Source organism: Candidatus Neomarinimicrobiota bacterium (assembly GCA_022573815.1).
Lineage (GTDB): Bacteria > Fidelibacterota > SORT01 > SORT01 > SORT01 > JACZTG01.
The window spans coordinates 1-57,671 of the sequence record JACZTG010000004.1 but is presented as its reverse complement, the minus strand read 5'-3'; the positions used below and the strand labels follow the sequence as shown (position 1 = coordinate 57,671).

General features: G+C 39.2%; 59 protein-coding genes and 2 tRNA genes (1 of these 61 running past the window's edge). 57 read left to right on the top strand and 4 right to left on the bottom strand.

Annotated elements, in window-relative coordinates:
• From uvrB to IIB39_02580, 26 genes are all read left to right on the top strand, one after another.
• Nucleotides 1-391, top strand: the 3' portion of a protein-coding gene (uvrB, locus tag IIB39_02705) for an excinuclease ABC subunit UvrB (protein MCH8927608.1). Its footprint begins 1,613 nt before the window's first position; only the last 391 of its 2,004 coding nucleotides appear in the window; the start codon falls outside the window, past its left edge; it ends in the stop codon at nucleotides 389-391.
• Nucleotides 388-1,674: a phosphoribosylamine--glycine ligase gene (purD, locus tag IIB39_02700; GenBank protein ID MCH8927607.1), complete on the top strand. Its 1,287-nt coding sequence runs from the start codon at nucleotides 388-390 to the stop codon at nucleotides 1,672-1,674. Before uvrB ends, purD begins: the two co-directional genes overlap by 4 nt.
• Nucleotides 1,671-2,855, top strand: a complete 1,185-nt coding sequence (locus IIB39_02695) for a sigma-54-dependent Fis family transcriptional regulator (GenBank protein MCH8927606.1) — start codon at nucleotides 1,671-1,673, stop codon at nucleotides 2,853-2,855. Before purD ends, IIB39_02695 begins: the two co-directional genes overlap by 4 nt.
• Nucleotides 2,845-3,345: an LptE family protein gene (locus IIB39_02690; GenBank protein MCH8927605.1), complete on the top strand. Its 501-nt coding sequence runs from the start codon at nucleotides 2,845-2,847 to the stop codon at nucleotides 3,343-3,345. Before IIB39_02695 ends, IIB39_02690 begins: the two co-directional genes overlap by 11 nt.
• An 18-nt stretch (nucleotides 3,346-3,363) precedes the next feature.
• A complete protein-coding gene (gene asnS, locus IIB39_02685; protein ID MCH8927604.1) occupies nucleotides 3,364-4,656 on the top strand; it encodes an asparagine--tRNA ligase in 1,293 nt (430 codons plus the stop codon).
• On the top strand, nucleotides 4,657-5,121 hold the full coding sequence (locus tag IIB39_02680; protein ID MCH8927603.1) for a TIGR00725 family protein: 465 nt from the start codon (nucleotides 4,657-4,659) through the stop codon (nucleotides 5,119-5,121).
• Nucleotides 5,122-5,400, top strand: coding sequence for an acylphosphatase (locus IIB39_02675; protein ID MCH8927602.1), 279 nt, complete (start codon nucleotides 5,122-5,124; stop codon nucleotides 5,398-5,400).
• A gap of 3 nt (nucleotides 5,401-5,403) precedes the next feature.
• The gene (locus IIB39_02670) at nucleotides 5,404-7,020 is read left to right on the top strand and encodes an NAD+ synthase (protein MCH8927601.1); all 1,617 of its coding nucleotides are present in this window, start codon (nucleotides 5,404-5,406) and stop codon (nucleotides 7,018-7,020) included.
• A 2-nt stretch (nucleotides 7,021-7,022) separates the two neighbouring features.
• Nucleotides 7,023-7,547: an adenine phosphoribosyltransferase gene (locus IIB39_02665; GenBank protein MCH8927600.1), complete on the top strand. Its 525-nt coding sequence runs from the start codon at nucleotides 7,023-7,025 to the stop codon at nucleotides 7,545-7,547.
• Between the two features lie 15 nt (nucleotides 7,548-7,562).
• Nucleotides 7,563-8,045, top strand: coding sequence for a hypothetical protein (locus tag IIB39_02660; protein MCH8927599.1), 483 nt, complete (start codon nucleotides 7,563-7,565; stop codon nucleotides 8,043-8,045).
• A 43-nt stretch (nucleotides 8,046-8,088) separates the two neighbouring features.
• The gene (locus IIB39_02655) at nucleotides 8,089-10,422 is read left to right on the top strand and encodes a DNA internalization-related competence protein ComEC/Rec2 (GenBank protein ID MCH8927598.1); all 2,334 of its coding nucleotides are present in this window, start codon (nucleotides 8,089-8,091) and stop codon (nucleotides 10,420-10,422) included.
• 47 nt (nucleotides 10,423-10,469) lie between these two features.
• Entirely contained in the window at nucleotides 10,470-11,102 is a 633-nt protein-coding gene (locus tag IIB39_02650) for a hypothetical protein (GenBank protein MCH8927597.1), read from the top strand.
• A 430-nt stretch (nucleotides 11,103-11,532) separates the two neighbouring features.
• A complete protein-coding gene (locus IIB39_02645) occupies nucleotides 11,533-11,904 on the top strand; it encodes a cyclic nucleotide-binding domain-containing protein (protein MCH8927596.1) in 372 nt (123 codons plus the stop codon).
• A 24-nt stretch (nucleotides 11,905-11,928) separates the two neighbouring features.
• Entirely contained in the window at nucleotides 11,929-12,912 is a 984-nt protein-coding gene (locus tag IIB39_02640; GenBank protein ID MCH8927595.1) for a ribonuclease HII, read from the top strand.
• A complete protein-coding gene (gene ggt, locus IIB39_02635; GenBank protein ID MCH8927594.1) occupies nucleotides 12,913-14,640 on the top strand; it encodes a gamma-glutamyltransferase in 1,728 nt (575 codons plus the stop codon).
• Nucleotides 14,641-14,671: 31 nt separating this feature from the next.
• Entirely contained in the window at nucleotides 14,672-15,532 is an 861-nt protein-coding gene (locus IIB39_02630) for a hypothetical protein (protein MCH8927593.1), read from the top strand.
• A 37-nt stretch (nucleotides 15,533-15,569) separates the two neighbouring features.
• The gene (locus tag IIB39_02625) at nucleotides 15,570-16,493 is read left to right on the top strand and encodes a P1 family peptidase (protein ID MCH8927592.1); all 924 of its coding nucleotides are present in this window, start codon (nucleotides 15,570-15,572) and stop codon (nucleotides 16,491-16,493) included.
• 39 nt (nucleotides 16,494-16,532) lie between these two features.
• Nucleotides 16,533-17,201, top strand: coding sequence for a signal peptidase I (gene lepB / locus IIB39_02620; GenBank protein ID MCH8927591.1), 669 nt, complete (start codon nucleotides 16,533-16,535; stop codon nucleotides 17,199-17,201).
• The gene (gene hemW, locus IIB39_02615) at nucleotides 17,171-18,358 is read left to right on the top strand and encodes a radical SAM family heme chaperone HemW (protein MCH8927590.1); all 1,188 of its coding nucleotides are present in this window, start codon (nucleotides 17,171-17,173) and stop codon (nucleotides 18,356-18,358) included. Before lepB ends, hemW begins: the two co-directional genes overlap by 31 nt.
• 99 nt (nucleotides 18,359-18,457) lie before the next feature.
• Nucleotides 18,458-19,771 (top strand): nodulation protein NfeD, encoded by a 1,314-nt coding sequence (locus IIB39_02610; protein MCH8927589.1) that lies wholly within the window; start codon nucleotides 18,458-18,460, stop codon nucleotides 19,769-19,771.
• Nucleotides 19,772-19,778: 7 nt separating this feature from the next.
• Nucleotides 19,779-20,552 carry a slipin family protein gene (locus IIB39_02605; GenBank protein ID MCH8927588.1) on the top strand — a complete coding sequence of 258 codons (774 nt, stop codon included), beginning with the start codon at nucleotides 19,779-19,781 and terminating at the stop codon, nucleotides 20,550-20,552.
• Nucleotides 20,553-20,664: 112 nt separating this feature from the next.
• A complete protein-coding gene (locus IIB39_02600; GenBank protein ID MCH8927587.1) occupies nucleotides 20,665-21,234 on the top strand; it encodes a TlpA family protein disulfide reductase in 570 nt (189 codons plus the stop codon).
• A gap of 251 nt (nucleotides 21,235-21,485) precedes the next feature.
• Entirely contained in the window at nucleotides 21,486-22,472 is a 987-nt protein-coding gene (locus tag IIB39_02595; GenBank protein MCH8927586.1) for a methyltransferase domain-containing protein, read from the top strand.
• A 27-nt stretch (nucleotides 22,473-22,499) separates the two neighbouring features.
• Complete coding sequence (locus IIB39_02590; protein ID MCH8927585.1) at nucleotides 22,500-23,474, top strand: aldo/keto reductase; 975 nt, start codon at nucleotides 22,500-22,502, stop codon at nucleotides 23,472-23,474.
• Between the two features lie 39 nt (nucleotides 23,475-23,513).
• Nucleotides 23,514-23,843: a DUF971 domain-containing protein gene (locus IIB39_02585; GenBank protein MCH8927584.1), complete on the top strand. Its 330-nt coding sequence runs from the start codon at nucleotides 23,514-23,516 to the stop codon at nucleotides 23,841-23,843.
• On the top strand, nucleotides 23,824-24,279 hold the full coding sequence (locus tag IIB39_02580; protein MCH8927583.1) for a hypothetical protein: 456 nt from the start codon (nucleotides 23,824-23,826) through the stop codon (nucleotides 24,277-24,279). The genes IIB39_02585 and IIB39_02580 overlap by 20 nt, the downstream gene beginning before the upstream one ends.
• Here IIB39_02580 and plsY read toward each other — a convergent pair.
• The gene (plsY, locus tag IIB39_02575; GenBank protein MCH8927582.1) at nucleotides 24,276-24,911 is read right to left on the bottom strand and encodes a glycerol-3-phosphate 1-O-acyltransferase PlsY; all 636 of its coding nucleotides are present in this window, start codon (nucleotides 24,909-24,911) and stop codon (nucleotides 24,276-24,278) included. The two genes, IIB39_02580 and plsY, sit on opposite strands and share 4 nt — an antisense overlap.
• Nucleotides 24,908-26,707 (bottom strand): DegV family EDD domain-containing protein, encoded by a 1,800-nt coding sequence (locus tag IIB39_02570; protein ID MCH8927581.1) that lies wholly within the window; start codon nucleotides 26,705-26,707, stop codon nucleotides 24,908-24,910. Before IIB39_02570 ends, plsY begins: the two co-directional genes overlap by 4 nt.
• A gap of 285 nt (nucleotides 26,708-26,992) precedes the next feature.
• On the opposite strand from IIB39_02570, the gene IIB39_02565 reads away from it, so the two are divergent.
• The 31 genes from IIB39_02565 to IIB39_02415 all read left to right on the top strand — a co-directional run bounded on the left by IIB39_02565 (nucleotide 26,993) and on the right by IIB39_02415 (nucleotide 54,425).
• The gene (locus IIB39_02565; protein MCH8927580.1) at nucleotides 26,993-27,277 is read left to right on the top strand and encodes a rhodanese-like domain-containing protein; all 285 of its coding nucleotides are present in this window, start codon (nucleotides 26,993-26,995) and stop codon (nucleotides 27,275-27,277) included.
• A 15-nt stretch (nucleotides 27,278-27,292) separates the two neighbouring features.
• Nucleotides 27,293-27,793: a DUF4149 domain-containing protein gene (locus IIB39_02560; protein ID MCH8927579.1), complete on the top strand. Its 501-nt coding sequence runs from the start codon at nucleotides 27,293-27,295 to the stop codon at nucleotides 27,791-27,793.
• Between the two features lie 40 nt (nucleotides 27,794-27,833).
• Nucleotides 27,834-29,963: a tetratricopeptide repeat protein gene (locus IIB39_02555; GenBank protein MCH8927578.1), complete on the top strand. Its 2,130-nt coding sequence runs from the start codon at nucleotides 27,834-27,836 to the stop codon at nucleotides 29,961-29,963.
• Nucleotides 29,963-30,739: a dihydroorotate dehydrogenase electron transfer subunit gene (locus IIB39_02550; GenBank protein MCH8927577.1), complete on the top strand. Its 777-nt coding sequence runs from the start codon at nucleotides 29,963-29,965 to the stop codon at nucleotides 30,737-30,739. The genes IIB39_02555 and IIB39_02550 overlap by 1 nt, the downstream gene beginning before the upstream one ends.
• A complete protein-coding gene (locus IIB39_02545; GenBank protein MCH8927576.1) occupies nucleotides 30,736-31,677 on the top strand; it encodes a dihydroorotate dehydrogenase in 942 nt (313 codons plus the stop codon). Before IIB39_02550 ends, IIB39_02545 begins: the two co-directional genes overlap by 4 nt.
• Complete coding sequence (locus IIB39_02540; GenBank protein MCH8927575.1) at nucleotides 31,668-32,111, top strand: septal ring lytic transglycosylase RlpA family protein; 444 nt, start codon at nucleotides 31,668-31,670, stop codon at nucleotides 32,109-32,111. The genes IIB39_02545 and IIB39_02540 overlap by 10 nt, the downstream gene beginning before the upstream one ends.
• Nucleotides 32,112-32,135: 24 nt before the next feature.
• Nucleotides 32,136-32,948 (top strand): phosphatidate cytidylyltransferase, encoded by an 813-nt coding sequence (locus IIB39_02535; protein ID MCH8927574.1) that lies wholly within the window; start codon nucleotides 32,136-32,138, stop codon nucleotides 32,946-32,948.
• Between the two features lie 152 nt (nucleotides 32,949-33,100).
• The gene (locus IIB39_02530; GenBank protein MCH8927573.1) at nucleotides 33,101-34,588 is read left to right on the top strand and encodes an aldehyde dehydrogenase family protein; all 1,488 of its coding nucleotides are present in this window, start codon (nucleotides 33,101-33,103) and stop codon (nucleotides 34,586-34,588) included.
• Nucleotides 34,589-34,616: 28 nt separating this feature from the next.
• Nucleotides 34,617-35,927, top strand: coding sequence for an L-lysine 6-transaminase (locus tag IIB39_02525; protein MCH8927572.1), 1,311 nt, complete (start codon nucleotides 34,617-34,619; stop codon nucleotides 35,925-35,927).
• A 6-nt stretch (nucleotides 35,928-35,933) separates the two neighbouring features.
• Nucleotides 35,934-36,611: a 16S rRNA (cytidine(1402)-2'-O)-methyltransferase gene (gene rsmI, locus IIB39_02520; protein MCH8927571.1), complete on the top strand. Its 678-nt coding sequence runs from the start codon at nucleotides 35,934-35,936 to the stop codon at nucleotides 36,609-36,611.
• Nucleotide 36,612: 1 nt separating this feature from the next.
• Nucleotides 36,613-37,293, top strand: a complete 681-nt coding sequence (locus IIB39_02515) for a CDP-alcohol phosphatidyltransferase family protein (protein MCH8927570.1) — start codon at nucleotides 36,613-36,615, stop codon at nucleotides 37,291-37,293.
• Nucleotides 37,294-37,336: 43 nt separating this feature from the next.
• Nucleotides 37,337-38,653 carry an inositol-3-phosphate synthase gene (locus tag IIB39_02510; GenBank protein MCH8927569.1) on the top strand — a complete coding sequence of 439 codons (1,317 nt, stop codon included), beginning with the start codon at nucleotides 37,337-37,339 and terminating at the stop codon, nucleotides 38,651-38,653.
• Nucleotides 38,650-39,324 (top strand): dTMP kinase, encoded by a 675-nt coding sequence (locus IIB39_02505; protein MCH8927568.1) that lies wholly within the window; start codon nucleotides 38,650-38,652, stop codon nucleotides 39,322-39,324. The genes IIB39_02510 and IIB39_02505 overlap by 4 nt, the downstream gene beginning before the upstream one ends.
• The gene (locus IIB39_02500) at nucleotides 39,317-40,963 is read left to right on the top strand and encodes a S41 family peptidase (GenBank protein ID MCH8927567.1); all 1,647 of its coding nucleotides are present in this window, start codon (nucleotides 39,317-39,319) and stop codon (nucleotides 40,961-40,963) included. Before IIB39_02505 ends, IIB39_02500 begins: the two co-directional genes overlap by 8 nt.
• 190 nt (nucleotides 40,964-41,153) lie before the next feature.
• Nucleotides 41,154-41,227: transfer RNA gene (locus IIB39_02495), tRNA-Val, on the top strand.
• Between the two features lie 8 nt (nucleotides 41,228-41,235).
• A complete protein-coding gene (thrS, locus tag IIB39_02490) occupies nucleotides 41,236-43,158 on the top strand; it encodes a threonine--tRNA ligase (GenBank protein ID MCH8927566.1) in 1,923 nt (640 codons plus the stop codon).
• Nucleotides 43,158-43,679, top strand: a complete 522-nt coding sequence (locus tag IIB39_02485) for a translation initiation factor IF-3 (GenBank protein ID MCH8927565.1) — start codon at nucleotides 43,158-43,160, stop codon at nucleotides 43,677-43,679. The genes thrS and IIB39_02485 overlap by 1 nt, the downstream gene beginning before the upstream one ends.
• A gap of 25 nt (nucleotides 43,680-43,704) precedes the next feature.
• Nucleotides 43,705-43,896: a 50S ribosomal protein L35 gene (rpmI, locus tag IIB39_02480; GenBank protein MCH8927564.1), complete on the top strand. Its 192-nt coding sequence runs from the start codon at nucleotides 43,705-43,707 to the stop codon at nucleotides 43,894-43,896.
• A gap of 26 nt (nucleotides 43,897-43,922) precedes the next feature.
• Nucleotides 43,923-44,276 carry a 50S ribosomal protein L20 gene (rplT, locus tag IIB39_02475; protein MCH8927563.1) on the top strand — a complete coding sequence of 118 codons (354 nt, stop codon included), beginning with the start codon at nucleotides 43,923-43,925 and terminating at the stop codon, nucleotides 44,274-44,276.
• Nucleotides 44,277-44,288: 12 nt separating this feature from the next.
• Nucleotides 44,289-45,305: a phenylalanine--tRNA ligase subunit alpha gene (pheS, locus tag IIB39_02470; GenBank protein ID MCH8927562.1), complete on the top strand. Its 1,017-nt coding sequence runs from the start codon at nucleotides 44,289-44,291 to the stop codon at nucleotides 45,303-45,305.
• 8 nt (nucleotides 45,306-45,313) lie between these two features.
• Nucleotides 45,314-47,701, top strand: a complete 2,388-nt coding sequence (locus IIB39_02465) for a phenylalanine--tRNA ligase subunit beta (protein MCH8927561.1) — start codon at nucleotides 45,314-45,316, stop codon at nucleotides 47,699-47,701.
• A gap of 14 nt (nucleotides 47,702-47,715) precedes the next feature.
• Nucleotides 47,716-47,928, top strand: coding sequence for a hypothetical protein (locus tag IIB39_02460; protein ID MCH8927560.1), 213 nt, complete (start codon nucleotides 47,716-47,718; stop codon nucleotides 47,926-47,928).
• Between the two features lie 43 nt (nucleotides 47,929-47,971).
• On the top strand, nucleotides 47,972-48,286 hold the full coding sequence (locus IIB39_02455; protein ID MCH8927559.1) for a cell division protein ZapA: 315 nt from the start codon (nucleotides 47,972-47,974) through the stop codon (nucleotides 48,284-48,286).
• 98 nt (nucleotides 48,287-48,384) lie between these two features.
• Nucleotides 48,385-49,944 carry a ribonuclease Y gene (gene rny / locus IIB39_02450; GenBank protein ID MCH8927558.1) on the top strand — a complete coding sequence of 520 codons (1,560 nt, stop codon included), beginning with the start codon at nucleotides 48,385-48,387 and terminating at the stop codon, nucleotides 49,942-49,944.
• Nucleotides 49,945-49,955: 11 nt separating this feature from the next.
• Nucleotides 49,956-50,831: a bifunctional 5,10-methylenetetrahydrofolate dehydrogenase/5,10-methenyltetrahydrofolate cyclohydrolase gene (locus IIB39_02445; GenBank protein MCH8927557.1), complete on the top strand. Its 876-nt coding sequence runs from the start codon at nucleotides 49,956-49,958 to the stop codon at nucleotides 50,829-50,831.
• Between the two features lie 80 nt (nucleotides 50,832-50,911).
• Nucleotides 50,912-50,985: transfer RNA gene (locus tag IIB39_02440), tRNA-Arg, on the top strand.
• A gap of 29 nt (nucleotides 50,986-51,014) precedes the next feature.
• Entirely contained in the window at nucleotides 51,015-51,338 is a 324-nt protein-coding gene (locus IIB39_02435; GenBank protein ID MCH8927556.1) for a divalent-cation tolerance protein CutA, read from the top strand.
• A complete protein-coding gene (locus IIB39_02430) occupies nucleotides 51,335-52,102 on the top strand; it encodes a ribonuclease Z (protein ID MCH8927555.1) in 768 nt (255 codons plus the stop codon). The genes IIB39_02435 and IIB39_02430 overlap by 4 nt, the downstream gene beginning before the upstream one ends.
• A 262-nt stretch (nucleotides 52,103-52,364) precedes the next feature.
• Nucleotides 52,365-53,129: a GGDEF domain-containing protein gene (locus IIB39_02425; GenBank protein MCH8927554.1), complete on the top strand. Its 765-nt coding sequence runs from the start codon at nucleotides 52,365-52,367 to the stop codon at nucleotides 53,127-53,129.
• Entirely contained in the window at nucleotides 53,129-54,121 is a 993-nt protein-coding gene (locus tag IIB39_02420) for a potassium channel protein (GenBank protein MCH8927553.1), read from the top strand. The genes IIB39_02425 and IIB39_02420 overlap by 1 nt, the downstream gene beginning before the upstream one ends.
• A gap of 1 nt (nucleotide 54,122) precedes the next feature.
• The gene (locus tag IIB39_02415; GenBank protein MCH8927552.1) at nucleotides 54,123-54,425 is read left to right on the top strand and encodes a hypothetical protein; all 303 of its coding nucleotides are present in this window, start codon (nucleotides 54,123-54,125) and stop codon (nucleotides 54,423-54,425) included.
• A 100-nt stretch (nucleotides 54,426-54,525) separates the two neighbouring features.
• On the opposite strand, the gene IIB39_02410 is transcribed toward IIB39_02415, so the two are convergent.
• On the bottom strand, nucleotides 54,526-56,952 hold the full coding sequence (locus IIB39_02410) for a leucine--tRNA ligase (GenBank protein MCH8927551.1): 2,427 nt from the start codon (nucleotides 56,950-56,952) through the stop codon (nucleotides 54,526-54,528).
• A 162-nt stretch (nucleotides 56,953-57,114) separates the two neighbouring features.
• Nucleotides 57,115-57,561 (bottom strand): RNA-binding protein, encoded by a 447-nt coding sequence (locus IIB39_02405; GenBank protein MCH8927550.1) that lies wholly within the window; start codon nucleotides 57,559-57,561, stop codon nucleotides 57,115-57,117.
• Nucleotides 57,562-57,671 lie beyond the last annotated feature (110 nt).

Below are 57,671 nucleotides of genomic sequence, written 5' to 3'. Positions count from 1 at the left end.
CAGAGCTGCTCGAAATGTTGCGGGAAAAGTAATATTCTATGCGGATAAGATCACAGAATCAATGAGAAAGGTTATCGAAGAAACTACAAGAAGAAGAATAAAACAGGCTGAATATAATAAGAAACATGGAATCATACCGACCTCCATTATAAAAAGCGAAGAAGATATTAAAAGAACACTTTCAGTTGCGGATTCTTATTCAGGTAATACCAGAGAGCGGAAACTCAGAAGTGTTGCAGATAAGTATTCAGATAAGATGGATAAAATGGATTTATTGGATTTGCTGAGAAAAGAAATGTTAGACGCTTCGGAAAAATTGGATTTTGAAAACGCTGCTCTCCTGAGAGATGAAATTAAAAAAATTGAGAATGAATTGGGCGTTGCTGTATGAATATACTCGTTATCGGCTCCGGTGGCAGAGAGCACGCATTGGTTTGGAAAATCGCCGGAGATAGCCGGGTCAATAAACTTTACTGTGCCCCGGGGAACCCAGGGATGAAAGAAGCGGAATTGGTTAAGATAGACGCTTCAGATGATGCGAGATTATTATCTTTTGCGAAGGAGAAGAATATTGACTTGACCGTTGTGGGACCGGAAGTTCCGCTGGTAAACGGTATAGTTGACCTTTTTAATTCTAATGGACTTCGAATATTCGGCCCTACATCAAAAGCTGCCCAATTGGAAGGTAGTAAAACTTTTGCAAAAGAATTTATGTCACGCCATTCGATTCCTACTGCTGAGTACGAAAGATTTGATAAAGCCGACGATGCTTTTCAATATGTTAGGAAAGATTTCAAGCCGTGTGTAGTTAAGGCAAGTGGTCTTGCAGCAGGCAAGGGCGCTGTAGTATGCAATACTGTAGAACAGGCAGAAAAAACTATAAATCAGATGATGGTTGATAATATTTTCGGCGATGCCGGGGATACAGTCATAATAGAAAATTTGTTGGAAGGCGAGGAAGCGTCTATCTTTGCAATTTCTGATGGGAATAATTTCGTGATTCTGCCCAGCTCCCAAGATCATAAAAGGGTCTTTGATAATGACGAAGGTCCCAATACAGGTGGAATGGGCGCCTATTCACCCGCGCCTGTAGTATCGGATTCAATATATGAAGAAGTGAAGAAAACCATTCTAACTCCGGTTATCGAAGGTATGAAGAGTGAAGGTTCTCCATTTTGCGGCTTACTTTATGCGGGTGTTATAATCAGCGACGAAGGACCAAAAGTAATAGAATTTAACGTCAGGTTTGGTGATCCGGAAGCTCAGGTTGTGATTCCTATTATGGGAGAAGAATTTCTTGATCTGCTTATCGGATCGGCTGACGGCGATATAACAGGAATCAATCTCAGTAATAATACAAACTATGCTTCCACTATTGTATTATCCTCAGGCGGTTATCCGGGCAATTATGAAACGGGTCAGGAAATACACGGTTTGGATTATGCGTTTGAAAAAGATACAATGATATTTCATTCGGGAACAAAAGAAGAAGACAATAAATATTACACAAATGGGGGTAGAGTTCTCACTGTTACATCATTGGGCGACTCGCTTGAACGTTCGATAGAAAACTCTTATGCCGCGCTGAGCCATATAAATTTCGACGGAATGCATTACAGAAAAGATATTGGGCAAAAAGGTCTTGATTATATTTCTAATGGTAAAATGAAATGAAAGTTCTTCCTGAAACTAAACTCGAAATCCTTCAGAAGAAATACGGACTCATTGGAATATCTGAAAAAATAAAAGATGTTGTTCGAATGATCGAACAGGTAGGACCGACTGATATATCCGTGCTCATTGAAGGGGAATCAGGTACAGGAAAGGAGCTGGTAGCCAAGGCAATTCACGGCGCGAGCAGTCGCCATGATAAACCATTGGTGGTTGTAAATGCTGGTGCCATTCCGGAAGGTCTTATTGAAAGTGAATTATTCGGTCATGTAAAAGGAGCATTTACCGGAGCGGTGGCCGACAGGAAAGGATACTTTGAAGAAGCAAACGGCGGCACGATATTTCTTGATGAAATAGGTGAAATGCCTCTCAACACGCAAGTGAGGTTGCTCCGTATTTTGGAACAAAAAGAATATCAAAGAGTAGGAAATGCCGAGTCAAAAAAACTTGATGTCCGGGTAATTGCCGCCACAAACCGCAAATTGCCGGAGCTGATTCAATCCGGTCTTTTTCGTAGGGATTTATATTTTAGATTGAAGTCCATTACTATTGTGCTGCCGAGTTTACGGTCGCGTAAAGAAGATATCGAGATGTTGGCACAAATATTTTCGACTGCAAGAGCATCAAATTTGAATATCACATTTGGAGGCTTTACAGAGGAAGCTATTGATATATTAAATACATACCATTGGCCCGGGAATATCAGAGAATTGAAAAACTTAATGGAAAGCCTGGTGGTTCTCGAAAAAGGAAAAGTTATTACCGGCTCTTTAATGAAAAATCATCTTCAAGTTCAGGGTGAAGATTTGAATTTTACTTCTCAGAACTTGCCCGTACCATTGGATAAGGACCCTGCAACTGCTGAAAGAGAACTTATAATTAGAACGCTTTTTCATATGAATAATGAAATTTCAGAAATTAAAAACTTGCTTACCGATAAATTTATGTTGCCGGCAGGTTATATTAACTCTAAATCGGATGATGTTATACGTTCAAGTAAAGTTAATGACGCCCCAATTATTCATTCGGACGAAGAAGTCGGAACTGTGTCAATGCAGGATATGGAGAAAGAATTAATCATATCTACATTAGAAAAATATAGAGGAAACAGACGAATGACTTCCAATGCGTTAGGCATAAGTGAACGTACTTTATATAGGAAGATAAAGGAATATGATATATAGAATAAATCTTAGAATTTTGCCGTTTCTGTCTCTATTTGTAGTCTTATCGTGCAGTCCATATTCCTTTTCCGGGTCATCCGTTCCCGGTCATATTAAAACAATTGCAATTCCCCTTCTCGAAAACAACACAGCGGAATTTGGACTCACAGAACAGATTACGGACGCATTGCTTGACGATTTCATAAAAGAAAATATACTCCAGATAGTTGATCAGAAAGATTCGGATTCAGTTATGAAAGGAACAATAGTAAGAGTATCCGACGTACCTTATACATTCGATGAAAACGAGGAGGTTCAGGAATTTAGAGTTACAATTTCTGCGAAAATAGTCTGGTACGATAAGATAAATCAGATCAATCTATTTGAAGGAAACATAAAAGGGTGGGGAATATATGCCGCATCTACTCCGGAAGACAGGATCGGAGGTCTGGATGATGCTGTGGAGCGGTTAGTTACTGAAGTATTAAATCAAACACTTTCAGGCTGGTAATAAATTAAAGGACAGTTAATGGGACGAATTTATATAGGAGACCTTTCGAAGCATATAGAAAAAGAAGTAACATTGAAAGGTTGGCTATTTAATAAAAGATCAAGTGGTAAAATCGCCTTTCTAATTTTAAGAGACGGCTCGGGAATGATACAGTGTGTAATCTCAAAATCGGATATTTCAGAAGAGAAGTTTTTGTTAGTTGACACAATTACTCAGGAATCATCACTTTCAATAACCGGAATCGTTAAAGAGGATAAACGATCTGAAAGCGGATTTGAATTACATGTAACAGATCTGAATATATACCAGATAGCCGAGGAATATCCTATCACACCCAAAGAACACGGCACAGGGTTTTTGATGGATAACAGGCATTTGTGGATTAGATCCCGAAAACAAAACGCCATATTGAGAGTCAGGCATACCATAATTAAAGCGTGTAGAAACTATTTGGACGATAACGGTTTTACACTTGTTGATACGCCGATATTCACTCCCACATCCTGCGAGGGTACAACCACCTTATTTGAAACAGAATATTTCGGGCGAAAAGCATACCTTGCGCAAAGCGGTCAGTTATATAGTGAAGCAACCTCTGTCTCGTTAGGCAAAGTTTATTGTTTCGGCCCTACATTCAGAGCAGAAAAATCGAAAACGAGACGGCATCTTACGGAGTTTTGGATGGTTGAGCCTGAAGTCACCTACAATGACCTTGATGACAATATGGATTTGGCTGAACAATTCGTATGTTATATTATTCAGAAGGTCCTTGAGGAACGAAGTGAAGAACTTAAACTGCTCGAAAGAGACATCTCCAAACTTGAAAACATTATCCCTCCATTTCCGCGGATTTCATATACTGAGGCTGTGCAAAAATTAAACGACAGCGAACATGAGTTTGAGTGGGGAGGTGACTTCGGCGGAGAGGATGAAACTATAATTGCCGAGTTTTTTGATAAGCCCGTTTTTGTTCATCGGTATCCGGCTGCTATTAAAGCGTTTTATATGAAACGGGACGCAGATGATGAAAAATTGGCTCTCGGTGTGGACTTGCTTGCTCCGGAAGGATATGGAGAAATTATCGGAGGAGGACAGCGCGAAGACGATTATGATACAATACTTAAACGATTAAAGGAACACGGTTTACCCGAAAAAGAATTCAAATGGTATCTTGATTTACGTAAATACGGCAGCGTTCCTCATTCGGGTTTCGGTATGGGGATTGAACGTGTTGTTGCCTGGATTTGCGGGTTGAAACATATTCGTGAGACGATTCCTTTCCCACGTACAATTCATAGATTAGAGCCATAAATGACTGTGACACATGGTAGAAGAGTAGCAATTGGAGTTTTTGGCGGTCGAGACGTCGGGGACGATATTTGGCAAATAGCGGAGAAAGTAGGCAGCGGGATAGCTAAATTGGGAGGCATCCTTGTATGCGGTGGTATGGGAGGAGTAATGGAAGCTGCGTGTATCGGAGCAAAATCACAAGACGGTCTTACTCTTGGAATCTTACCTACAAGTACGAAGGAAGAGGGAAACAACTATATTGACATTGCCATTGCAACAGGGATGGGCAGCGCAAGGAATTCGATCATTGTAAGGTCTATTGACGCCGCTATCGCAATCGATGGACAATATGGAACACTATCAGAAATCGCATACTGTTTGGAGATGGGGGTTAAGGTTATCGGAATCCGTACATGGAATATCGAAGGAGTGATTCAAGCAGACTCGCCGGAAGATGCTGTCGCAAAAGCATATGAGAATATCTAAGTGAATGACACCGGAGCTCATCTGATTATTAAAGGTCTTGTTCAAGGCGTTGGATATAGATGGTTCGCTTCTAAATCAGCGTCATCCAATAATCTAAACGGCTGGGTCAAAAACTTACCGGATTCTTCTGTTGAAATTCAGGTTTACGGTGATAAAGGAGCGCTGAATTCATTTATTAAGGATTTAAGTCGCGGTCCTTCGTTTTCGAAAGTTACGGATGTTGTGGTCAGATGGATTGAATTTGAATCCGATTATATCTCCTTCACTGTTGAGAACTGATTTATGAAAGTAGCAATAGCCCAGATAAATACAACTGTTGGAGCTTTACAAGCCAACACGGATAAAGCAATACAATATATTAGGGATGCGTATGATTTAGGCGCAGATATAGTACTTCTCCCCGAATCCACGATTCCGGGTTATCTGACGCTTGACCTGCTGTTTAACCGGCAGTTTATAAAAGATAATTTAAGTGAATTAGAGCGGCTTGTTTCCGAATGTCCTGATATAATAGCTATTGTAGGGTATGTGGAGGATGTTAAAGGAAAATTGTTTAATTCCGCAGCGGTAATTCAGAATGCTAAACTTATAAATAAAATTCAGAAAAGTAAGTTGCCTACCTATGATGTTTTTAATGAGAAAAGATACTATATATCAGGGAGTAAGCAATTACCTGTTAAAGTTATAGTTGATGATTTGCCTATTAACGCCGGTGTTCAAATTTGTGAAGATATGTGGGATACTTCAGAAGATAATATCACTTCAGTTCTTGCTGCAAATTATGCTGATATTATACTGAATATTTCGGCATCACCATATGTAGAAGGTAAATTGTCTGAAAGGATTAAATTAGTCACTGATCACAGCAAAAATACAGGAAAAGCATTTGTATATTGTAATCTCGTAGGTGGTCAGGATGAAATAATCTTTGATGGAGCAAGTTTGGCATCGGATACCAATGGTAATTTGATACACATATCGCCTTCATTTAAAGAAGACCTTTCAATAATTGACTTTGATTCAGAAGAGAATCCCGCTTTAAAATATACAACTGAGGACAGCATCGAATCCTCATTCAACGCAATTCGCTTAGGAATACGCGATTATATGGGTAAGAGTGGGTTTAAAACTGCGATTTTGGGATTATCAGGTGGTATTGATTCAAGTCTCGTAGCGCTGTTGGCTGCGGAAGCGATTGGTCCGGAAAATTTAACAGGAATTTCTATGCCTTCACAATTTTCTTCAGAACATAGCAAATCAGATGCGGAGGATTTATCAAAAAATCTCGGTATCAACTTCAAAACAATACCTATAAAATCTACGTATGAGAATTACCTTGATATATTAAAGCCCCATTTTAATGGAGCTGAGAAAAATGAGACTGAGGAAAATATTCAGGCAAGAATAAGAGGCAATATTTTGATGGCGCTATCAAATAAATTTAATCATCTGCTATTATCCACAGGAAATAAAACTGAGTTAGCGCTCGGCTATGCAACATTGTATGGCGATATGGCAGGTGGATTGGCTCCGATCAATGACGTTTCAAAATTACAAGTTTACAAATTATGCCGATACTATAACGATTTAAAAGGATCGCATATTATTCCCGAATCAGTGTTCACTAAAACACCTTCCGCGGAGTTATCTGAGGATCAGGTTGATCCATTTGACTATGACATAATCAGTCCTCTCGTTGACGACATAATCCAATTAGGACTTACAAAGGATGAGCTTATTGACAAGGGATATGAGGTGGACACTATTAGCCGAATTATCAAGTTGATTAAAAGTTCTGAATTCAAAAGAAGGCAATCTCCGCCCGGAATTAAAATCACAAATAAGGCGTTTGGCATTGGAAGGAGAATGCCGTTAATAAACCATTACAGCGGTTTATAATAATGGCTGAGCTGGATACATATATAAGGACAATCCCTGATTTCCCTAAACCGGGAATTGGATTCAAGGATATTACTACTCTCCTTAAAAACCCAGTCGGACTAAAAAAATCGTTGGATCTGATGGTTGAAAAAACTACCGGCTTGGATATTGATCTCATATTGGGAATTGAATCCAGGGGATTCATATTTGGAGGGGCGCTTGCAGACAGATTAGGAGTTGGTTTTGATCTCATCAGAAAACCGGGCAAGCTTCCGGGTGAGGTTGTTTCGGAATCTTATGAACTCGAGTACGGCACAGATACCATTGAAATTCATAAAGATTCTATCGAAAAGGGAATGAATGTTCTGTTGATAGATGATTTGCTCGCAACCGGAGGGACGATGTCCGCCGCTCTCAGGTTGGTTAACAAATTTGATTGCACTGTCTCCGCTATTCTTTTCCTAATTGAGTTGACCTTTCTCAAGGGGAGAGAAAAACTCGGCACCGAAAATATAATTTCTTTGATTCAATACTCGGAAGAATAATTATAGGGACATATTATGGGTATAGCAGGTTTCGAATCATTACTTAAATGGGGGATAGCAGTTATTTTGACTTTATCCGTAATACCTATGTCGCTGAAATCGCCTGGCGCCACTGATTCCGATTTTAAACAGGTGGAAGAAGACCGTTTTGATCTTTCCGGTTACGAAATTCAAGTGGTAAAGTATAAAGTTAATAAGAAGATGCTTAACTCCTCTATTATAAGAACTTACGGTTTTATTGTTTCGCATCAAGGAAGAAGATTAACTGAACTGTATGTTCAAAAACATTTTAGGCCTGATTGGGAAGGATCTCAGAATGCATCTGATGAATATACTATTTGGGCTTTGGAAGAAAGAGACGGAGATGGTTATAAATTCATCAAACAATACCCGAGCTATTCTAAATATGTTTTAATCTTTCCCGCGCGAGACGTTGCTATGTTAGATGTTCAAAATATTATTAAGGAAAGATATATAACCGGTATAATACATCAATGATTTCTTGAGTTACCATTTCCATAAGTATCCGGCAGTTCGAGTCTTGCTGATACTGATTTCGGGTATTTTATTTTACGATCTGATTCATATCTCCGCAAGTTTTACCTGGTTGGTTATTTTCTCACTGCTCTTGATAGCCATATCTACATTCACTCTAAACCATCACATTAAAAGCATATTCTCAGTTATATTGATCTTTTTTATCGGATACTCATCGGCGTCTTTTAATCATATAGATGAATGGAACCTATCTAAAGAATTAGTTGCTGATCCAAATGTATCATTTATTGGTGAAGTAATCGAACTATCTGAAGATAAAAACAAATGGATAACTTTGGAAACTGACGCTCTGTTGTCAGAGAAAGGCAAAATAATCGGCAGCGGAATAAAAGTTAGATTATATCTTCCAAAATACAGTATTAAGTCCAACATTGGTGATTCCCTTTTAATTAGAGGGTTGTTATCGCTTCCAACGGACAGGAGAAATCCCGGTGGTTTCAGTTTAAAGAAGTGGTATCATTCAATGGGCATAACAGCCTATATGTCAGGTAATAATGTTAACTCTATTAAAGTATTATCGAATACTGTACAGGATAATGAATTTTCACAATTTATTAATAACATAAGACGTTCGCTTCGGGATCGATTATCTATGTTGGTATTGCCTGAAAGTTCTCAATTAGCAAATCCTTTGATATTGGGATATACAAAATCCATTGATAACGTCCTGAAAGACAAATTTAGAAACAGTGGAATAATTCATATATTAGTTATTTCAGGACTTCACATCAGCTTTATAGTTGGGATTTTATACATAATAGGATCGCTTTTTCGGCTTAAAAGAAATCATCTAATTTATTTTATTCTACTGGGAATAACGTTTTATGCCGCAATTGTAGGATGGAGGACACCGGTAGCAAGAGCGGTCATAATGGCATTTGCATTATTGATAGGAATTATATCGGAAAGAAAAACAGTAGCGCTAAATTCTCTTGGTATAGCGGCTCTGATAATATTGATGATTATGCCGAACGAACTTTATCAACCGGGATTCCAATTATCATTTCTTATCGTGGCTTCAATTCTTTTTTTCAATAATAAATATTTAGATAAATTACCATTGCCATCACCTACCGGATTTATCAATAGGATGATTAGATGGTTCTTGCAATTTTTATTAATAACAACAGCTGCGAATTTAATGGCAAATCCCCTAACAGCATATCATTTCAATATGATAACTCCGTTCGGCTTTCTGATAAATATAATTGCCGTTCCGCTGGCGGGCTTGCTTGTATCGCTTGGATTTACAATGTTGACACTTTCGTATATTTATTTTCCACTTGGTGCGGTGATAGGGTCAACTTTTGATCTTCTAACAAAACTTCTGCTGTCAATCTTAACGTTTTTTTCCGGGAGATCCGGGATGGTTATTTCTATACCGGAATTCCCAATCTGGATATTAGTTCTAATTATTGCTTCAGTTTTTAGCTTAGGATATTTGGATTCAGTTGGAGGCCGGATAAAATCATTTATGATTATGTTGCTGATATTTACCGGATTAAGTTTGAATCGGTCATTATCATATAAAGGCGCCGAAGTAACGTTTTTAGATGTCGGTCAGGGCGATGCTGCTTATATTGATGATAGTTTCGGCAGAAATATTATAATAGACACCGGTCAGTCCAATTACGGAAGTGAGGCGGGTAGGTTTGTTGTAGGTCCATTTTTAAGGTCAAAGGGAGTTAACACAATTAACTATTTACTTCTCACACATCAGGATTCAGACCACACAGGCGGAGCAATTTATATTTTAGAAAATTTTCAGGTTGATACATTAATTACAAGTTATAGTGATTCAGGTTCTTCGACTTACCTGAAAGTTCTTTCTATTGCGGAGCGAAAGAATATTCCGAGAATGAAAACAAAAATGGGAGATCTGATAAAATTAGGAAGATTTTCTTCTATACGGATATTGCATCCACCATTGGGTTATGGATTGAGATTTGCCAACTCCAATAACAATTCCTCTCTTGTATTTAAATATAATTATGGTGAGTCGAGCATATTATTCACAGCCGATATAGAATCGTCTGCTGAAATGAAACTTGTTAAATCCGGTTATAATCTGAAATCGCAGCTGTTAAAAGTACCTCACCACGGGAGTTCATCTTCAAGCAGTATGAACTTTATAGAAGCTGTTTCACCCGCTGAGGCTCTGATTTCAGTCGGTAGAAATAATTTATATGGTCATCCATCGAAAGAAGTTACCGAACGGTATGATAAATCAGAAATAAAACTAAAACGCACGGATATAGATATGGCAATCGTAATGCGCCTTAACGGTAAAACTATTGATAATTATAATTGGCGATAACTGTAATTTATATTAAGGGTATTATTTTCAATGAGGATATTTATTAGATGAAATTGATTTCCACATTGTTGATTTGCTCTCTATCATTTCAATTATCCGCATGCGCAGTCAGGCCGGCTCTAAATGACAATGATTGGGTAAATCTATCCCCTGAAGAGAGAAGGATATATTTTGAGAATATTCTTGAAGAACAAGATAGGCCGGTAGAACATTTAAGAATTGCGTACTTTGGAATGGGAGGATTAATAGCTTTTTTTGGTTTGGGTTTTGTGTTTGGTAAAAGCGGAGGTAATAATATAATTTCCTGGTTAGCGTTCCTAAGTAGTTTAGGAATACTTTGGGGCGGAATTGGAGCCGCCGTACAGAATGATGCTACCGGACAGAGAAAACGCATAGCAGTACGAGAATTGTCTATCTTGGATCATCCGGAATGGAGACGAGACAGGATAAGAGCGATTAGAGAAGGACAAATCGACATAGGATTTGAAGAGTTGATGGTTATATCGTCATGGGGCGAGCCACAACTGAAAATACAAAATATAATGTTCAATGGATTGTTATATGAGGAATGGTCTTATCTCATCAAGCTGAACACGAAAGTTTATATAGATGCAACGAGAAAGGTAGCGATAATTCAAACTCCTGAAATGACATACACGTCTAAATCGTCAAATCGGTAAAGGTTTCATCATTATCTTTTTTATCTGAACTCTTTTCTCAGAATTAAAAATAAATATTTCCAAATTCCTCTTTTTGGGAAATTATCTTCAAATTTCTATATACTTCTCTCAATAAAACGTTGTGCACAAATTCTTAATATCAATAATAACAACGTGATACGAGTACTATAATTTCATTTTCCAATGTTGGCACTATATATGCCTTAATCTGTACTGATGCTACACTACAGCCACCGGGTCAGGGGGAAACCCGGTGGGTGATTAAATTATAAATTTTTACAGTAATAAAGGTATTTTCCACCGTTCTCCGGTAGAACCGAGCGGATTCCATTTTATTTTGACTATTCAAGTCTTTCACGTTATTATATAAGGTATATTTCTTGCAGCAATTGTATAATTGAATGCATTTAATAAATTTGGACGGACAGGTATGACAACCGGTATAGAAAAAGATTACGAAAAAGATGAAATAATATGTCATCAGGGTGATACTGGGCAATATATTTACATTCTGCAATCAGGAAGACTCGGAATATATAAAGATGACCAACTTGTATCGGAATATAGCAAACCCGGTACAATACTCGGAGAAATGTCAATTATACTTGGCGATGAAAGATCTGCCTCAATTAAAGCGATGGAAGACAGTAAAGTTTCTGTAATACGGCTATCAGTTATTGATATGGTACAAAATTTTCCATCGTTTACCGTTAAAATACTTACAGTTCTTGCCGAACGATTGAAAGAAACTACGTCTGAATTATCTCATTCTTTAATTGATCATAATGTAGATGACGAATAGAATTATTTCATCTCCAGATTCTAAATGACAAACATTGATCTTCTTTCCTTCGAAAATAAGCTCTGGTCTGAAGGAAAGCTGTTTATTGCAGGAATAGATGAAGCCGGCAGAGGGCCTTTAGCGGGACCGGTTGTAGCGGCGGCTGTTGTGTTTAATCAGAATAATATCCCTGATGGTATAAACGATTCAAAAAAACTTTCTTCTTCAAAGCGGGAGAAACTTTTCAATGAAATAATAGATTCATGCCTTTCTTACGGCATAGGTAAAGTCTGGCAGGATGAGATCGACAAATCAGATATATTACGTTCCACACATATGGCAATGAGAATGGCAATCGGCGGCCTAAGCAGGACACCTGACTATCTCCTGGTGGATGGCCGAGGCTTACCTGACAAGATTATTCCGCAAAAAGCCATTGTTTCCGGTGATTCAAGGTCAGTATCAATTGCGGCAGCATCTATTCTGGCTAAAGTCTCCCGCGACAGAATTATGCTCGAAATAGCAAAGGTTTATCCCGAATATGAATTTGAAAAGCATAAGGGATACGGTACTGCCGCGCATATTCGGGTGATTAAGAATATCGGACCTTCTCCAATTCACCGCCATTCGTTTAAGAGAGTAAAGGGAATAAAGATTAAATTGGACACTACGAATAAAAAAGAGATTGGAAATTACGGAGAACGGTTGGCTGCTTTGGACTTAATAAAAAAGGGTTACGAAATATTGGAAAGGAATTTTTGGGCGGACCGGGAAAACGAACTGGATATTATAGCAGGAAAGAACGATACAATTGTGTTTGTTGAAGTCAAAACAAAGATGAGCGGTGATTTTGGCGAGCCGGAAACATGGGTTACGGAAAACAAAAAAAATCAAATTGCCAACGCGGCAAAATTTTATATAAACAGCAAAAGTCCTGATGCAAGCGAATACCGATTTGATGTTATGGCGTTGAACATCAATTCCAAAACACCTGTGATTAACCATATAACAGATGCGTTCAGACTTTAGATGCGTAAACTAATTCAGATAACCGCAGTTTTTCTCATTATTGGAAGTTGCTCGTATGAAAATTCAGCTAAGAATAATACCTCTGAGAAACCTGTGGGAATTGTTGTTTCCGTCGAAAAGTATGCTACAGAAATCGGAGGGCAAATACTGAAAGATGGAGGTAATGCCGTAGATGCTGCTGTTGCAGTGGGATTTGCGTTGGCAGTTACAAATCCGAGAGCAGGGAACATAGGTGGGGGCGGATTTATGGTATTACGTCTATCGGATGGGACTAAGACCACGATTGATTATCGTGAGAAAGCTCCATTAGCGTCCTCGAGAGATATGTATTTAGATTCTTTTGGAGAGCCTATAGAAGAATTATCTCAAGAAGGATATTTATCCGTTGGTGTGCCCGGGAGCGTTGCGGGTATGCTATACGCACTTGATAAGTACGGCACTCTTCCCATATCACAAATATTGCATCCTGCTTATTTGTTAGCAAAAAATGGAATTATAGTTGATTCACTATTAGCTAATTCTATTCAAGAAAAGATGGAATTGTTTCTTAAATATCCTTCAAGCGCAAAAATATTTTTAAAAGACTCTATTCCGTATGAAATCGGCGATACTTTGTATCAGACAGACTTAGCAGGAACTTTGGAACGAATTATAAATAATGGAGTGAAGGGGTTTTATGATGGAGTAACAGCGGGTTACTTTGAATCCACAATGCAGAAATATGGTGGAATAATAACAAAAGAAGACTTGTTAAGTTACGACCCTGTCGAACGTAAACCGATTATTGGGAATTACAGAGGGTTCGATATTATCAGTATGCCGCCGCCGAGCTCAGGTGGAATTGTTATGTTAGAGACTCTAAATATACTCGAAAACTTCGACATCTCAGGTATGGAGAGTAATTCGCTCTCATTTATAAATCATTTTGCTGAGGCAGCTAAATACGCTTTCGCCGATAGGGCAACTTATCTTGGTGATACGGACTACTATAATGTACCTGTGACTGCTTTAATCTCAAAAGAGTATGCGTTAAGTCTTTCAAAAAAGATAAAGAAAGGCGAGGTCGCTGCGGCTGGAGAAATAAATCACGATAATGACGCATTTATTGATTCCCTTGAAACCGTGTTGAAGAATGAATCTTCTGAGACGACTCATTATTCTGTTTTAGATAAATGGGGGAACGCTGTGGCGGTTACTACAACGCTTAATTCTTATTTCGGCAGTAAAGTAATTGTTGAAGGCGCGGGATTTATCCTTAACAATGAAATGGATGATTTCGCTGCTAAGATTGGCTCAAAAAATTTATATGGATTAATCCATGGAGAAACAAACACTATTGCCCCAGGCAAAAGAATGCTGAGTTCTATGACTCCTACTATTGTTGAAAAAGACGGAGAGGTAGTTCTGATTACCGGCTCACCCGACGGAAGTAGAATTATTTCGACGGTGACTCAAGTTCTCATAAACTACATTGATTTTAAAATGAACCCGACTGAAGCCGTTAGTACATGGCGAATTCACCATCAATGGATTCCTGATGCGTTGATATACGAAGAGGGTGGTTTGGACGATAAGTTGATCACCAGGCTTGAATCTTTAGGTTATATTGTTGAGCAAAGTATTGTTATTGGCTCAGCGCAAACAATCGGCAGGCATCATTCAACAGGATTGATGATACCTGCTCCGGATAATAGAAGAGCAGGATATTCCGCGGTGGTCAGCGAATAAATATTTTAATAATTAAAAGGGTTAAAATAATATGAAACTTTATGGATGGCTTGGATTACTCATCATTTTCCTTGCTGAAATCGGTCTGATATTTGAAAATAGTTTTGCGATGAGTTATATGACTCCTCTTTCCTGGACAGGCTATATAATGTTTATGGACGCATTGCTATATAAATTAGCGGGCTTTTCATATATCCTTAAAAAAAGGCGGGAATTCTTATGGATGCTGCCCTGGTCGGTTTTGGTGTGGCTATTATTTGAAGCATACGATTTGTATATGAACAATTGGTATTATGTGGGCACGCCTGACAGCATTCCTCTGTTTTGGTTCTCATCCGCATGGTCATTTTCCACTATCATTCCCGGAATACTATTGACGTACCAATTTGTAAAATATCTTGGACCGTTTGATAAACTGCGAATAAAAAAGTGGAAACTCGGACAAAAAGTGATGAAGGTTTATGTGGTTATCGGAACAATAATGATTCTGATTCCGTTCGCCTTTCCGATGGAAATTGCTGCATACCTTTACGTATTCGTCTGGTCAGGATATGTTTTCCTTCTCGAGCCGATTAACGAATGGTTAGGAGGAAAATCTTTTCTTCCTGATTTAAGAAATGGAAGTCCCGTTAAATTGCTAAACCTTTTTGCAGCCGGAATTATTTGTGGACTGCTTTGGGAGTTCTGGAATTATTGGGCATATACTAAATGGATTTATACCGTTCCCGGACCCTTAGGTGCCGGACCAAAATATTTTGAGATGCCTATAGTCGGGTTTTTAGGGTTTCTGCCATTTGCGGTAGAGATGTATTCAATGCAGAATTTCCTGATGGCTCTTATTGGAAAATATTCACCGCAATTGGTGGCGGAAAAAGCAGTTGAAGCGGGTTAATAAAAATCAAAACTAATTCTAAGTTGATTACCAGTTAATGTGGAAATGGGGAAATAGTATCACCGATGTACCCGGCGTAAGCGTCGGTAGTGCGGAAAACACTGAAGCCCAGACAGGATGTACGGTTGCTTTGTTTGAAGACGGAGCCGTTGCGGGTGTTGATGTAAGAGGTTCCGCTCCGGGAACAAGAGAAATTGAAGCTATCAAACCCGTTCGCAAGGTAGAAAAGATTCACGGGATATTATTGACGGGAGGAAGCGCCTTTGGTCTTGACGCAGCCGGTGGTGTTCAAAAATATCTTGAAGAACAGGGCATAGGATATGACGTGCAGGTAGCGAAAATTCCCATAGTCCCGACCGCAGTAATTTTTGATCTGAGAGTAGGCTCTCCTGAAATACGCCCGGACATTGAAATGGGTTACGAAGCTGCTAAAAATGCCACAGATTCGGAACCACTAAACGGGTTACACGGTGTTGGCATCGGCGCTTCAGCGGGAGGTATTTCCGGCGATAAGCGAGGGAGGGGCGGACTGGGCAGCGCTTCGCTGCAACTCGATAATAATATCTCCGTGGGCGCTTTGGTAGTTACAAACTCATTCGGAAACGTAATAAATCCTCACACAAATGAATTGCTTGTGGGCAGTCTGAATCGCGATGAATGGAAGCTGCCGAAATCAGCAGAGTCTTTTTTAGAAAATACTGTTCTCGCCGTAGTGGCAACCAACGGCAAATTAAATAAGGAAGAAGCCACGAAAGTTGCCCAGATGGCACAGGACGGTATAGCAAGAGCAATTATACCGTCGCATACAATGTATGACGGTGATATAGTTTTTGCGGTTTCCACAGGAAACAGCGAGTGTGACGTGAATATAATCGGGGATGCCGCTGCGGAAGTGATAATTCGTTCAATACTTAAAGGAATTTCTATTTCAAACGGAATAGCGCTTGACTCTATTAGCTAAGAAACAATAATTTGATTTCATCGTATAACAGGACAGGATATGAAGAAAAGCTTTGAAATAAAGAAAATTATTAAGAACGCCAAATCATTGGCGGGTATAATCATTACCGCTATGATTATAAAGTCAACCATCGTTGAGGCTTATCAGATACCTACGGGATCAATGGAAAACACTATTCTTGTTGGCGATTTTATTCTCGGAAATAAATTCATTTTCGGAATTCGTATTCCCGGAACAGATTGGAAACTTCCGGCTTTCAAAGACCCGCGTCCCGGAGATATAATCATATTCAAATATCCTCGCGACCCAAGTCAAAATTATATTAAACGGGCAATTGCCGTGGGCGGACAGACAGTTCAAATCAAGGATAAAAAAGTTTATGTGGACGGTAAAATTATGGATTTTCCTAAACATGGTAAATTCACCGATCCGAACATTCGGGACAAAACTTTAATAGAGGGTCTGATTTATCCTAAAGGAGCCGGCAACAGAGACAACTACGGTCCTATTACAGTACCGGAAGACCAAATATTTGTTATGGGCGATAACAGGGATGAAAGCTACGACAGCCGTTATTGGGGATTGGTTCCTATGAAGAATGTTTTGGGCGAAGGGATGATAATTTACTGGTCATGGGATAAAACAATACCTCTTTACAATTTCATAGAAAGAGTTCGTTGGTCGAGAATCGGCACAATACTGAGCTAGGCTCAACTTCCGGAATTTATCTTCACGTTCCTTTTTGTAAATTCAAATGTCCATATTGCGATTTCTATTCTATCGAGAGCGGGGATGAAGATAAGCCGCTGAGAACGGAGTTTGTACAGTCTCTTTTGAAGGAGATCGAATCAACCGAAGAAAACGTCAGCGAAGTCGGGACAATATATTTCGGAGGTGGAACGCCGAGTATTCTCAACGGCGGCGAAATGGAATCAATCTTCGCAGCTCTAAGAAGTAAATTTTCTGTCAAAAGCGATGCGGAAATAACCGTTGAAGTAAATCCCGGTGAAGTTGATTTAGAGCGGCTTTCATCTTACTACAGTTCAGGAGTGAATAGGTTAAGTATCGGTGCTCAGTCATTTAAGGAAGAGGAACTTAAAACTTTAGGCAGAATACATTCTCCGGAGGAAATATCCGATACTGTATCTATTGCTATATCGGCGGGTTTCAATAATTATAATCTGGACTTAATATATGCCGTTCCCGGACAAACAGTTGATTCTGTATTGGATAACGTCAATTCAGCTGCAACGTTAAAACCGAATCATATTTCAGTTTATTCTCTCACTTACGAAAAGAGTACTCCTTACTACTCAATGAAAGAAAATGGCGAGTTAAATCCAATAGACGGAAAACTTGAGGAGGAGATGAGAAATTCTATTTTGGTTCTCCTAAAAGAAGAGGGTTATCATAGATACGAAATTTCCAGTTATTCGTTGGAAGGATACGAATCTAAACATAATTCAGCCTATTGGGGAGGCGCGTCTTATATAGGATTCGGTCCTTCGGCACATTCGTTCGACGGCAAGAGACGTTGGTGGAATGTGAGGGATGTAAATAAATATAACAAAATAATGAAATCAGGAGAGAGTCCGGTTGCCGGTTCGGAAGAGCTAAATAAAGAACAATTGATGTTTGAACGGATATTTTTAGCGCTCAGAACTTCATTTGGCTTGGAAATCCGCTCATTCGAGAAAGAATTCAATTTTGTATTCGGAGAGAAGTATAAATCTCAAATGGAAAAAATAAAAGGGCTGAGCGTTTCTCAGAATGAAGAGCTGATAACATATGAGAATGATCGAGTGGTTCTGACTGAGAAGGGTCTATTATTTGCAGACGAAATATCCGAGCTGTTTGCTCCATAATTTACCTATATCAGTATTTAAAATAGCCGCTATTCGATTGTTCTTGCTTTATAATTCAATAGATACGTAATTATTTGTATATAAGGAATAAGAATTCCCATGTTGTTCGCTAAAATTACCAGATTTATTTTTATTCTCCCTGTGATCGTTGTTTCGGTTTTATCAGCTTCTCAAATTCAAGCGGAGAAAACTTCAGAAATCCATATTATAACGGTTGAGTCGATTATCAATCCTGTATCTGCGGATTACATCGTGCAATCTATAGATGATGCGGTAGAAGCCGGAGCGACTGCTATAATTATTGAACTTGATACTCCCGGCGGATTGATGACATCTATGAGACAGATAGTGAAAGCGGAACTTGAAGCAAAGATACCGATTATAGTCTATGTCAGTCCATCAGGTTCCCGCGCCGGCTCGGCGGGAGTTTTTATAACAATGGCGGCGCATATAGCCGTGATGGATAACGGAACAAACATTGGTGCGGCGCATCCCGTGGGATTAGGAGGTTCGTCACCGGATTCGGGTAGCGTTATGTGGGACAAAGTGACCAATGATGCGGTAGCGCAAATTCGCGCAATAGCGGAGAAACGGAATCGAAATGCCGACTGGGCTGAAAAAGCTGTGGTCGAAAGCGCTTCTATAACTGAGAAAGTCGCATTGGAATTAAACGTTATTGATTATATAGCGCCGAATATCGATAGCCTTCTTTCGAGTTTACAGGGGGACAGCGTCAAACTTGAAGATAAAGTGGTTATCTTAGATTTCGAAAACGCTAATATCGTCAGAAAGGAAATGAACTTCCGTTATACTTTTCTACTAAAATTATCCGATCCGAACATCGCATATATTTTTATGATGTTAGGATTTTACGGCATCTTTTTTGAATTTTCTAATCCGGGGGCTTTGGTTCCGGGAATAATCGGCGGTATTTTCATTATATTAGCGTTATTCAGTTTCCAAACGCTCCCGATAAACTGGGCGGGCGTTGCACTTATCATATTTGCGATGATTCTGTTTATACTTGAAATAAAGGTGATAAGCTATGGCGGTTTGACGATTGGAGGCATAGTCGCCATGGTTCTCGGTTCAATTATGCTGATTGACTCACCGATTCCTGCTCTTCAGGTAAGTCTCTCCGTTATCATTCCCGCTGTTCTATTGACGGCATCATTTTTCATAATTTCGATGTATCTTTATTACAAGGCTCAGCAGATGAAACCCATGACAGGGATGGAAGGACTTATTGGAGATGTAGGAACCGCTCGAACGGATATAGATAATCAGGGAGAAGTGAATATTCACGGCGAGATTTGGAAGGCATTTAGCGACGAACCGATAAGCGCCGGAGAATCTGTGGAAATTGTTTCAGTTTCAGGTTTGAAATTAAATATTATTAAATCAAAAAAATGAGGTAAAAATGACTGCTCAAATAGTTCTGATATTAATATTAGCGATACTGTTTATATCAAGCGCGTTAAAAGTTGTCAGGGAATATGACAGAGGCGTAATCTTTAGACTTGGAAGAATACTCGGGGCAAAGGGACCCGGATTGATATTCCTGATTCCTCTTATTGATAAGATGGTTAAGGTAAGTCTTCGGGTAATAACAATGGATATTCCGACTCAGGATATTATAACAAAGGATAACGTTTCAGTAAAAGTAAACGCCGTTTTGTATTTCAGGGTTGTTGATCCGGTAAAAGCCATAGTAAATGTGGAAGATTATCTTTTTGCTACCGGTCAGCTTGCTCAGACTACTTTGCGGAGCATACTCGGGCAGGTTGAGCTGGATGACCTGCTTTCCAAAAGAGAATCAATTAACGAACAACTCCAAACAATCGTGGATGATCAGACCGACCCCTGGGGCGTAAAGGTCAGCCTGGTAGAACTCAAGCACGTCGATCTTCCTTCAGAAATGCAACGCGCAATGGCTAAGCAGGCTGAAGCTGAAAGAGATAGAAGAGCAAAGATTATTCATGCGGAAGGAGAATATCAGGCATCGGAAAAACTTGCTAAAGCAGCTGAAATACTTGGTACGCAACCGGCAGCCCTCCAGCTTCGGTATCTGCAAACTCTGACTGAAGTGGCGGCTGAAAACAATTCCACTTTAATTTTTCCTCTGCCAATAGAATTCTTAAAAGCATTTAGTCACTTTACGGATACTCCCTCAGATACCAAAAAAGAAAGCTAATTATCTGAAATAGTAATTTCCCATACATCCGTTACTGTGAGCATTCTTCATATTAACGGTGTACTTAATATAAAAAATTATACTTTGATAATAGAAGTAATGGAGTTATAGATTGATTAGAATTAATATATTGATAATGTTTGCGATGAGTTTTCTTACTTTAGTTTCTTGTTCATCCAACGAAAATAAAAGTAAAATACAAGCAGAGGTCATCTCCCTTGACAGTCCTGACCTAAAAGATATGCCTCATTTCGAACTCTCATACCTTGACGGTAGCCATTTTGATTCGAAATCATTAGAAGGCAAGGTAGTTTTCGTGGATTTTTGGGCAACATGGTGCGGTCCTTGTCTATTTGAAATTCCATCAATGGTGGAGATGGGTCATAAATATAAAGATGACGGATTCGAAATTGTGGGTATTGCTGTTCAATCAGGCAGCCAGGAAGATATACAGCCGACAATTGATAAATTGAAGATGGACTATCATGTTCTTATTGGAGATGATGAAGTTATGGACGCATTTGGGGGAATTTATGGATTTCCGACTAACTTTCTCATCACCAGAAAAGGGAAGATATATAAAACCTTTTTGGGTGTCTATCCTGAGAAAGATAAGGTAGTTGAAAAAGATGTTAGATATTTACTGGGCTTAGATGCCGAATCGACCGAATTAATTGGCTAATGTATATAAATTATGAAACTTTATTGCAGATTTACCGTCTATAACTATGTAATGATAAAGATATTGAATATAAACAGAAATACGTATGGGGACTGTTTAAGATAACGAAAGACTTCACCTAACACCTACAGAAAACACCTACCGAAAAAAATGCGGTGGTTTCGAAAGAAGCCACCGCCATTTATTTTATCCCGTATTGAATCTTCATTTAGTATTCATTAAATTCGCTTTATAATTTTAAGGTTATTTATTTGGAATTTAGTGAACTATTAAAAATCGTTGACGGTTATCAGAAAACGAGAATATTATTTTCAGCGGTTGACATAGGTATATTTGATAAAATAAACGCTAACCCTGCAAATGCAGAAGACGTTGCAGATAGATGCGGCACTGATTCTCGATATACCGAGACAATCCTTAACTCTCTTGTATCAATGAAATTTCTCGACAAGAATGATGATATTTATAGGAACACTGATGCCGCGGTTCAATACCTAATGAAAGACTCGGATTCTTATATTGGAGATATTATACTGTTTACTGGAAATTCCTGGGATGCGTGGGGAAAGTTGTCTGCATCAATAAAAGAGGGTAAGCCTAAATCCAAGCCATACATTGAAAAACAGCACGATAAAGAATGGGATGATTTCATTAAGGCAATGCATAATTATGCTCTGTCAAGAGGAGACGCTGATACCACTGCTCGTCTTATTGATTTATCAAAACAGAACAATCTTCTTGATGTCGCATGCGGACCGGGTACCTATTCTTTTGAACTGGCAAAAAAGTATTCGAACCTGAATATCATTCTTTTTGATCTTCCGAAAACCATCGGTATAACAAAGAAAATAGGAATTGAATATCCGTTTTCCGATAGGATAAAATATGTTGAAGGTGATTATAACGTTGACGACTTTCCTTCTTCATATGATTGTGCGCTTCTTTTTAATATCATTCATCAAGAGAATTATGACACTAATTTGAAATTGATAGGGAAAATTTTCGATGGACTCGACCAAGACGGAATTCTTATTATTAAAGATCACATATTAAACGAAGATAAAACGTTACCGGAAGACGGCTCCATTTTTTCTGTTCAGATGCGACTTACAAACGGCGGTAGATGTTACAGCGAAAGCGAGGTAAGGTCTTGGATGTCTGATGTTGGCTTTAGCGACATAACTAAAATCGGTCCGGCGGCTCCAATGACATCAGCATTTATGACCGGGATTAAGTAGTTTAAAATAAATGAAGAAGGATAAATGATGGAATACAGTTATTTAGGAAGAAGCGGTCTAAAGGTCTCGAAGCTCTGTCTCGGCACAATGAACTTCGGCCCATTTGCCGATGAACAAGAATCCCATGCGATTATGGATAAAGCGTTAGAAATAGGAATAAACTTTTTTGATACGGCAAATGTTTACGGCTGGAAAATGGGGGAAGGGTTGACGGAGAAAATATTAGGAAACTGGTTGGCAAAGGACGAAGTGAGAAGGAAGCAAATCGTCCTGGCAACCAAAGTTTACGGAGAGATGGGGAAAGATCCCAACGAGAGCGGATTATCGAAATACCACATCATTCGTGCTTGTGAGGAAAGTCTTCAACGGCTCCAAACTGACAGAATTGACCTGTATCAGATGCATCATGTGGAACGTTCTACTCCATATGAAGAGATATGGGAAGCGATGGAGCAGCTCGTTAAAGATGGGAAAGTGTTATATATAGGAAGCAGTAATTTTGCGGGATGGGATCTTGCTAAAGCCCAGTCCGTTGCGTCCAAACGAAATTTTATGGGAATTATTTCAGAGCAACATAAATATTCTTTAAGCTGCCGGTTACCGGAGCTTGAAGTGCTGCCATCCGCTAAAGATCACGGAATCGGAATAATCCCCTGGAGTCCGCTTGATGGTGGATTGTTGGGCGGTCATGCTTTCGACGCAAACAAAAAATCACGAACTGCCGATGACTTTTCTGTTTCAAAAATCAAATTGTTAAAGAAGAATATTGAGGATTATTATGCGTTTTGTAAGGAGTTGGGTGAATCGCCTGCTGATGTGGCGATAGCCTGGCTGCTACACAACGACGCCGTCACCTCACCAATAATCGGACCGCGGAATATGGAACAATTGACAGGAATAATAAAATCGATTGAGATAAAGTTAACTGAAGAATCTCTTAATAAATTAGATGAAATATGGCCGGGTCCCGGCGGCAGCGCGCCTGCGGCATATTCATGGTAAAATATTCAGAGTAAATCGTATTAAAGAAAGGCAACTAAGATGGAACCGACAAATGTTGAAATATTACCAAATGATTTAGCCATTAACTGGTCAGATAACCATGAGACATATATAGATTTTGTTACTCTCCGCACAGCGTGTCCGTGCGCCGCTTGCAAAGGAGAGGGACATTTATGGGGGAAAACCACTCCTACAATAGATACGAGTAATCTCCCGCCAAACGCGTTCGAGTTGGTAGGGGTGAGTCAAGTAGGGAATTATGCTATCCAGGCCGTTTGGGCCGATAGGCACGATTCGGGTATCTTCTCATACGATGTTTTGAGGTCACTTTGTCAATGCGAAGAATGTGTTGCAGACCGGGCAAAATAAATTAATTAAAATATGTTCACTGATAGTCCTGCTCTTTTTACTTGCCGGATGCGGACGATCTCTTATACCAAAATCATATGATAACGCTGTTTTTGAAGTCGAAGAAGAAGGTATCAAACTCTTTTTCGAGTTAAGAACAAGCGGTGGATTTGCTCTTCCCGGCGACAGATACATCATTTATGTTATCAATGAATCAGGAAAAGCCGTTGAGTTTGATTATAAAACCGATCGGTACTATTATTACACGATGACCCAGCGATATTTAGCGCACGTCTTTATGGTGGGAGGAACATTGCCGCGGTTCGTCAATCCCGGTCAGACTGTAACTATAGGACTTATGACGGATAGAAAAGGGCTATCTATTGAAGGTTTTGAGGTGATTTGGAAAAAAGCAGGCTTAAAATTATTCGCCGGAAAAAAAGAGAAAGAAAGCTAGCTGGCTTTGTAGGCGCTGAATTTATTTTCTTCGCCTTTTAACAATCGTTGAATATTACTTCGATGCGTATAAAAAATTAAAAACACGATAAGGACTGCGAATACATATCGCGCAATTTCAATATCTCCTTCAAAAAACTGCTCATGAATATATAAGCTTATTGGCAATGTGAGAGCTCCGAGCATGGAAGCAAGTGAAACATACTTCGTTGTTACAACGGTTGTAGCAAATACCGCAAAACAAAACAGAAGAGCAATCGGGTAAAGAGCAAGGAGCATACCGGCAGCGGTTCCGACACCCTTTCCACCTTTAAATCCGGCGAACAGCGTATAAATATGCCCTATAATCGAAAAACTTCCGGCAAGAATTTGTACCATAAGAGGATCGATAATTCCGTTAGTATAACCTAACTGAGCGATGTAATATGCCGCGAACCAGCCCTTCGCAAAATCAAATATCATCACCGACATTCCGATTTTCCAGCCGAGAGTCCGGAGCGCGTTAGTGCCTCCAACGTTTCCGCTGCCATACTCTCTGATGTCGATACCTCTTGTTAATCTTGCCGCAATTATCGCGCTTGGAATGGAGCCTACAAGATAGCTAAGGACGATTACAATTAGTAATTCTGTCAACCTATCGGTTCTCCTATAAATGCGGCGCCGATTGTGCCTAAGCCGGCATGGGCTCCAAGAGCCGGGGAAGCTTCAATGATATATATATCGTCCGTATTGAAATGTGATTTTATTTCCTGTTCCATCCATTTGGCGGATTTTGACGCTCTTGCGTGAACAACCGCAAATCTTAAATTCGTAAAGCCCCCAGTAGTTTTTATAAATGTTTTGAACACTTTCTTCGCCAAGGCCTTTTTACCGAATGATACGGTTACGGGTTTTCCTTTTCCTTCATCATCAAAGGTGATTATCGGTCGTAGATTGAGCGCTCTGGTTATAATACCTTTTGAAAGAGGAACTCTTCCGCTTCGTATTAAATTCGCAACATCCTCAATTCCAACAATAATTTCGGTATTTGGAACCATCTTTCTGGTCAATCGAATAATCTCATCATACGATTTTCCTTCTTCCAATAATTCAGCGGCATAGCGAACAAGAAGACCTAACGCGATGCTTGTGGTGGTGCTGTCAATTGTGGTAATGACAGTATCGGCTATATTCCTCGATACTGCTTGAGCAGACTGCAAGGTTCCGCTGGCAGCACCGGTGAGATGAATTGATATTATCTGATTGGATTTTTCTGCTACACTTTCATATATTTTTTTGAAATCCGCCGGAGTCGGCTGACTGGTGGTGGGCGAGACATCTGCCGCTTCGAACATATTATAAAACTCGCCTGTGTTCATTGTGGTTTTATCAAGGTAAGAGTCCGTTCCAAAATTTATTCGTAAAGGAACAATCCTAATCTTATGTTGTTTTAATATTTCTTCAGGTAAATCACACGACGAATCGGATACAATAGCGATTTTTCCTGCTTCCGAATCTTCAAACTGCGCTACATGCTGAGCTTTCATATCGTCTATTTTCTTATTCATCAGTTCTCCATATTGTTGTAAAATATCAAATACTTCATCGGGACTGTTGGTATGGACGTGAATTTTAATTTTATTCGGAGAACCGGCGACAATCAATGAATCTCCGATTTTAAGGAGTTTTTCTTTAATTTCTGATTTGTTAATATTCGAGCCGGATACAATACATTCCGTACAATATTGAAATTTTATATCTTCGGGAGCCATTTCAATTTTTGGATGACTTATTTTTATATCTTCAACCTCTTTTGGCAGATTACTTAAGTTACCGGAATCTATATAATTATAAATACCTTCAATAAAGTAAACAAAACCCTGCGCGCCCGAATCAACGACTCCCGCATCTGCCAATAATTTCATTTGTTTCGGAGTATTCGCAAGAGAAATTTTTGCTTCAGCAAGCGACTTCTGTATAATATCAACAAAATCTTGTGATTTTACCGATGCTGTTTCAACAGCTTTCCCCCAGGCATTCATAACTGTAAGTATTGTGCCTTCAACTGGGTCAGCTATTGCGCTGCTGGCTGTTTCTATAGCATTATTTATTGCTGAGGAAAAAGTTTTAATGTCAATTTTATCTTCACCGGTTAAATTTTCGGAAAAACCGTAGAAGAATTGAGCTAATATCACTCCGGAGTTACCTTGCGCCCCCATCAAAGCTGAATCGGCAACTGTCCCGCTTACCTCTTCAATCGAACTTGCCTCCGAATTAACCAGAGCGGTGTGAATACTTTTGAGAGTTATTGCCATATTTGTTCCGGTATCATTATCAGCTACCGGGAAAACGTTGATTTTATTAAGATATTCCGCTTGGGATATAACCCAATCTGATCCGGCAAGAAGAGCTCTTAATAGACGAGGTCCATTTAGATAAAAGATTTTCATCAGATTGAAAAATATAGTATAGCGTTCAAATAATGTCAAGCAGGATAAGGGCATCAATAATGATTTTCTAATCATAGGAGGCGATTTTTGAGGTTTTCGATTGCGTAATATACTTTCTATTACTATACTTACGATGAATTATAGACGTTTATCAGATAACTGAAAAAAGGGTATAAATTGAAGAAATTTGGTCTGCAAATCGTTTTATTGGTTATAACTATAGCCGCATGTTCATCTTCAGCAGAAAAAGCGTATAATGATATTACGGTCGAAGAAGTACGGAAGATGCTTAAAGACAAAGACGAAAATATCTTCTTGCTGGATGTTCGAACGTTAGAAGAGTATTACGGTGAGTTGGGGCATTTGCCTACAGCGACGCTGATTCCGCATAACAAGCTCGAAGAGAGATTGAATGAGCTTTCCGAGCATAAAGATAAAAAGATCATCGCATATTGCAGATCCGGAGTACGGAGTGTAATCGCATCAGAAATTTTATCCAAAAACGGATACGACGTATACAACATGACTGGTGGTATGAAGTTATTTAAGAGTACGTATCCGAATTACTAATAAGTCAGGAGTGAAATGAATTTATTAATTATATCAAATTATCTTCACCTAATATCAATGGCAGCATGGGTAGGAGGTATGTTATATATGGTTCTTGTTGAAGTACCGGTGTTGAAAAATAATATGGAGCCGGCAGAATTCAGTAATAAAATGTCTTTGCTCGGCAAGCGATTTAAAAATATTGGATGGATACTTTTATTCCTTCTTTTTGCAACGGGCTTACTGAATATTATACTTGAACCGGATATTTCATCTATGATGAAATCAGAAACTTATCGTATGAGCATTACTGTAAAGCTAATATTATTTACGTTAATGGTTTTGAATACGGCAATTCATTCTTTGTATTTAGGACCAAAAATGTCTCAACTTTCAGAAAAAATGAACTCCGGAAACGGAGACGATATTAGTTCCGACCTTCTTAATCTGCGAAAGAGATCTATGTTTTCGTCTGCGTTAAGCTTATTACTTTCGTTAGTAATTGTCTATTTTGGATTGCTCGCTTCTCAGGTATAGAAATCAATATTATTGGATTAGTCAGATCATGAGCTAAATCTTGAAAAAAACAATAATACTTTTCACTTTTTTGCTTCAGATCTCCTGTGCTTATTACAATACATTTTATAACGCAAAAAAATATTATAATAAGGGTCGAGAAGATGCTGAGAAAAATATTTCAACTCTGATTTCAAATTCTGAAATTAAGAATTATAATCTTACCGTTGAAAAATGCGAATCAGTATTAGTAAAATTCCCCAATAGTAGATATGTAGATGATGCGCTTCTTTTAATGAGTAAAGCCCAGTTTTACTTAGGCGACTATCAAAAATCTAAAATCAATTTGGAAGAATTGGTTCGGCGATTCCCGGAAAGCAATCTAAAAGATGAGGCGCTGCTATGGACAGGCAGAGCGGTTTGGAAGTTGGGACAATTCACCTTAGCAGAGAGTGGAATTACAGAAGTGCTCAACAGTACTGATGACAGAAAACTACTCTCAGCGGGAAATGATATGCTCGCTGAAATTTACAGAGACAGAAATGATGCTGAGAACGAAATCAAGTATCTTCGGGATGTTATTGTATATAGTGATGATAATCAACAAAAAGCTGAGACATATTACAGAATCGGATTGATATTAATTGAACAAAATAAATTTAAGGAAGCTATTAGTTCTTTTCAAAAAGTAGAAATTCAATTACCAACTCCTGAGTTATTAATTAAAGCAAAGATGGAGAATACCAGAGCATTAAAGCATATGGGAAATACTACGGAAGCTCTCGATATTCTTCAGGCGATGCTTGATTCCCGGCGATTTAAGAATATTTGGGGAGATATTGAATTAGAAATTGCAGAAATAGCAGCCTTAACGGGTGATGTAGATGGCGCCATTGAACAATATGGCGCGATTGCAATTACCTATCCAAAAAGTGAAGTAGCAATGGATGCATGGTTGAAGCTGGCGAAATTACATACGTTTCCTTTAGATAATGATAATAAATATATCAATTATCCGTACGGTATGGAATATTTTCATAGAGCTGAAAAAGAACTTAAAAAAGGCTCATATTCTGAAAACTCCAAACGAAATAGGATTAAAATAAAAGGGTTCTTGCAATCATCCGATAATGTTGATAAAGACAAAATTGAACTTATCTGGCTTTCAGGTGATGAAGATACGGCAAGTGAACAATGGCATCAATTCACTCTTAGTCAAAATGAGCGATTGGATGGTATTCTTCCGGCAAGGAAACTTAAGCAGAAGAAAAAAACGCAAAATGAAATCGAGGAGGAGGAAGAAAGGAATCTGGAAGAAAAGAGATTATTAAATCAGCAGTTATTTGCAGAACAAACCGGATTTGATGAAAAAGAAAATTTACCTATCGCTAAAATAAATACAGAGAATGATTCTCTCGCTTTGAAAAATTTAGGTAATGTAAACATAGATTCAACTACATCGGATAGCGCGATGCAAACTGAACTTAATGTTGTTGATAAGAAGAAAGAGAGCCCATTTAAAAATAGATCTAAAGCAGCGGTAATCATAGAACTAATTCATAATGAATATCTTATGGCTGAGTTTTATCAATTAGACCTTAATCAGCCCGACTCGGCAAGGACGATTTATGAGCATATTCTTACAGAATATCCGGATTCGGAATTTGCGCCTCGTTCTGCTCTTTCACTTGGTATTCTTCAGATGAAAACCAATCAGACATTTGCTGATTCTATGTTTAATCTTATACTCACAAAATATCCTGATAGCCCCTCTACAATTGAAGTAAACAGGAGATTGAATACTTTGTCCTCCCGGGCTAATTTCCGAGCAAATCCTGAATCGATTTTATATGAGCAGGCTTACGATAAAGCGTTTATAAGTAAGAATGATAAAGATGCTTTAAAACTTGTAGCGTTAATTGAAAGCAACTATCCCGGCTCTTATATCGCGGCAAAAGCTGCATATTTAAGAGCATATATGATAGATAGTTCTAATGAGTCGCCTGAGAACTCACTTAAAGAATATAATCGCGTAATTGAAAATTATTCGGAAAGTGAATTTGCCAGAGAATCCAGAATAAGAGTTGCGCGATTAAACCTTATTATTGAAAAACCTGAAGAAAATATTAAAGATGAAGACCAACCGCGAAATAAAAGTTCAAAAAAGAGTAAACAAATAATCACTAAGTAATGGGAAGATCTTCCGTTAAAGTACTGTCGAACAGGAATATCGCACGGAGCACATTCTCTCTGACTTTTGAATCTACTCCTGAGTTGTTTCAATCAAAACCCGGTCAGTTCATCAATATAAAAATTCGAGGCGAAGAAGCGCCGTTATTCAGAAGACCATTCAGTATTGCATCTGTTCAGGACAACTCAATTGAAATAATTTATGCGGTAATTGGCAAGGGAACATTCTATCTGTCAAATCTCAATACGGGCGACTATTTGGATATTATCGGCCCGCTTGGCAGCTGCTTTAAATTTGATACCGAAAAATCCAATTACTTGCTTGTAGGAGGCGGTGTAGGTGTTCCTCCGCTTTTATATCTTGCGGATGTGATGAATAAATACGAAATCAGACCGAAATTTTTGGCAGGATTCAAGAATTCAGCTGTATGTTTTATAAGTGATAATAGCAAATCAATTAGCGTCGCTACAGATGACGGTTCTCGCGGCTATCACGGCGTTGTGACTGATTTACTGGTAGAGCGTCTCAATGAAAGTAAATGGGATGGTATATACGCCTGCGGCCCTGAGCCTATGCTTTCTGTTGTCAGTGAGATTGCGAACAAAATGAATATGCCCTGCTCTCTGTCTGTTGAAAGAGTATTCGGCTGCGGCACCGGCATTTGCTTTGGATGTATAATCGACAGTTCCTTAAAGCGCTATACTGAAACCGGAAATAAATATATGCTGGCTTGTAAAGACGGACCCGTTTTTGATTCTACGAACATAAATATATGATTGAGAAAAACACAGATAAGTGGGAAGTGGATTTAACTGTTGATCTCGGGAAATTAAAATTAAAAAATCCCTTATTCTCAGCGTCCGGCACATTCGGCTATGGTGATGAATTAAAGGGTATCATAAATCCTGATGAATTAGGAGCTATCTGCACAAAATCCATTACACCAAAGGCACGTGAGGGAAATCCAGCTCCAAGGATTGCGGAACTTGACTATGGAATGTTAAATTCCATAGGGTTGGCTAATGTCGGCTTGCGGTCGTTTATCGCCGATAAGATGCCTTACCTTGCTGAATTATCCACAAATGTAATAGTTAACGTAGCAGGCTTTTCCATTGATGATTATTTGGAAGTTGTAATCGCATTGGAATCTGAAAAAGGAATTGATGGATATGAGATAAACATTTCTTGCCCTAATGTGGATGGAGGCTTGGAATTTGGCAGTTCGGCGAAATCAGCGGAAGAGCTGACTAAGAGGATAAGAAAAGAAACTGAGCGGTTTTTGATGGTAAAATTATCACCGAATGTAACGGATATTTCAGAAATTGCAAAAGCGGTAGAAGGAGCCGGCGCGGATTCTATTTCGCTCATCAATACTCTTGTAGGAATGGAAGTTGATATAAACAGTGAACTGCCGTTGTTACAAAGAAAAAAAGGCGGATATAGCGGTCCCGGAATTAAACCTGTCGCGCTTGCAATGGTAAATAGCGTCTATCAAAATGTAAAGATACCGGTCGTGGGAATAGGTGGAATAATGAATGCTTCCGATGTAGTTCAATTTATGCTGGTAGGAGCGACCGCCGTCCAATTGGGGACGACAAATTTCATTAATCCCGAATCCTTTAGTGATATTCTTGATGATTTAATTAACATTGCCGAATCAAAAGGATTAAGAAATATATCCGACCTTACGGGTAGGTTAAAAGAATGGGAATAATCCGTCCAATATTGATTACGGTTATATTGTTCTCCATTATATCGTGCTCTGCAAACCCTCGCTTTCGTGCGGGGAATATCAATAGACCGCAAAAAAACACTGACAAAAACAGCACAGGACTCGAAAAAGTACAGTACGGTATATCATCATATTACGGTCCTAAATTTCATGGGAAACTAACCGCAAACGGTGAGATATTTGATATGTATAAAATATCAGCTGCGCATCGGTATTTACCGTTAGGTACTATAATTCAGGTAAGAAACCTCGATAACAATAAAACATTGCGGATAAGAATTAATGACAGGGGACCTTACGTAAATAATCGGGTTCTTGACTGTTCTTACGCGGCTGCGTTGAAGCTCGATTTTGTAGAGCAGGGAACTGCGAATATAAAGTTGGTAGTGATAGAAATGGGTACCGGTAAAAGATAGACGGTGTAAATGAGAGGATAATTTATGTCTGAAAATAGTAAACGAATATTAGTAGCTCTTGCAGGCACTCCGTTGATTATCGCATCACTATATATGGGGAATATATTTTTCTTGATAATCATCGGTATAATCGCTCTTGTAGGCCAAAAAGAATATTACGCGTTCGCGTCTGCAAAGGGCTTAAATCCAAATAAATCTGTAGGTCATTTTTTTGCTATCATAATTCTATTATCGTTTTACTTTCATTTCGAAGCCGGTCTGATTAACGTATTGATTGTCGCTGTAATGGTTTCTATGGTTATAGAAATATTTTCCAAACATGAATCCCCCATACAGAACAGCGCGGTGACTTTATTTTCTCTTATTTATCCCGTCATCTTAATTGGAACCTTATATCCACTTAGAGAAATCGATTCAACTTATAATGACACCGGATTTAATCTTGTAATGGCAATATTTATTGGTGTTTGGTTGTCTGATATATCGGCATATTATTTAGGCAAAGCATTCGGAAAACACAAATTGAATGAGCGAATCAGTCCCAAAAAAACGTGGGAGGGTGCAATTGCAGGATTCAGCGCATCGTTAATCTCAATGTTTCTGATGAAGCAGACAGGTTTCTTAGGTTCATCTTTTTCAATTATTGACATTTCCTTTTTTGCGATATTCGGCGGCATTGGAGGACAGTTCGGAGATTTATTCGAATCAATGATAAAAAGAGATGCCGGAGTTAAGGATTCCGGTTCATTTCTGCCCGGTCACGGAGGGATGTTGGATCGGTTCGACGGAGTACTTTTCGCGGCTCCTCTGACTTATATATACTTACTCTTGAGATAATTCATTATTTATTTGCAGCATTGCAACTATGCATTAAATAATAAGTATTCAAAAAATATATCTCATCGAAAATGTCTTGAATATTATTATCTTTATTCAGTAATTTTAGCGTTCTGACTAATATTATACAGATAAGGTTTGGATGAAGAAATATGAGTAAAAAGTATCAGAATTATGTTGATGGAAAATGGTGCGACGCCATTAGCGGGGAGACATTCGAAAATAGAAATCCCGCTAATTGGGACGAATTAGTAGGGACTTTTCCAAGTTCAAACGAGGAAGACGTTAACAAGGCGGTTTCCGCTGCTAACGCTGCATTTAACGAATGGAAGCAGGTTCCCGCTCCTATAAGGGGTAATATGATTCAGAAAGCAGGCGATATTCTCGTTGAAAGGAAAAAAGAGATTGCCGAACTAATGACTCGTGAAATGGGTAAGGTGTTGCTTGAAACACTTGGAGATACACAAGAAGGTATTGATACTGCCTATTATTCAGCTTCTGAGAGCAGAAGAATGTTCGGTTACACGGCGCCTTCTGAATTGCGAGATAAGTTTAATATGGTTATTCGGAGACCAATAGGCACTGCCGGAGTCATCTCTCCATGGAATTTCCCTCTTGCAATACCTACCTGGAAGATATTTCCCGCTCTTACCTGCGGCAACACTGTCGTTTTTAAACCTGCATCTGATACTCCCGCCACAGCGACGCTTTTCGTTGAAGTACTGCTTGATGCCGGTATTCCTCCGGGTGTTATCAATATCGTTCACGGTGGCGGCAGAAGCGTGGGAACTCCTATAGTTGAGCATGAAAACATCGACCTGATTTCATTTACCGGTTCTTCGGAGGTCGGCAGAATGATTGCTTCTTCGGGAGGGAGAGCTCTTAAAAGAGTCTCCCTTGAGCTTGGGGGGAAAAATGCTCAAATAGTAATGGATGACGCGGACATTGATTTGGCGATTGAAGGAGTCCTATGGGGAGCATTTGGAACAGCGGGACAACGCTGTACCGCTACAAGCAGATTAATATTACATGAGGCTATTCACGATAATTTCATAGACCTGCTCATAGGGAAAATAGAGAATCTTAAACTCGGAAATGGCTTGGACGAATCAGTTGAAGTGGGTCCCATCGTTAATGAAGATCAGAGGAAAGGCATTGATGAATATGTGGAGATAGGTAAATCCGAGGGAGCAACTCTGTCAGCCGGGGGGGGATTCGGTACCGGCGGAGAACTTGACGCAGGGTGGTTTTATAAACCTACACTGTTCACTGATGTTCATCCCGAAATGAGAATTGCAAAGGAAGAAATATTTGGTCCTGTATTAAGCGTGCTGAAATTCAAGACATTCGAAGAGGCGATAGATATATCTAACAACATTGATTACGGCCTCTCTTCGAGCATTTATACAAAAAACATTAACAATGCGTTTAAGGCGATTAAGGATATTGATACCGGAATAACTTATATCAACGGTCCCACCATCGGAGCTGAATGCAATATGCCGTTCGGCGGATGCAAAGATACAGGTAATGGTCATCGTGAAGGAGGAAGTAGCGCGTTTGATTTCTTCACAGAAGAAAAAACCGTGTATGTAGATTTTTCAGGTAAGCTCCAGAGAGCGCAAATAGATAATGAATGATAATTCAGTTGGAGGGGATGAATAATATATGAATATCAATGCAAGCAAAGTTAAGGATTCCTTATCTCATCATATCCTTGCAGATGGAATGGATATGATATTTGATGAAGAAAAAAGTGAAGGCTCATGTTTTGTAGATAAAAGAGACGGAAGAAAATTCGTTGATCTGTTTTCCTTTTTTGCATCTTCCCCTGTTGGCTTCAATCATCATCGAATACGGGAAGCAAGCGATAAATTAGGTAAAATAGCAAAACATAAACCTACCCTTTCCGATGTTTACACCGATACTTTTGCTGAATTTGTCGAAACATTTAGTAATTTTGGAATACCCGAAGAATTGCAACACGCATTTTTCATTGAAGGTGGTGCTCTTGGTGTAGAAAATGCCTTGAAAGCCGCTTTCGACTGGAAAGTTAGAAAAAATCTGGCTAAAGGAAAGGGAGAGAAAGGCTCAAAAGTAATTCACTTTAAAAACGCTTTTCATGGAAGAACGGGCTATACTCTTTCATTGACGAACACCGGCGAACACAAAATTATGTATTTCCCAAAATTTGATTGGCCGAGGATAAGCGCTCCCGCAATCCAATTTCCGTTAGAGGATAATGAAGAACAGATCATTGCGGCAGAAAACAAATCTCTCGAGGAGATAAAATCCGCTCTCTCTCAAAATCCGGATGATATTGCGGCGCTCATAATTGAGCCAATACAATCAGAAGGCGGAGATAATCATTTTCGCGGTGAATTTCTTGCTGAATTGCGGACATTAGCTGATGAATCGGAATTTATGTTGATCTTTGACGAGGTTCAAACGGGAGTCGGGCTCACCGGTAAATTCTGGGCGTATGAAAATTCTGACACTATTCCTGATATGATTTCTTTTGGTAAGAAGATGCAGGTATGTGGATTCCTTGCCGGTAAAAGATTGGACGAAGTTGAGGATAACGTATTTCAGTCATCCGGCAGAATTAACTCCACATTTGGCGGTAATATTGTGGATATGGCGAGAACATCTATCTATCTCAATATTATCAAAGATGAAAATCTGCTGCAAAATGCTGAAACGGTGGGGAATCATCTCCTATACAGAATACAAGCTCTTCAGGATGAGTTCAACGGTTTTGTTTCAAATGCTCGTGGGAAAGGATTGTTATGCGCATTTGATCTGCCGACAGCGAAAGAAAGAGATGATATTGTCAATAAGATAATAGAGAACGGCGCTATTATTCTCGGCTGCGGCGAAAGAACCATAAGATTTCGACCTTCATTAACAATTTCTACAGATGATATTGACAAGGGAATTGACTGTATAGAGAAATCTCTTAAGTCGCACTACTCCTAAGTTACTTTGTCCTCCGGATCAATATATATTGTTTCAACTCCAATCGGTAATCTCGGTGATATTTCGTTGAGAGCTATTGATATTTTGAAAACTGTAGATTTAATAGCGTGCGAAGACACAAGGCAGACCTCAAAAATCCTTAATCATTATAAAATAAAAAATAAAATGACTCCTTATCATGACCACAACAAGGAATTTAAGACTACTTCGCTGATCGAGTTGATTAAGAAAGGTAATTCGATAGCTCTCGTATCAGATGCCGGTACTCCCGGAATTAGCGATCCGGGTTTTTATCTTATTCGGGAAGCTATTAAAAATGATATTAAAATATCTCCTATTCCCGGTCCGTCAGCGCTTACAGCGGCCACAGTGGCTTCCGGTATGGAAATAGACAGATTCTTGTTTGAAGGATACCTTCCACGGAAAAAGGGTAGACACAAGAGGCTTAAAGAACTTGCGGCTTATAAGGTTACAATAGTAATTTTCGAGGGACCGCATAGAGTTCTTAAATCATTGCGGGATTTGAGAGATACTTTCGGTGATAGAAAGGCGACAATTGGCAGAGAACTGACAAAAGTACATGAGGAATTTATAAGAGGAAGTCTTTCAGACCTTATCGCTAGCTTTAATGAACGCAAACCTAAGGGAGAATTCGTAATTCTCATCGAAGGTAATAAAAAATAAAATGCAGATACCTAAAGACTATAAAAAGAAAATAACAAAAGACGGGTTTAATCCTGTTCATCCGAAATTACAGGAAGCGTACCTAAAGATAATAATACCTCTTGCTGATTTCTTTAAATCCCTGAATATAAATCCAAACGCTCTTACTACTCTGGGAACCATATTTAATATCGTGGGAGCTATATTTTTTGCTTTATCATATCTTCGGATGGGTGGGATGTTTATAGTATTTGGCGCCATTTGCGACACCATAGACGGAAGAATAGCAACACATGGCAATAAAAAAACAAAATTCGGAGCTTTATATGATTCTGTAATGGACAGGTATTCTGAAATTATTATGTTTTTCGGAATTGCAGTTCATTTTGTAAAATCAGATTCATACTGGACATCAGTGGCAATTTTTGCCGCTTTGGGCGGCTCAGTTATGGTCAGCTATGTGAGAGCAAGAGCAGAAGGACTGGGTCTTGAATGCAACGTAGGAATGATGCAGAGGACAGAGCGTATTACTTATATATCCGTGGGCGCGGTAATAGGCGATTTACCGTATGTACATGAGCTCTTCTTGATGTTAGCAATATGGACAATTGCCATATTAGCGAATTATACGGCTGCGCAACGAATGTTTCATCTTTATAAGGCAACAGCTGGCGAAAGAAAGCCCAGCGGAAGTAAACGATAATAATTAGTATAATAAAAATAATTGGTTTTTCAGGAGAATATAGATGCTGAGAGGTGATAAAATTGCCAAGGCAGATGGTAAACTTGGTGTGCTGCTTCCGGGTATGGGGGCAGTGACGACGACTTTCATAGCGGGTGTTGAATCAGTCAGGAAAGGACTGCATCATCCGTTTGGCTCTTTAACCCAAATGGGCACTATCCGACTGGGGAAAAGAACAGATAAATCGGTGCCAATGATAAAAGATTTTGTTCCAATAACCGATTTATCAAATTTGGTATTTGGCGGATGGGATATATTTGAAGAGGATATGTATGCAGCTGCGAAGAATAGTGGTGTATTGAAACCGGATGACCTTGAACCACTTAAAGATTTTCTTTCTTCTATTCATCCTATGAAAGCGGTTTTTGATCAAAAATATGTAAAAAACCTGGAACCTGTTTGGTTTAAAGATTTGGATAATAAATATGACCTTGCTGAAGCATTAAGGCAGGACATAAAAGATTTTAAAGAATCAAATGGATTATCCAGAATGGTTCTGGTTTGGGCGGCAAGTACAGAAGCGTATATCAAAGTTGGTGATGTTCATCAATCTCTTGAATCATTTGAGCAGGGAATGAAAGATAATCACGATGATATAGCGCCAAGCATGCTTTACGCTTGGGCCGCTCTAAAAGAAAAAGTTCCTTTTGCAAACGGGGCGCCGAATTTGACCACAGATATTCCCGCATTGTATGAATTAGCGGATTTAAATAACGTTCCGGTGTCAGGCAAGGACTTCAAGACCGGTCAAACGCTTATGAAAACAATCATCGCTCCGGGATTGAAGGCACGTTTACTCGGACTTAACGGATGGTTTTCCACAAATATTCTTGGTAATCGTGACGGAGAGGTTCTTGATGACCCGGCATCATTTAAGACAAAAGAGGAAAGTAAATTGAGTGTTCTTGAACATATTCTGCAGCCTGACACATATCCTGATTTATATGGGAACTTTTACCATAAGGTAAGGATAAACTATTATCCGCCGCGCGGCGATGATAAGGAAGGTTGGGATAGCATTGATATATTCGGCTGGATGGGGTACCCGATGCAGATAAAAATCAATTTCCTTTGTAGAGACAGTATTCTTGCCGCTCCTTTACTTCTTGACCTTGCATTATTTATGGACCTTGCGAGCAGAGCGGAAATGAGCGGGATTCAGGAATGGTTATCATTCTACTTTAAGAGCCCTCTCGTTGCTCCTGAATTGTATCCCGAACATGACTTATTCATTCAGCAAGCAAAATTGAAGAACACTTTGCGATATATGATGGAAGAGGAACAGATTACGCATCTTGGAATCGAATACTACGAAAAATGACGGATTCTGATAAAATGGGTCTTTTTGTTACATTCGAAGGGATTGACGGTTCAGGTAAGTCCACTCAGGCAAATGCGCTTCTTCGCAAGGTACAGGAGGAGGGCTATAATGCGGTTCTGTTCAGAGAACCGGGAGGGACCCGGATATCCGAGCAAATTCGACAAATCTTACTGAGCACAAAACATTCAGAAATGGATTCATTGACAGAGGTAATGCTTTATTCCGCAGCAAGGGCACAATTAACGGTTGAAATGATACTTCCGGGTCTAAAGGAAAATGATATTGTTATTTGTGACCGATATTTTGATTCCACTACCGCCTATCAAGGCTACGGCAGAGGTATTGATTTAGAATTTGTTGACGCTCTGGTTAAAGAAGCGGCAAAAAAACTTTGGCCGGATGTAACGTTTTTAGTTGATGTAGATGCGGAGCTTGCCGAATCACGTTCCGGAACAATGGGACGCCCGGATAGGTTAGAGTTGGAAACGAAAGAGTTTAAGTTTAGGGTAATAAAAGGATTTAAGGAAATTGCCAAAAGAGAACCTGAAAGAGTTATAATTCTGGATGGAAACGAGAAAGTGGATGCCATAGCCGAAAAAGCTTGGAAGCATATTTCATTGTTGCTTTCAACAAAATTAGAAGCGAAAATTAAATATGGTCAAAATGCGTAAAATAAAGATAATCAGCATTTCCTTTCTGGTAGGTGTATTTATTCTATATACGGGAAGTACTTTACTGCCTTCGCCGGACATATATTCCAAAATTAGCAAAGGATTAAAATTATTCGGTCAGATATATAAACAGGTCAGTACAACTTATGTTGACGAAATAGACCCTGAAACTTTTATTGAAGCCGCCATAAAAGGGATGCTGCAAACCTTAGATCCATATACTACGTACATTTCCAAAGAAAACAGTGGCGATTTAAATATATTAACCACTGGTACATACGGTGGAGTGGGAATTAAACTCGGAATACGCGGAGATACGTTAACAGTTATTTCCCCGATGGAGGGCACACCCGCCGGACGAAGCGGTATACACGCCGGAGATAAAATCGTCAAGATCGACAGTGTTGCATCGTTTGGATTAAAACTTGATGATGCGGCAAATATGATTCGCGGACCTGAAGGAAAAGAAGTCCGCCTGACTATCCTTAGGCATTCTTTTTCAGGACCATTAGAATTCATACTCAAGCGCGAAAAAATAGTTGTGAATGAAATATTATATAGCGGATTTATTAAGGATGGTATCGGCTATCTACGTCTTACAGGGTTTTCGAAAAGCTCAATTAATAAATTTAAAGACACTCTTTTGGAATTGGATGATGAAGGTCTTGACGGTTTAATTGTGGATCTTCGGGATAATCCGGGTGGATTATTAGATGCAGCAGTAAAAATCAGTGATATGTTCATTGAAAAGGGCGAACTGTTAGTTTCTACAAAAGGCAGAATTCGTCAGATGAACAGAGAGCATTATTCCAAAAAAGATCCGCTAATAGATATGGATGTACAATTAATAGTATTGGTAAATGGCGGCTCCGCAAGCGCAAGCGAAATATTTTCGGGAATTATGCAAGACCTTGACAGGGGAATAATCGTAGGTTCCAAGACATTTGGAAAGGGATTGGTACAAACAATTCTTTCAATGCCTTATGATAAAAAGGTAAAAATTACAACAGGAAAGTATTATATCCCCAGCGGCCGGCTAATTCAGAAGGAAGATTACTTTGCAGATGATAAAGTTGTTAAAAGAGATTTTACGGATTCTATCTTCGTGACGTCAAATGGAAGACCTGTTTACGGTAGGGGAGGAATAAAACCTGATTTTCTGATTAAATACCCCAAATCGTCCAACATAATTCCGCATCTCTGGCGTAAAAATATGTTTTACCGGTATTCAACGAATTGGGTATCCAAACACAAGGATGCTTCCTATCCGGTTCTTTTGACTGACATCGATGTAAAAGATTTTATCGATTTTCTGCAAAAATCAAATTTTACTTATAAAAGTGATGTTATTAAGACACATACAAATCTTATAAGCGCCCTTGAATCAGCTAACTACCCCGATGATGTTATAAATAAGGTTAAGAACATAAAATCGGATTTCAGGTCATTTAAGGATGACTTTAACGATGCGGATTATAAAAATATTAAGAGAGTTCTTTCCAGAGAGATCTCTGAAATGTTAGGTAATACAAAAGGTAGATATGAGGCGATATTCAAGAATGACCTGGCAATACTAAAATCATTGGAACTACTTGATGATCTTTTGTTATATAAACAGACTCTTGGATTGATTGATTGACCACTTTTCTATACCAGAATAAATCAATAATTTTAATATGTTTAAGTGTTTGAACCATTTCTTTTATTCTTGACAAGATTGATATAATGAATTACTTTCACGAACTATGGAGATAGCGTCTTTAATGGTTTTTAACGCTAATAAAATGATCGGATTCACGCTAAAAGTGAAACTGAGTTTATTAAATACAGGGCGATTAGCTCAGTTGGTTAGAGTGCTTGCTCGACACGCAAGAAGTCACTGGTTCGAGTCCAGTATCGCCCACGATTATTATGAGTGAAGGGATTGAAATAACATTGCCTGACGGTTCAGTTCATGCCCATACAAAGGGCGTTACGGGCGCTGAAATCGCAAAATCCATCGGCAGTGGATTGGCTAAAGCTGCTCTATCTATCAAGGTAAATGGTGACTTTTACGACCTTGATCGTCCGATATTCGATAGTACAAAAATAGAAATCCTTACGGACAAGAGCGAGGAGGCAAAAACAATTGTCTGGCACAGTACCAGCCATATAATGGCTCAAGCAGTTCAAGAGCTGTTCCCGGGAACCAAAGTAACATTAGGACCTCCTATAAAAGATGGATTTTATTATGATTTCGATACCAAAAAACCGTTCACCGATGATGATTTGGAAATAATCGAGAAAAAAATGAAAGAAATCATCGACGGGAACCACTCATTTAAAAGAGAAACCGTTAAGCGCACCGAGGCTATTAAGCTATTTAAGAAAATGGGAGAAGAGTATAAATTAGAGATTCTTGCAGAGATCGAAGACGACACTGTATCTCTTTATACACAAAATAATTGGACCGACTTATGTCGAGGCCCGCATATCCCGTCAACTAAGGCGATAAAAGCATTCAAGCTGCTTAAAGTCGCCGGATCTTATTGGCGCGGAGATGAGAAACGTCAGCAACTTCAACGGATTTACGGCACTTCATACAGCGACCCGAAAGACTTGGAAACTCATCTCACAATGCTTAAGGAAGCAAAACTAAGAGACCACAGAAAATTGGGAAAAGAGCTTGAACTCTTTGCTTTCCACGATATTGCGCCCGGCGCACCTTTTTGGCTTCCAAACGGAATGATAATCGTCCGTGAATTAGAGAAATTCCTAAGGGAAAAACTCGATGCAGGCGGATATGTTGAGACTTCAACGCCTATATTGGTAAAAAAATCCTTATGGGAGAAATCCGGGCATTGGGAATACTATAAAGATAATATGTTTATAGTTGGTGATGATGATGAAGAGACCTATGCTTTAAAACCGATGAATTGCCCCGAATCAACATACATTTACAGTATGAAAACCCGTTCTTATCGTGACTTACCCATCAGAATAGCCGAAATCGGAAGATTACACAGAAATGAAGTATCCGGTGCGGTGGGAGGGTTATTCAGAGTCAAACAGCTTACGATGGACGATGCTCACCTTTACGTTCTGCCCGAACAGATAACTGAAGAAGTTAACGGCTGTATGAAGCTTATCAAAGAATTTTACGCTGTATTCGGCTTTGAACCCGAGTATTTCTTTTCTACAAAACCAGATAAAGCACTTGGAGACAGTATATTATGGGATAAAGCTGAAGCTGCACTTGAAGAAGCTTTGAAATCTCAGGATGTTGATTATACCACAAACGAGAAAGACGGCGCATTTTACGGTCCGAAAATTGACATTCAAATTAAAGATGCTCTCGGTAGAGCATGGCAATTAGCCACTATTCAGCTGGATTTTGTCCTTCCGGAAAGGTTTGAACTCGAATATATTGATAAAAATGACAGCAGGCAAAGACCGGTGATGATTCACAGAGCGCTTTTCGGTTCCTTTGAAAGATTTATAGGCGTTTTAATAGAACATTTTGCAGGAAACTTCCCCACCTGGCTTTCGCCACTTCAAACGATGGTCATTCCAATTTCCGACAAACACCATGATTACGCTGATAGCATATATAATAAACTTATAGAAAACGGGATAAGAGCGAAATTAGATTCTCGTTCAGAAAAAATGGGCGCAAAAATACGAGAAAGCGAAACACAGAAAATTCCGTATATGCTCATAGTTGGAGATAGGGAAGTAGAAAATAATAGTGTGTCTATAAGAAAACATATTACCGGTGATATTGGCTCAAAATCAATTGACGAATTTATATCGTATATTAAAAGTTCAATATCAGCGAGAAAACTGGAGGACTAATTATAGCTAGAAATAAAGGTGACGATACAAGAATCAATGAGGCTATACAGACCTCAGAGATCAGAGTGGTTGATGAAGATGGTGGCGCATTAGGAGTTATGAATTTACGTGATGCATTGGCTATTGCAGATGAAAGAGGACTTGATCTTGTAGAAATAGCGCCGGAAGGAAAACCACCGGTATGTAAATTGATGGATTATGGGAAATTCAGGTACGAAAAACGGAGGAAAGCCAAAGAGGCAAAGAAGAAACAGCACGTTATCCACGTGAAAGAAGTCCGGTTCAGACCTATGATCGAGGAACACGACTTCCAGACAAAAATTAAACGGGCGAAAAAGTTTTTGGAAGCAAAAAATAAACTGAAGATTACAGTTATGTTTCGTGGCAGAGAGATGACACATTTAGAATTCGGCGATATGCTTATGGATAAGATCGAAAAAGAACTTGAAGAATTGGCTGTAGTGGCGTCAAAACCATCACGGGAAGGAAGATTTATTACAGCCTATTATCTGCCGAAATAAGAATAAAATATAGGAAATATTAATAATGCCAAAAATGAAAAGTCACAGAGGAGCAAAAAAGAGATTCAAAAAAACCTCCTCGGGAAAACTAAAAAGAAAAAAGGCTTATCACAGCCATATTCTTAATAAGAAATCAACCAAAAGAAAACGGAACCTGCGAAAAGCGACATTGGTGAGCAAAGCCGATGCGAAAAGCGTTAGGGGAATGATACTTTAAAAGATATTCAGAGGAGATAGTAAGAAATGCCGAGAACTACCAACGCTGTTCCAAGAAAGAGCAGACATAAAAAAATACTTAAAGCCGCAAAGGGTTACTGGGGCAGCAGAAGCAAACTTTATAAAACCGCAAAAGAAGCTGTTGACAAAGCCTTACAGTATAGCTACTCACATAGAAAAAAACGGAAAGGTGATTTCCGCAGATTGTGGATCGTGCGGATAAATGCAGCAGCACGGCTAAACGGTTTGAGCTATTCTAAATTCGCATCCGGTTTAAAATCAGCGGGAATAACTTTAGACAGAAAGGTTTTAGCTGATATCGCCGTCACTGACCCTGCGGCTTTTACCGTTATATCTGAGCAAGTTAAAAAGGCATCATAAGCTTGTTAATGGATGAATTTACCGGACCTCGATAAGCTTCGAAGGGAATTCGAAGAAGACTTAAGCAAATCTAAAGACACTTCCTCGCTGGAAGAATTGAGGATAAAATATTTGGGCAGAAATGGCGTCCTCACATCCTTAATGTCATCAATAAATGATGTTCCCGCGGATGAAAAGCCTAAATACGGTAAAGCTGTAAATGCGCTCAAGAAGGATTTACTCTCTTTATATAATTCAGCGCTTGAAACTTCTAAATCAAAGAATATCTCCGATTCAAAATCCGAGATAGATTACACCCTTCCGGGCGATGTTTCACTGACAGGACGGAAGCATCCTCTGACGCAGACGTGGGAAGAGATTCTTGATATATTCACAGGAATGGGTTTTGATATCGAGAGAGGACCTGAAGTTGAAACGGAATATTATAATTTTTCAGCGTTGAATTTCCCTGAAAATCATCCTGCCCGTGATATGCAGGATACTTTGTATATTACGGAGAACACGATGCTCAGGACACATACATCACCTGTTCAGATTCGGACAATGCTGTCTCAAAAACCTCCGCTGCGGGTTATCGTACCGGGCCGGGTTTATCGGAATGAGGCGATAAGCGCGCGCAGCTATTGTGTGTTTAATCAAATTGAAGGACTCTATATAGACAAAGGAGTAAGTCTGGCTGATCTAAAGGGTACGCTGATTTATTTTGCAAAACAGTTATTTGGTAACAACGTAAAAACACGTTTCAGAGCAAGTTATTTCCCCTTTACCGAACCGAGCGCGGAAATGGATATTTCCTGCGTTATTTGCAAGGGTAAGGGTTGCGCAGTATGCAAACATTCTGGTTGGGTGGAGTTACTTGGAGCCGGAATGGTCGATCCGAATGTCTTGAGAACTGTTGATTATGATCCCGAAATTTATAGCGGGTTTGCCTGGGGGCTCGGTATTGAAAGAACCGCTATGATGAGGTATGGAATAAACGATATTCGATTTTTCTATGACGGCGATTTACGCTTCTTAGAGCAATTTTAAACGCCATAATGAAAATTTCACTCAATTGGCTTTCTGATTATATTGAACTGGATAACTCCGCTGAAGAGATAGCAGAAATGCTTACAATGGCGGGACTCGAGGTCACTTCAGTATCTTCGGGAGGGGATTATGAGGGGATAGTCGTAGGCGAAGTCGTTGACTGTGTAAAACATCCTAACGCCGACAAGCTGTCGCTTTGCACCCTGAACGTCGGGGAAGATGAAAGCCTATCAATTGTATGCGGCGCACCGAACGTAGAAAAGTCTCAAAAAGTTGCGGTTGCACTTGTAGGCGCAACGCTCCCGGACGGACTTAAAATAAAAAAAGCCAAGATTCGTGGTGAAGAGTCGCGTGGAATGATTTGTTCTGAAAAAGAACTTGGTCTGTCAGATGAAGCTGACGGCATATTAGTTCTTCCGAAATCCTCATTAATCGGTTCGCCATTATCTGATACAATTGAGCCATCCGACACAGTTTTTGAGTTGGATTTAACTCCCAACAGACCTGACGGTTTAAGTCATATAGGTGTGGCGAGAGACCTTTCAGCTATTCTCGGAAAGGATCTGAAATATCCTGAAATTAAATTAAAAGAATCCAACGATAAGACATCTTCTTCCGTCACTTTACAAATTGATGATAAAGAAGGATGTCCGCGGTTTGCTTGCCGTGTAATCAAGGATATTAAAATCAATGAATCTCCGCAATGGCTCAAGCAAAGACTTCAGTCTGTAGGACTGAGAAGTATAAATAATGTTGTGGACGCGGCTAATTATGTGCTGATGGAATTAGGAAACCCTATTCATACGTTCGATTTGGATTTGCTAAAGGATAACAAAATAATTGTTCGCGCTGCCGGCAAAGATGAAGAAGTGACCACTCTGGACGGAACGAAAAGAAAGTTATCTGAGGGAACTGTTTTGGTGTGCGATGCTGAAAAGCCGGTTGGAATTGGTGGTATTATGGGTATGGCAAATTCTGAAGTGACTGATAAGACTGTTAATTTGTTAATCGAATGCGCATATTTTGATCCGGGCAGAATCCGCAGCAGCTCAAAACATCTTGGATTAAGCACAGACGCTTCAAAGAGATTTGAGAGAGGATGCGACCCGAATAACATCGAATTCACTTTAAATAGAATTACATCAATTATTCTTGATACGGCCGGAGGAAATGCGCTTCAGGGTATCGTTGACATCTATCCGGATAAGATTGATAAAATTAAAATTCACGTAAGATATAAACGGGTATGCGATATCATTGGGATGGATATTCCGGAAGATAAGATAAAAGATATTCTTAACAGATTAGAATACGAGACGATCTCTGATGACGAAGAATCTATTACCCTGCTTGCGCCGACATTCAGGCCTGATGTGGAAAGGGAAATTGATATTATTGAGGAGATAGCGCGGATTATCGGTTATGATAATATCCCGCCGTCAGAATACGCCCGTATATCACTTAGCAGAAGTAAAGATTCTACCGAATCATTAAATATCAAACTAAAGAATATATTTGTCGGTCTCGGCTTTACGGAAATTTACACTAATAGTTTGATGCCGCAAAATTTATGGGAATTGGCAGGAGAGGGCGGGGAGCCGGTTAAAATCAGCAACCCGATAAGCCTTGAGATGCAATATCTCAGGTCTTCATTAATGCCGAGATTACTTGAAACGGTTCAATATAATTTCAATCGTCAGAGAGACGGTGTCCGCTTTTTCGAAGATGGAGTGGTAGCCGTAGCGGATGATAAGTCAGAAACAGGCGTAAAAGAAACACACAAATTCGGCGCTATAGTGTCGGGTATTCAATCAGTTCTGAATTGGAGCAATAAACCTGAAAAAGCAGATTTTTTCGTACTAAAAGGATTATTAGAATCTCTATTGTACAGCTGCGGATATGCTCAAGTAACACTTGAACCTTCTTCCAAAGAATATATGGAGGATTCATATACGATTTCTGCTGATAATGTTGAACTTGGAGTTATCGGTGAAATATCCAATGAAGTAATAAAAAAGTTTGACTTAGAAGATAAAGTCTATTATTTTGAACTCAATGTAGACCCCTTATATGTGCAAATAAAAAAAGAGGTTACTTTTTCCGAACCAAGTAAATACCCGCAAATAGAAAGAGATATATCATTTATAGTTGATGATAAAGTCAGTTCGGGAGAATTGATGGGTATTGTCGGAAAAGAAGGTGGCGGTCTATTGGAGAGCAGCCTGATAAGTTCAGTTTATAAGGGAAAACCGCTGGCTGAAGGAGAAAAAAGTATTACTTACAATCTTCGATTTATTTCATACGACAGGACACTCGAAGAGGTAGAGATAGACAGCATTTGTAATAAAATAATGGAAGCAGCCGGAAAGAGCGTAGGCGCAAAAATTAGAGACTAATATAGGAACTTTTTATGGATTCGCATAATTTTAGCATTCTCGAAACAAAAGTAAGGCAAGCGATTGAAGAAATTAATAACCTTAAACAAAAAAATACGGAATTACAGGATAAATTAGATAAATCAGACAGTGGAAATCAGGTAGCGGTATCAGATATTAATGAGAGCAAACAAAACGAACTATTGAATAAAGTAAATGAAATGCTGGAAGTTCTTGATCAGCTTTAATTAAAACCAAATGATAAAAATCTAAAAACGGAACTAATATAAAATGGAAAAATCAGATAGCTTGGTTAAAGTTGATATTTACGGTAAAGAATATACGGTAAAAGGTCAGGCTGATTCAAAATATATAGAAAGCGTCGCAGAATACGTCGATGCTAAGATGAAAGAAGTAGATGCCAATGTTCCATTTGAATCATCCTTACGTGTTGCGATTCTTGCGGCTATGAATATTACTGACGAATTATTCAGCCAAAAATCATCAAAGTCAACTCAGGTTGATGAAGTGGAAGAAAAAGCTAAAGCGCTTGTACAAGAATTGGAAGATACCTTAGAATTTACTCTCTCATCTGACTCATCGTAGCAAATATTATTGATAATATTCAAGCTGCTCAATAACTGAACCGCTCCTCTCAGCGCTTCCATTTTCTTTTTTATGGCGATATCCGCTATGAGAAATGAATGACATATTATGAAATAATATTTTTACTAATAATTGCTGCTATCGGAACCATAACAGGCTGGATAGTATCAGCAAAATATCAATCGAATAAAATCATTGGCGCCAAAGGAACCGCAAAGAGCATTATTGAACAGGCGAATAAAGATGCCGAATCGTTAAAAAAAGAGCAGCTGCTTGAAGCAAAGGAAGAATCCCTAAAATTGAAAAGTGAAGTCGAACAACAACTTCATGAAAAATCCAAAACAATTCAGGAGCGTGAAAACTCATTAAATAAAAGAGAATTAAGTCTGGATAAAAACTCCGAGATAGCTGAACGCAAATCTGTTGCTCTTAATATAATGGAGGAAGATCTTCTCGAGCGAACAAGGATAATGCAAAATAAGGATGAAAAAATATCTCAGCAAATCCAGGAGCAAAACGAGATACTTGTCAACATATCAGGGATGTCTCAGCAGCAGGCAAAAGATTTGCTAATGGAAAATCTTTTAGAAAAAGCAAAAAAAGATTCTGCGAGAAAAGCGAAAGATATTAAAGATGAAGCGGTGCGAAATGCTGTTTTAGAAGCAAAGAAAATAATTGTATCGGCAATCCAACGCAGCGCGTCAGACCATTCATCTGAAATATCCGTATCAGTAGTAAATCTTCCAAGCGATTCAATGAAAGGACGAATAATAGGTCGTGAGGGTAGGAATATAAGGGCGTTTGAGTCTACTACCGGAACCGAACTTATAATTGACGATACTCCTGAAGCAGTTGTTATATCTGCCTTTGATCCTGTAAGAAGAGAAATTGCACGACTCACCCTTGATAATCTTGTTGCTGACGGAAGAATACATCCTGCACGAATCGAAGAAGTATTTGAAAAATCAAAATCGGAAATTGAAGACGTAATGAAATCGGCAGCGGAGAATTCCATTCTTGAATTAAACATCCCGCGGTTGCCGGATGAACTAATGAGGCTGCTTGGTAAAATGAATTATCGAACCAGCTATGGTCAAAATGTCCTTAAGCACAGTATTGAAGTTGGAATGATTGCAGGCCTTATGGCTGCGGAGCTTTCTCTTGATGGACAGATAGCAAAAACAGCCGGTCTTCTCCATGACATAGGGAAAGTTTTGGATAAGGATACATCAGGTCCACATGCGATTACGGGCGGAGAAGTCGTCGGTAAGTATATGGACAACGAAATTATCATTAACGCCGTTTCATCTCATCATGAAGAAGTTGAAATGACACATCCTATTTCTGCTCTCGTTCAATCGGCTGATTCGATAAGCGGCGCTCGCAGAGGAGCGAGGGGCGATACTCTGGAAGCGTATATAAAAAGAATGACGAATCTCGAAGAATTGGTGGAGGAATTCAAAGGTGTAGCGAAATCATACGCGATACAAGCGGGAAGAGAGATAAGAGTCGTTGTGGAAAATGATCTTGTAAACGATGCTGAAATGGATGTTCTTGCAACAGAAATTTCAGATAAGATTCAATCAGAACTCACGTATCCGGGACAAATAAAGGTTGTTCTCATACGCGAACATAGGGCTATTTCGTTTGCTAAATGAGGGTTTGATAAATGGCTGAAATAATAAGCGGCAGAGAAATTGCTAATCAAATACGATCGGAAATCGAAAATGAGATTGCTCGTTTAAAAGAAAAGAATATCATTCCGGGATTGGGAGTAATTCTTGTGGGCAATGATCCCGCTTCCGATACTTATGTTAAAATGAAACAGAAGATGTGTTCAGACCTCGGGATCGTATCCAAAGATTTTCGTCCTGAAGGAAATATTACTCAAGATGAATTACACGCTCTTATTAATGATTTTAACAACGATGATGATATTCATGGTATCCTTGTGCAGCTCCCTCTGCCAAAGCATATTAATGAAAAAGATGCGCTTTCAACTGTCTCTTACGAAAAGGATGTGGATGGTTTTCATCCCATGAACGTCGGTAAGATGACAATTGGAGAAGGTGGATTCGTTCCGGCGACTCCTGCCGGGATAATAGAAATATTGCTCCGAAGCGGAAATAATCCCGAAGGAAAACACGTGGTCATTGTGGGAAGAAGTAGAATTGTCGGAAGACCGCTGCTTAATCTATTGACACAGAAAAGTGAAGGAGGTAATGCAACGGTTACCCTCTGCCATACAAGAACTCCCGACCTGTCAGTTCATACTAAACAGGCTGATATTCTAATCGCAGCAGCAGGAATGCCCGGAATGATCGATGGTTCTATGATCAAGGAAGGCGTAGTAATAATTGATGTAGGTACCAATCGAGTTGAGGATTCATCAAAAAAATCAGGATACCGGTTGGTTGGAGATGTTGATTTTGATTCAGTTGCGGATAAAGCCAAAGCGATTACTCCCGTGCCGGGTGGCGTCGGTCCGATGACTATTATGATGTTAATGAAAAACAGTGTAACAGCAGCCGGGGGCTGGTCATAATTATCTTCATAGAATTAGTTCAACGACCTTATTCCCGTTGAATCTGTTTCATTTAATCTTAAATTTATCTTCAGAATTACGCGCCAGTAGCTCAGCTGGATAGAGTATTGGCTTCCGAAGCCAAGGGTCGCAGGTTCGAATCCTGCCTGGCGTACAAATAGTTTAGATTTCTCAGATAAATATGTGGACGACCTGATAATCATATTCATGACTGCATCTTCTCTTGAAGAAGCCGGTCTCATATCCAATTCATTGTTGGAGAAAAGACTTATTGCTTGCTCCAATATAATAAACGATATGAAATCAACATTTTGGTGGGATGGAAATATCCAGAACGAAAATGAAGTAATGCTTATTGCTAAATCAACGAAATCTCATCTGGATAAAATCATCTCTGAAGTTAAATCCCTGCATAGCTATGACGTTCCTGAAATATTGGCTATTCCGATAGTGGGCGGCAATCCTGATTATCTTGATTGGTTGATTAAAGAAACTGAAAGCGAATGAACTTTAGTGTTCATATTCTCGGTTCAGGTACGTGTGTTCCTCATAAGGATCGGTCTCAATCAGGATACTTAATCAACCTGGATGGCAGGTTTATGCTGTTTGACAGCGGGAGCGGAACTTTGAATAGGATTGCCTCCGTTGGTGTAGATTATAAAACAATCAAAAACGTATTTTATACACATTTACATGTGGATCACGTCACTGATTTATTGCCTTTATTATTTGCGAGAAAACATGACCCGTTATTTAAAGAACCCACCGAGCTAAATGTTTACGGCCCACTTGGTCTTATAGATTATCTTAAGAATTTGGAAGCGATCGGAGGCAGCTGGGTTTACAGTCAGAATTCGTCTATCAATGTTGTTGAATTAAAACCCGGAATGGAAATAGAAATTCACGGCGGTAAAATAATTCCTTATGCAACGTACCATCAACCAAACAGCCTCGGCTACCGGATTGAAACCGTGGATGGAGATCTGTTCAGCTATACGGGCGATACGGAAGCCGGAGATAATCTCTTAGCTCTTTTTGATAATGCCGATCTTGCGATTTCGGAATGCTCATTTCGGGATGAAAACAGGAAAGAGGGGCATTTCACTCCAGCTACTCTCGCAATTATAGCTGAAAAGGCAGCGGTTAAGAAACTTCTGTTAACTCATTTATATCCTGAAATGGATGAAATTGATGTTGTTTCTCTGATAAAACGAAATTTTAATGGTTCTGTTGAAGTGGGTAAAGATTTTAAAGAATATATTATCCGCTGAACCGGTCTGCTTGTAAATCACTTCTATCCTAATTATATTGTCGGGATAAATTAGTTCAATTAATATCTGGTGTATTAATTTGAGGAAGATCGGATATATATTTCCCATTTCGTTTTTAGCGTATCTGCTATTTTTAATTATTATTAACGAAGCACAAATAGATAAATTCCATCGAATAGCAATATTTATTCATTTTTTAAACACGACTATTTGGACGGTAATACTGGCATCTGCCCTGAAATTTTATCTGAAGTACTGGCGAATGCGTCAACGTGGCGGAGCAGCTTTTATTTATTTTATATTGGCAATTGCAGGCGTTACACTTTTGACCAATGAAACCTATATGCTCTTTAACTCTTTATACGGTACGGGCAATATAATGGCTGAAGAAGGCTTTTTTAGTTTACAAGCGCCCTGGCTAATTGCAAAACTTTCGATAACTGTCGGTGGTTTAGGAATAATTTATCTGTTCATACAGGGGCAAATAGACAAAATGTCTTTTCAGTCGTCAACCGATGACCTCACTATGCTTCCTAATAGACGTTACCTTGAAGAATTATTCAAAAGAGAACTTTCAAGAACTAAAAGACATGAACTTTCTATGAGCTGCGCTATGATTGATATAGATTTTTTTAAGGATTTTAATGACACTTACGGTCACCAGACAGGCGACTTTGTTCTGAAGGAAGTAGCAGCCATAATGGATCATGGGAAAAGAGCTCATGATGTTGTGGCGAGATATGGGGGAGAGGAGTTCATTTGGCTCCTCATAAACAGTGAACCGGAATCTTCCTATATGGCATGCGAACGACTCAGGAAAGATATTGAGGAAGCGGAATTCGAATTCAACAATAAACAACTGTCTATTACTATCAGTATAGGCCTATCCTCATTCAACGGAGAAAATGAAGCAACGATAAATTCTCTGATTTACAACGCTGACAGGGCTCTATATAGCGCTAAAAACAGCGGAAGGAACAAATCCATCTCATTCGAAGATTCTGAACTCCCTAAAGAATCAAAGTGATGAGCTCATCCGCAAAACTACATAAAGCGTTATTCTTTTTGGCATTCGTTTTTCTCTTCGGCGTAATCGGTTTTATGAAAATCGAGAATTGGTCTTTCACAGATTCAGTGTATATGACTATAATAACTATCAGTTCAGTTGGGTTTAAAGAAGTTCACCCGTTATCCGAATTGGGTAGGTGGCATGTAATTTTCCTGATTGTTTTTAGTATCGGTACTTTAGCGATTGCGCTGAATTACATCACCTACAGACTGGCTGATACAAAATATTTCTTTAGGAGAAAGATGCAAAAATCTATTAATAAACTCAAAGATCATTATATAATTGCCGGCTATGGAAGGATGGGTAAAATAATCTGCCGGGAACTCAGCAAAAAGAAAGAAAAGTATATTGTCATTGAGCGGAACCCTGATGTGGTGCAGCAGCTTACCGAGAACGGAGTATTTTCTATTCTCGGTGACGTTACCGACGATGGAGTTCTATCATCCGCCGGTTTAGAATACGCAAAAGGACTCCTGACGGTCGTTGATTCGGATGCCGATAATGTTTATTGTACTTTGACGGCGCGTTCCCTTAAGGAAGATTTATTCATTGTCGCTCGCTCTGAAACTGATAGAGGAACGGCTAATCTTCTCAGGTCCGGCGCAAATAAGGTAATTAACCCGTATGATGCGGGTGGACACGCTATGGCTCAAGTATTACTTAAACCGTCAACCGTAGAGCTCATTGAACTAACTACAAACGGTGAAGGTATCGGTCTTGAAATTGACGAAATAATCATAAAAGAAAATTCTTCACTGATCGGCAAAACAATAGCCACATCTAAAATCCGTGACAATTATAATGTGCTGATTGCAGCAATAAAACGCTCTAACGGGAATATAATGTTAAATCCCAGCCCGAATGAGCTGATTACCAAGGGAGATATCCTTTTTGCGCTTGGAGAGCCGGAACAAATTACAAAATTAGAAACTATAGAAAGCGAGAATTAATATGTCAGAGAAAAACAGCCAGCAGCAGGGAATTGAAGCAATAAACCAAAAACTTGGAAAATTAGAAAAACACCTTGATTTGATGCAAGAAAGTATGCGGGATCTAAATGGTGCGGTAGATATGTTAGTTAGATTTTCAATGACCACAAAAGCATTTATGGAATTATCTATATCACAGGGACTTATAGACCCTTATGAATTAAACAGGATAGCATCTAATTATGAACTCTCATATTCCGCTAATTTGAAAGTACCGAAAGAAAGCAATAAATACGGCATTAAAAGTAAAAGATTCACTATATAGAGTATAGAGAGGAGCCGTTGAACGTGATATATATCCCGTTCATAACGACGCATAACATATATTATGTATACCTGGCATAATTAACGTTAAGCCTGCCTTATTACCTAACTACAAAGTTCACTAATTTGTTTTTAATCACAATTTTCTTAACTATCTGCTTACCTTCCACATATTTCTTCACATTGTCAATATTTAGTGCATTTTCCACTAATATATCATCGGTTGAGTCCATATCGATATCAAACGAGCCTCTCAACTTCCCTAATACCTGCACAGCAATTGACGCTTTTTCAGATTTAGCTAGATCTTCATCCCACGATGGCCATTTATGATTGAAAATACTCTCAGAATTGCCGAACATTTGCCAAATCTCCTCTGATAAATGTGGTGCAAACGGCGCAAGTAAGACAATTAATGTTTCAAGATGTTCTTTTTCAGGCTTTTCTACCTTATAAAGATAATTAACGCATTCCATAATCCGGCTGATGGCTGTATTAAAGTTCATTATTTGCAAATCAAGAGTGACCGATTTAATCGTTTTATGCATCATACGATTCATTTCATCGACGGAAATCTCAGATTTTTTACTAACAACATCGCCTCTGCACAATCTCCATACACGATTCAAGAACCGGTAAATACCGAGTATACCGGAATCATTCCAGTCGCATCCCTCGTCATACGGCCCCATAAACATCAGGTACATCCTGAAAGTATCCGACCCGTAATTTATGATAAATGGATCAGGGCTGACAACATTATTTCTCGATTTTGACATCTTTGAACCGTTATTCGTTATAACTCCCTGGTGGAATAAATTTTTAAACGGTTCCGAGAAATTCAGATATCCACCCTCCTTTAGCGCCATACAAACGAAGCGAGAATATAAAAGGTGCAACGTAGCATGGTCTTTCCCGCCCACATATTGATCTACCGGCAACCATTTATCGGTTAATTTGGAATCCCATGGAGCTTCATTATAATTCGGGTCGGTGTATCTCAGGAAATACCACGATGAATCCACAAATGTATCCATTGTATCCACTTCCCTCTTCCCTTTTAAGCCGCATTTCGGACAGTCCACGTTGCTGAATGATTTTGATTCAGCTAAAGGAGATTTATCCAGGCCGATATATTTCTCCAGATCAACATCATCCGGCAGTAATACAGGGAGATCTTCTTCAGGAACAGGAACCATTCCGCATGAATCACAATAAATTATAGGAATCGGCGCTCCCCAATAGCGTTGGCGGGAAATCAGCCAATCTCGCAAGCGGTAATTAATAGTAGCATTGCCGGCGCCCAATTTTTCGAGAGCCTCTGTTATTTTAACTATTCCCTCTTTATAATACAGCCCGTTATACTCGCCCGAGTTGATAAGAATCCCATCCCCGCTGCAAACATCTTTTTCAAGATCCACAGGCTCGCCATCGTATGGTTCAATCACCTGCTTTATCGGAAGTCCGAATTTCGTTGCGAATTCCCAATCTCTTTTATCATGTCCGGGAGTACCGAATATTGCTCCGGAGCCGTAAGTAACTAAGACAAAATCTGATGTCCAGACGGGTATTTTTTCACCTGTGATAGGATTAACGCCGTATGCGCCGGTAAACACTCCCGTCTTCTCCCGGTCAAGAGTGCTTCGCTCTATTTCGGAAGTATTTTTCGCTTTCTCAATATACGCATCAACTTCTTTTCTATTTTCATCGCTGACTATATGCTCGAGAATGTGATGCTCGGGAGCTACAACAATGAATGTAGCCCCGTAAATCGTATCAACCCGCGTGGTGAATATGTTCAGACTTTCTTTTGTGCCGTCTATCTGGAATAACACTGAAGTGCCTTCTGACTTTCCTATCCAGTTTTTCTGCATCAATTTGGTCGATTCAGGCCAATTGATATTAGCGAGACCATCCAATAATTCTTCCGCGTACTTTGTAATTCTGAAAAACCACTGACTCAGGTTTTTTTTCTTTACTTCACTTTCGCATCGCTCGCATTGTCCGTCAATAACTTGCTCATTTGCCAAAACAGTTAAGCACGATGGGCACCAATTAACCGGCGCTTCTTCTTTATATGCCAATCCCATATCAAAAAGTTTCAGGAACAGCCACTGCGTCCACTTATAATATTCGGGATCTGAAGTACTTAAATATTTATCCCAATCATACATAGCACCAATCCTATGCAATTGCTCGGTCATATATTCAATATTTTTCTTGGTGGAAACTGCCGGATGAACTCCGTGTTTTATGGCGTAATTTTCCGCCGGCAGCCCGAACGAATCAAATCCCATCGGTTCGAATACCTTGAATCCCTGCAATTTTTTAAAGCGAGCCCAGCTGTCTGTGGGCCCGTAATTATACCAATGTCCAATATGGAGCTTATCCCCCGATGGATAACTAAACATCACCAAAACATATAATTTATCTTTGTCGTCCGAGAGATCAATATTATGCTGTTTTGATTCAGCCCAGATTTCCTGCCACTTGGTCTCTATTGCTTTATGATCGAAATTATCCGCCATTTCTACAAATATCGTTTTCCTTTAATCGGTAATATTATTTTACTGTTTCAGCAGACCGAATAATAAGTAATATCTATCGGCAAGTCAAGATAAGTGAAGAATATAATGAGAGAAGATTAAAAAATAAAGATAGTAGAATTAAAACTGAGGCTTTTTAGCTGATTACGCTCTGCGATTGACCTGTGTTCTGCGACTTGTAGTTAAGCGTCTGTTGCTATTACTTCTTCGCGGAGGATTTACCCGCCTATCAATAATATTCCGTCGATCGTCAAATTCGATTTTGTCAATATAAAGCCTCCTGTCAAGCGGCATTCTTCGTTCCATTGGTTCCCTGCGTTTATCTTCGCGCCGATCATCCTCCTCCCGCCTATCCGAATCCTTTGCGCGGGAGCGCAGTGTAATGGTATGCCCTATTACCTCAATGCCGTCCAAATTTCTAATAGCCAGTTCTGCTTCTTTATCATTAGGCATATCAACGAAACCGGCAGGAAGACCGCTGATTTTATCTGTCACAATGCGGACACTTTTAACCTTACCGAAAGTCTCAAAAAGATGCTCAAGGTCGTCTTCGGTTAACACTAATGAAAGGTTTCCGACAAAGATCTTCATACTTAATTCGCCCCGATTTTGAGTTAATTGCTTATTGTAAGCTTCACAGCTTAAGCAAGTTTATAGATTAACCATTATGTAATAAAATGCAACAATTATTTTTATGATTC

Coding starts and splice junctions, on each gene's coding strand:
- purD (MCH8927607.1), top strand. CDS start 388: ATGAATATACTCGTTATCGGCTCCGGTGGCAGAGAGCACGCATTGGTT.
- IIB39_02695 (MCH8927606.1), top strand. CDS start 1,671: ATGAAAGTTCTTCCTGAAACTAAACTCGAAATCCTTCAGAAGAAATAC.
- IIB39_02690 (MCH8927605.1), top strand. CDS start 2,845: ATGATATATAGAATAAATCTTAGAATTTTGCCGTTTCTGTCTCTATTT.
- asnS (MCH8927604.1), top strand. CDS start 3,364: ATGGGACGAATTTATATAGGAGACCTTTCGAAGCATATAGAAAAAGAA.
- IIB39_02680 (MCH8927603.1), top strand. CDS start 4,657: ATGACTGTGACACATGGTAGAAGAGTAGCAATTGGAGTTTTTGGCGGT.
- IIB39_02670 (MCH8927601.1), top strand. CDS start 5,404: ATGAAAGTAGCAATAGCCCAGATAAATACAACTGTTGGAGCTTTACAA.
- IIB39_02665 (MCH8927600.1), top strand. CDS start 7,023: ATGGCTGAGCTGGATACATATATAAGGACAATCCCTGATTTCCCTAAA.
- IIB39_02660 (MCH8927599.1), top strand. CDS start 7,563: ATGGGTATAGCAGGTTTCGAATCATTACTTAAATGGGGGATAGCAGTT.
- IIB39_02650 (MCH8927597.1), top strand. CDS start 10,470: ATGAAATTGATTTCCACATTGTTGATTTGCTCTCTATCATTTCAATTA.
- IIB39_02645 (MCH8927596.1), top strand. CDS start 11,533: ATGACAACCGGTATAGAAAAAGATTACGAAAAAGATGAAATAATATGT.
- IIB39_02640 (MCH8927595.1), top strand. CDS start 11,929: ATGACAAACATTGATCTTCTTTCCTTCGAAAATAAGCTCTGGTCTGAA.
- ggt (MCH8927594.1), top strand. CDS start 12,913: ATGCGTAAACTAATTCAGATAACCGCAGTTTTTCTCATTATTGGAAGT.
- IIB39_02630 (MCH8927593.1), top strand. CDS start 14,672: ATGAAACTTTATGGATGGCTTGGATTACTCATCATTTTCCTTGCTGAA.
- IIB39_02625 (MCH8927592.1), top strand. CDS start 15,570: ATGTGGAAATGGGGAAATAGTATCACCGATGTACCCGGCGTAAGCGTC.
- lepB (MCH8927591.1), top strand. CDS start 16,533: ATGAAGAAAAGCTTTGAAATAAAGAAAATTATTAAGAACGCCAAATCA.
- IIB39_02610 (MCH8927589.1), top strand. CDS start 18,458: ATGTTGTTCGCTAAAATTACCAGATTTATTTTTATTCTCCCTGTGATC.
- IIB39_02605 (MCH8927588.1), top strand. CDS start 19,779: ATGACTGCTCAAATAGTTCTGATATTAATATTAGCGATACTGTTTATA.
- IIB39_02590 (MCH8927585.1), top strand. CDS start 22,500: ATGGAATACAGTTATTTAGGAAGAAGCGGTCTAAAGGTCTCGAAGCTC.
- IIB39_02585 (MCH8927584.1), top strand. CDS start 23,514: ATGGAACCGACAAATGTTGAAATATTACCAAATGATTTAGCCATTAAC.
- IIB39_02570 (MCH8927581.1), bottom strand. CDS start 26,707: ATGAAAATCTTTTATCTAAATGGACCTCGTCTATTAAGAGCTCTTCTT.
- IIB39_02565 (MCH8927580.1), top strand. CDS start 26,993: ATGCTTAAAGACAAAGACGAAAATATCTTCTTGCTGGATGTTCGAACG.
- IIB39_02560 (MCH8927579.1), top strand. CDS start 27,293: ATGAATTTATTAATTATATCAAATTATCTTCACCTAATATCAATGGCA.
- IIB39_02550 (MCH8927577.1), top strand. CDS start 29,963: ATGGGAAGATCTTCCGTTAAAGTACTGTCGAACAGGAATATCGCACGG.
- IIB39_02545 (MCH8927576.1), top strand. CDS start 30,736: ATGATTGAGAAAAACACAGATAAGTGGGAAGTGGATTTAACTGTTGAT.
- IIB39_02540 (MCH8927575.1), top strand. CDS start 31,668: ATGGGAATAATCCGTCCAATATTGATTACGGTTATATTGTTCTCCATT.
- IIB39_02535 (MCH8927574.1), top strand. CDS start 32,136: ATGTCTGAAAATAGTAAACGAATATTAGTAGCTCTTGCAGGCACTCCG.
- IIB39_02530 (MCH8927573.1), top strand. CDS start 33,101: ATGAGTAAAAAGTATCAGAATTATGTTGATGGAAAATGGTGCGACGCC.
- IIB39_02525 (MCH8927572.1), top strand. CDS start 34,617: ATGAATATCAATGCAAGCAAAGTTAAGGATTCCTTATCTCATCATATC.
- IIB39_02515 (MCH8927570.1), top strand. CDS start 36,613: ATGCAGATACCTAAAGACTATAAAAAGAAAATAACAAAAGACGGGTTT.
- IIB39_02510 (MCH8927569.1), top strand. CDS start 37,337: ATGCTGAGAGGTGATAAAATTGCCAAGGCAGATGGTAAACTTGGTGTG.
- IIB39_02505 (MCH8927568.1), top strand. CDS start 38,650: ATGACGGATTCTGATAAAATGGGTCTTTTTGTTACATTCGAAGGGATT.
- IIB39_02500 (MCH8927567.1), top strand. CDS start 39,317: ATGCGTAAAATAAAGATAATCAGCATTTCCTTTCTGGTAGGTGTATTT.
- thrS (MCH8927566.1), top strand. CDS start 41,236: ATGAGTGAAGGGATTGAAATAACATTGCCTGACGGTTCAGTTCATGCC.
- rpmI (MCH8927564.1), top strand. CDS start 43,705: ATGCCAAAAATGAAAAGTCACAGAGGAGCAAAAAAGAGATTCAAAAAA.
- rplT (MCH8927563.1), top strand. CDS start 43,923: ATGCCGAGAACTACCAACGCTGTTCCAAGAAAGAGCAGACATAAAAAA.
- pheS (MCH8927562.1), top strand. CDS start 44,289: ATGAATTTACCGGACCTCGATAAGCTTCGAAGGGAATTCGAAGAAGAC.
- IIB39_02465 (MCH8927561.1), top strand. CDS start 45,314: ATGAAAATTTCACTCAATTGGCTTTCTGATTATATTGAACTGGATAAC.
- IIB39_02460 (MCH8927560.1), top strand. CDS start 47,716: ATGGATTCGCATAATTTTAGCATTCTCGAAACAAAAGTAAGGCAAGCG.
- IIB39_02455 (MCH8927559.1), top strand. CDS start 47,972: ATGGAAAAATCAGATAGCTTGGTTAAAGTTGATATTTACGGTAAAGAA.
- rny (MCH8927558.1), top strand. CDS start 48,385: ATGACATATTATGAAATAATATTTTTACTAATAATTGCTGCTATCGGA.
- IIB39_02445 (MCH8927557.1), top strand. CDS start 49,956: ATGGCTGAAATAATAAGCGGCAGAGAAATTGCTAATCAAATACGATCG.
- IIB39_02430 (MCH8927555.1), top strand. CDS start 51,335: ATGAACTTTAGTGTTCATATTCTCGGTTCAGGTACGTGTGTTCCTCAT.
- IIB39_02425 (MCH8927554.1), top strand. CDS start 52,365: ATGCGTCAACGTGGCGGAGCAGCTTTTATTTATTTTATATTGGCAATT.
- IIB39_02420 (MCH8927553.1), top strand. CDS start 53,129: ATGAGCTCATCCGCAAAACTACATAAAGCGTTATTCTTTTTGGCATTC.
- IIB39_02415 (MCH8927552.1), top strand. CDS start 54,123: ATGTCAGAGAAAAACAGCCAGCAGCAGGGAATTGAAGCAATAAACCAA.
- IIB39_02410 (MCH8927551.1), bottom strand. CDS start 56,952: ATGGCGGATAATTTCGATCATAAAGCAATAGAGACCAAGTGGCAGGAA.
- IIB39_02405 (MCH8927550.1), bottom strand. CDS start 57,561: ATGAAGATCTTTGTCGGAAACCTTTCATTAGTGTTAACCGAAGACGAC.